The following is a 57,523-nucleotide window of genomic DNA, read 5'->3' on the forward strand; positions in this document are numbered from 1 at the left end:
GGCGGCAATCGCCATGCTGGGGTTGCCGGCAACGGCTGCGGCGACCAGCCGGTTGAGCTGCGGATCGGCATAAGTTTCCCACCAGGCGCGCTTGGGCCAGCCGGCTTCAGCACCGGCCTGACGAATGGCGTTGCCGACATCGAGCGTGTTCGGCTGCTGCAAAGCCGCCTGCGGCTTGATGCCGCCGTTGTCGGCGCATCCCGCAAGGAAGAGCAGAGACGTCATGCATAGCGCCAGGAGCGGCGCAGCAAGAAGGCGTTTGTCAGCAGTGGTGTTCATCAGACTATCCCAAAAAATGCAAATATGTAGCGTTTGTCATTCTATTTGGTAACGATCTAGAGAAAAACTGCAGGAAACACAAAGGGTCTTTTCAATTACTGCAACAATGATTGCGCTGTTTTGGGTAACAATGCAGCATCCGGAAAGCCGTTTTGCCTCATTTTGTTGCTTTGCATACCAAAACGCCCGGATTTAAGACAGGAAGATATGGATACCTTGCAAAACATGCGCATTTTCATGCGTGTAGTCGATGCTGGCAGTTTTACGCTGGCCGCGCAACAAATGGATTTGACCACTGCGCACGTGTCGCGCGCTGTCGCCGATCTGGAGCGTCACCTGCGTACGCGCTTGCTCAATCGCACCACGCGCCGCATCGCATTGACCGAGGCGGGCGAGCGTTATCTGCTGCGTTGCGAACAGATCATGTCCTATGTGCAGGAAGCCGAAGCCGAGGCCGGCGACGCCTACGTCAGGCCGTCCGGACGCCTTCGCATCCACACCATGACCAGCTTCGGTCAGCGTTACGTGATCCCGGCGATTTCCAACTATCAGAAGCGCTATCCCGACGTCGCCATCGAACTGACGCTGGCGCAGCGCGTGCCGGATCTGCTGGAGGAGGGATTCGATGTCTCGCTGGTGCTGGCGCGCGAGTTGCCGGATTCCGGCCTGATCTTCCGTCAGCTCGGCAGCATTTACAGCATTCTGTGCGCGTCGCCGTTTTATCTGGAAAAGCACGGCGCGCCGCAAAAGCCGCAGGAACTGCTCAACCACAACTGCCTGCAACTGGTCAGCCCGGTGTCGCCGCTGGACGAATGGATCATGGACGGCCCGGACGGTAAGGAAACGGTCGCCATCAAGTCCAATTTTCACGTCAACGTTGCCGAGGCCATGTTGCTGAGCCTGAAAGAGGGCATGGGCATCGGCGTACTGCCGATTTATTCTGCGGTGGACGCATTGCGTGCCGGGACCATTGTGCGCGTGCTGCCGCAGTACCGGATGCAGCACATGGGGGTGTACGCGCTCTATCCGTCCCGGCAATATCTCGACGCCAAGATCAGCACCTGGGTCGACTGGATGCACGAAAGCGTCGACAAGGCCTTGCAAGACGATCATCAGGCGCTTGACCGGATCACGGTTCATTCGCCATGATCGCGTATTGATAAAAAACAAGGAAACAGCAATGGCATGGCTTGCAGTCGGCTTGGGAGCAGCATTGGGCGCGTGGTTGCGCTGGGGATTGAGCTTGTGGCTGAATGTTGCCGGCCAGGCGCTGCCCTGGGGTACGCTGGCGGCCAACTGGGGCGGCGGCTTCGTGATCGGGTTTCTGGTAGCTTTTTTCGAAGGACACTCGTCGCTGCCGCCGGAATGGCGGCTGTTTCTGGTCACCGGCTTTCTGGGCGGCCTGACCACGTTCTCGACGTTTTCGGCGGAAGCCATGTTGCTGCTGCAACGTGGCGACTATGTATGGGCAGTGGCGCATTCCGGCTTGCATCTGCTGGGATCGATCGCGCTGTGCGCGGCAGGCTTTGCCGTTTATCGCGCCGTGTTTGCCTGAGCCCTGCTGATGGATCGCGCTTTGCGGCCGTTTCAGGTGCTGGCCTTGTCCGGCAGCCTGCGGACCGCGTCCTCCAATACCGCGCTGCTGGAGGCGGCTGCTGTGCTGGCGCCGCCTCAGCTCAGTGTGCGGCTGTATCGTGAATGGGGGGATTTGCCGTCTTTCAATCCCGACAGGGAAGGCGCCGAACTGGTGAGTGTGCAGGCGTTCCGGTCGGCGTTATGCAGCGCCGACGCCATCCTGATCGCCAGCCCGGAATATGCCCATGGCGTGCCCGGGGCTTTCAAGAATGCGCTTGACTGGGTGGTTGGCAGCGGTGAATTCATCAATAAGCCGGTGGCTGCCATCAATGCCTCCGGGCGTGCGATACACGCACAGGCATCCTTGCTCGATACTCTCGCCATGATGAATGCGGACGTCGTCGTGGCCGCTTCCTGCACGGTCGCTTTGCCGACCAACAAGCTCGACCGCGCCGCGATGCTGGCCGATGCCGGGATTGCGGCTGCGCTCCGTGAAGCGCTCCAGGCTTTGCATGGGCACCTCTTTTCGCTGGAACTGTCTATTGGCGGTTGATCCCGTAGTTGCGTAGTTGACTCGGCAGGCGAGCAGCCAGATGCGCGGGATGGTGAGCTCGCAGTTGATCTGCATCAAATTCGGTCAAGTCAGATCAGATGCTTCCTTGAAATACGTCAGCACGGCCCAATTTTCTAAGTATTCAAAATTTGGAGCGAAAGCACATCATGCGTCTCGACAAACTCACAACAAAACTGCAGGAAGCTCTGGCGGATGCCCAGAGTCAGGCTGTCGGCAACGACAACCAATATATCGACCCCGTCCATCTGACACTGGCGCTGCTGGCGCAGGATGACGGCGGCGCCCGTTCGCTGTTGCAGCGCGCCGGCGTCAATGTTGCCGGGCTGACTTCAGCCTTGCAGCATGCTCTGACACGGCTGCCGAAGGTCTCCGGCACTGGCGGCGAAGTACAGATCGGCCGCGAGCTGGTGGCCTTGCTCAATCTTGCCGATAAGGAATCGCAAAAGCATGGCGACCAGTTCATCGCCAGCGAAATGGTCTTGCTCGGTCTGGCCGACGACAAGTCCGACGCCGGTCGCGCTGCGCGTGAAAACGGCCTCTCGCGCAAGTCGCTGGAAGCCGCCATCAGCACTGTACGCGGCGGCGCCAACGTATCCTCGCAAGAGGGCGAAGGCCAGCGTGAGGCGTTGAAGAAATACACCCTGGACCTGACCGAGCGCGCCCGCAACGGCAAGCTCGACCCGGTGATCGGCCGCGACGATGAAATCCGCCGCGCCATTCAGGTGCTGCAACGCCGCAGCAAGAACAATCCGGTGCTGATCGGCGAACCCGGTGTCGGCAAGACCGCCATCGTGGAAGGCCTGGCGCAGCGTATCGTCAGCGGCGAAGTGCCGGACAGTCTCAAGTCCAAGCGCGTGCTGTCGCTCGACATGGCGGCTTTGCTGGCCGGCGCCAAGTATCGCGGCGAATTCGAAGAGCGTCTGAAAGCCGTCCTGAAAGAAATCGCTCAGGACGAAGGCCAGACCATCGTCTTCATCGACGAGCTGCACACCATGGTCGGCGCCGGCAAGGCGGAAGGCGCGATGGATGCGGGCAACATGCTGAAGCCTGCGCTGGCGCGCGGCGAGTTGCATTGCGTCGGCGCCACCACACTGGACGAATACCGCAAGTACATCGAGAAGGATGCTGCGCTGGAACGCCGTTTCCAGAAGATCATCGTCGACGAACCGAGCGTGGAAGCGACTATTGCGATCCTGCGCGGGCTGCAGGAAAAGTACGAAGTGCATCATGGCGTCGACATCACCGACCCGGCCATCGTCGCGGCGGCGGAGTTGTCGCATCGCTATATCACCGACCGTTTCCTGCCGGATAAGGCGATCGATCTGATCGACGAAGCTGCCGCCAAGATCAAGATCGAGATCGATTCCAAGCCGGAAGTCATGGATAAGCTCGACCGTCGCCTGATCCAGCTGAAGATCGAGCGCGAAGCCGTCAAGCGCGAGAAGGATGAAGCCTCGCAGAAGCGTCTGACGCTGATCGAGGAAGAAATCGTCAAGCTCGAGCGTGAATACGCCGATCTGGAAGAAATCTGGAAGGCTGAAAAAGCGACTGTGCAAGGCAGCCAGCATCTGAAAGAGGAAATCGAACAGATCCGCCTGCAGATGGACGATGCGACGCGTAAGAGCGACTGGCAGAAAGTGTCCGAACTCAAGTACGGCAAGCTGGCCGAACTGGAGAAGGCGCTGGAAACGCAAAACAAGCAGGATGCGGCCAGTGAACAGACCGTCGGCAAGCCGCGTCTGGTGCGCACCCAGGTCGGCGCCGAAGAAATCGCCGAGATTGTTGCACGGGCGACCGGTATTCCTGTGTCGCGCATGATGCAGGGTGAACGCGAGAAATTGTTGCACATGGAAGAGGTATTGCACGAGCGCGTGGTGGGACAGGACGAAGCGATTGTTGCAGTCTCGGATGCAATCCGCCGCTCGCGCGCCGGACTGGGCGATCCCGGCAAGCCTTACGGTTCGTTCATGTTCCTCGGCCCGACCGGCGTCGGTAAAACGGAGCTGTGCAAGGCGCTGGCGTCTTACCTGTTCGATACCGAAGAAGCCATGATCCGCATCGACATGAGCGAATTCATGGAGAAGCATTCGGTCGCCCGTCTGATTGGCGCGCCGCCGGGCTATGTCGGCTATGAAGAGGGCGGTTACCTGACCGAAGCAGTACGGCGCAAGCCTTACAGCGTGATCCTGCTGGACGAAATCGAGAAAGCGCATCCGGACGTGTTCAACGTCTTGCTGCAGGTACTCGACGACGGCCGCATGACCGACGGACAAGGCCGTACGGTGGACTTCAAGAACACCGTGATCGTGATGACATCCAATCTGGGTTCGCACAAGATCCAGGCGATGGAAGGCAGCGATCCGGCGGTGGTCAAGATGGCGGTGATGGCCGAGGTCAAGCTGCACTTCCGTCCGGAGTTCATCAACCGCGTCGACGAGATCGTGGTGTTCCATGCGCTCGACGAGAAGAACATCGGGGCGATTGCCAAGATCCAGTTGCATATCCTCGAAAGCCGTCTGGCCAAGATGGATATCGGTCTGGTGATTTCAGATGCAGGCTTGCAGAAGATTGCCGAGGCGGGCTTCGATCCGGTGTACGGTGCGCGTCCGTTGAAGCGCGCGATTCAGCAGGAAATCGAGAATCCGTTATCGAAGCTGATATTGCAAGGCAAGTTCGGTCCCAAGGACGTCGTTCATGTAGGTGTCGAAAATGGTGCACTTTCCTTTACGGCGAGCTGAAATGACTTGATTAAGTTCTTGTAATTATGCTATCTAGTTCCCTGATGTTCGGAAAAATGCCACAGAGAAAACCGGTATTTTTTCATAGCATCAGGGAATTTTTTTGCGTAAACGATTAAACTCTGAGGTCAGAGGACGAAGACGCACCGATTGGACCTTATCTGGTGCGAAATCGTATATAAAAAACAATAAAGCACGTGGTCAACCCGTCGTGGGCGATTATGGCAATGATGGCAATCTTGATGATTCTGCCAACCGGCAAGGGGTGAAATTCTGAAGCAATCTTCATTACAGCGGCTGTTTATTCTGCCGTTTGTGTTTCTGATGTTATGCCTGGTGGTGACGATAGGCTGGTTTTTGTATCGTGCAGGCGACGATGCCACAGAGGTACTGGCGCGCAATGCGCTGATGGATACCATGAGCCGGGTCGGCCAGGCGACCGACCGGCAATTGATGGGTGCGCGCGAAAGTTTGCGTGTGGTGGCCCCGGATCCGATCCCTCCTGCGGAAAAAGGCGGTCAGCCGGTATTGATTCCTTTCCCGAAAGACAAGGCTGCGCTGGAAGAACGCTTATGGCTGGCGAACAGCCTCTTCGACGATCCCAGCTATGTATACTTCGGCGGCGCCGACGGCAGCTTCCTTGGCGTGAAGCAGGAGCAGATGAATCTGTTCATGTACAGCACGCGCGATCCGCAGGGTAAAAACTACGTTTATCATCTGCGCGGTCCCGGGACCACGCCGACACTGATTGCCACGCAGGACTACGAACCGCGCACGCGGCCCTGGTATATCCAGGCGATGCAGCGCAAGCGCGAGACCTGGTCGCCGGTGTTTACCGACTTCCGCCTGAAATTCCTCGGCATCACCTTATCCAAACCGGTATATACGGCGGACAATACCTTGCTTGGCGTCGCCACCAGCAGTATCGGTCTGCGTCGCCTGAGCGAGTTTCTGCAGGCGCTGCCGCTCAGCAAGAACGGTGTTGCCTTCATCATGGAAATGTCCGGCGACCTGATTGCCACCTCGGTGAACGAACCTATCCACAAGGTCAACGGTTCCGACTTCGTGCGGCTCAATGCCGGCCAGAGCAGCTCGCCCATGGTACGCCAGGCTTATGCCGATCTGACGGCTTATATCAAGAAGCAAAAGCTCGAACCCGGGACACTGGTCATTCAACCTCTGCAAGTCAGCGGCCCCAAGACCGAACTGGCATTTCGCTTGCATCACGATGACGCCGGGCTCGACTGGGTGGTGGTCAGTGCGGTCAGCCGTTCGGATTTCCTCGGTTCCGTGACCGGCGGCGTGTATCAGACGCTGCTGCTGGGCTTGATTGCGGTGTGCATGACCTTTGTGCTGGGCTTTGCCATCTTGCGCTGGGTCTTGCGCGACATTCGCAAACTGACGCTGGCGGCAAAGAGCATCGGCAACGGCGAGCCTTTCCCCTCGCTCAACATCGACCGTCGCGACGAGATCGGCCAGCTGGCGCAAAGCTTCCAGGAGATGGAGCGCAACCTGCGCACCGATCGCCTGACCAACGTGCTCAATCGCGATTCCTTCATTGCGCAAATCGACTTCCGTCGTCGCAAGGGCAGTGAAGCTACGCCGCTGCGCTTTGCCTTGCTGTTCATCGATCTGGATAAATTCAAGTCGATCAATGATCAATACGGTCATGACGAAGGCGACAAAGTGCTGGTGTCGGCGGCCTCGCAACTGCAGCATGCCTTGCGCAAGGATGACTCGGTGGCGCGCTTCGGCGGCGATGAATTCGTGGTCTATCTGCACGGCGTGTCGGATGAGGAAATCGCCAAGTCCATCGCTGAGAAGATCCGCAACTTCCTCAACCAGCCGATTGAGGGGCGCGACGGCAACCAGTATGTGGTGGACGCTTCCATCGGTGTGGCGTTGTTCCCGCAGGATGGGCTGGATATCGAGACTTTGCTGCGCGTAGCCGACGAGCGCATGTTTGAGCAAAAGCGTATGCATCGGATCTTGTCGTACGAAGTACCGGCCGCTCCGGATATGCCGGCTGAGCCTGACGAGAAAGATTGATATTGAAGAAGTAAGGCAGCCGCCAGGCCAGCAAAAAAGCCGTGCAAAATTGCACGGCTTTTTTACGTCGGTCTCACTTGGATACGGCTTGCAGGAAAGTTTGTGCAGGCAGCAGTCGTTCGGAGAGAGGCCGGCGGGAAGTGAAAACGGTGGGGTGAAATCTCCGGCCGTGTTTTATGCGAGCTCCGCTTTGCGCAGAATGTTCTCGATGGCGCCGGTCTGCGCGACGATTTCCTGCAAGTCGTTGTCGAGCAGGGCGGAGCGGCGGCGCAGGGTGTGCCAGCCTGACCATTCTGTGGTTTCGGGCTGGGTGGCGAGCGCGACATCTTCTGCTGCAACCGTCTCCGCCAATGGATTGGCGACGGCGGGAGCGACATCCTCGACCGGTACGGTTTGTCTTGCCGTCGGACCTTCCAGAATGCTTTGCGCCTGCAGCAGATGTGCCGTGGCGTTCAGATAGGTCTGCTCGATCAGCTTGTTGACCGGTTCTCGCGGCAGGCCTTCGGCGTGGCGGCGCAGCATGATTCGAAGTGCAGCGATATGAGCAGCGACCAGATAGTTCTGCACCACGAAACGGTTGATCTCGCGCACGGCGCGCTGCTTGCTGATCGGTTCGTCCATCATGCGCACCTGCGCAGAAATCAGCGCCGACAGGCTGTCCATGAAGCCTTTGCGGCACACGCGATAGAAGAAATCGTCACCGACCTTGCCTTCGAGCATGTCGCGGCTGGCCTTGATGTAGCGATGGCTGGCGTGCAGCACGTTTTTGAGCAGACGCGGCAGGTCGCGATATTCCCAGCTCGGCAAGACGTAACTGAAGATGGTGGCGATGGCCACGCCGATGATGGTGTCGATCAGGCGTTCGCTGACCACGCCGTGATGGCCTGCCGGCAGCAGCAGGTTCAGCAGCATCAGAATCTGCACCGAGGCTGCGATCGCCGTGTAGCGATATTTGACGTAGGTGAAGGCGGGCGCCGCCACGCTGGCGATGAACAGGACCGCGAGCAATCCCATCGGGTCGTGTACGAAACGCAGAATCAGCGCGGTGATCAGGCAGCCGATGATGGTGCCGATCAGACGGTCGCTCATGCGCTGCTTGGTCGAGCTGAAATTGGGTTTCAGGATGATGACGATGGTCAGCACGATCCAGTAGCCGTGCGACATGTACGGCAACGCCGATGCGATCCACAGTCCGGTCGATACCGCCAGCGCCACGCGAATCGCAAAGCGGAAGATGGGCGACTGCCAGCGCAGGTTGGCGATCAGCAGGCCGGCCTTGTACTTTTGCTGGGTCAGGAACGGTGTCATGTCCGAACCCGGCAGGATAGGGATGGCGTCAATCGGAGTACGTGTCGCCAGATGCAGTTGGGAGATCAGTTCGATAATGTCGAGGATCTTGTTGTATGTCACGCGCAGCACTGTGATGGCTTCATCCGGAATATGGCCGGCGAGGCTGTCCTGCTGCAGTTGTTGCAATTCGTATTGCACGGCGCGCAGTTCGGCCTTGTAGTTGACTGTTGGCGTGGAAGCGCGTTTGCGGGTGACGGCGTAGGCGATCGATTCGATGTCTTCGGCGGTCTTGTTGGCGAGGTCGCGCAGGAAGATGATGACGTCGGTGTCGCCGAAATGGCTGCGCAGCAGCGCGTAGTCGGCATGCGTCGACAAGACTTGCTCATACAGCTCCAGCATGCTGAGGTGGACGTGCACCAGCAAACCGTCCTGTTTGGTGTGCATGTCGCGCAGCACCAGGTCGCGCGAGGCCTGCAGCTTGTCGGCCAGCACAATCTGCTGGCGTACCAGCGTCGTGAACTGCGCTTGCAGATCGCTGCGCACATCGTAGAAGTCAGCCTTGATACGCAGATAGCGCGCCAGTTCGAACAGGGCTTCCGCCAGCACCTGTTGTTTGACGCGGCGCCGCAGAAAGTACGACACGATCATCGAGTAAGTCAGATAACCGAGGCCGCCGGCGAGGAAGAAACCGGCATGCTGGAAGGCTTCTTCAAACGGCACGCTGTTTTCCATCGACAGTGTCATCACCATCAGCGCGGCGAATTGCAGCGGCAGCGTCTTTTTGCCATACACCACCATCATGCTGGCGAGGAAGCTGACCAGCACCATCGCTACGCTGACCAGCCAGTGGATAGGCGCGCACAGACTGATGACCAGCATCACCAGGGTGCACAGCAGCACACCGGCCAGCATTTCATTGAATTTGTGTCGCAGCGGACTCGGCAGGTCCATCAGGCTGGTACAGAGCGCACCGAGGAAGACCGTCATGGTGGTCTGCATGTCGGCCATGTTGAAGACCAGCATGGTGAGCCCGACGACACCCGTGGCGATGCGCAGGCCGGTATAGAAATAATGGCTGAAGAGGAAAGTGCGTATATCCAGGGCGTAATGCATGTAGGCAGTCGGCGTAAATTTCTATAAACGCCATTCTGACCCTTCTATCTGTAATAGACAACAGATTCGCCACCGGACGTCTGCTGAAAGCGCTGTCGGACGATGTCGCCATTCGTCCGGCATGATTGCTTGATTGACTTACGGCAGCGGAAACACCAGGCAGGTCGTGGTTGCGTGTGCATAAATTTTGCCCTCGACGTCAACGATGCGTCCTTCTGCGATGCCGACGCGATTGCCGACCTGAATGACTTTGCCTTCGGCGCGCACCGGGCCGGTCTTGGCGGTCAAGGCGCGGATCAGGTTGACCTTCAGTTCCAGCGTCGTATAACCCATGCCTTGCGACAGCACAGAGTGCACTGCACAACCGACGGCGGAGTCGAGCAGGGTGCAGAAGTAGCCGCCATGCACGCTGCCCAGCGGATTGTAGTGCTGCTTGCCGGGCGTGCCCTGAAACACGATGCGGCCCGGTTCGCCTTCAATCGGGATGAAGTCCATGGTTTCGCCGATCGGCACCGATGGCAATTCACCATCCCAGATGCGCTGCAGGAATTCCATGCCGGTGCCTGCCTTCAGATCGTCCATTGACGCCACTCCGGGTGCGGCGAGTTTGGCGCGGACTTCGGCTTCACGGGTTTGCCATTGCTTGAGTGTCTCTTCTCTGTTGCTCATGTTTTTCCTTGTCTTTATGGATGAGGTGGATGTTGGTAATGGAGGTGGATTGCCGGTCGCTGAACGTTACTTTTATGATGAAAGAATGGTGCCATTATGCCTTGCCTGTTTTCATTTGCGTGGCCGCAGGCGTGTAATCGATGGCAAAAAACGGTGATTTTTCATGATGCAAAAACATCATTTCATAATGTGAAAAATACGATTGCGCAGCATCATGGATTTATTTCATTTTCAGAAATTTCGTTTCGTATCGCAAAATATAATGTTTAACTTATTGAATAATAAGGAAAATAATTTATTGATATGTCTTATATAAGACATTGTTGCTGCGCACCTAAAAGCCTACTATGAAGTCATGGAATTCACTTTTTGACCTCCATTTTTCGACTACCTGATTACTTTTAAGGAGATTGACCATGACGACACGTGAACAGCAAATTCAGGCATTGGCAAAAGACTGGGCAGAAAATCCACGCTGGAAAGGCGTCAAGCGCAACTACACCGCCGACGACGTGGTGCGCCTGCGCGGTTCTGTACAGATCGAACACACGCTGGCCAAACGCGGCGCCGAAAAGCTGTGGAATCTGGTCAACAACGAACCCTTCGTCAACGCGCTGGGCGCGCTGACCGGCAATCAGGCCATGCAGCAAGTCAAGGCCGGTCTGAAAGCGATTTACCTGTCCGGCTGGCAAGTTGCCGGCGACGCCAACCTGGCCGGCGAAATGTATCCTGACCAGTCGCTCTATCCGGCCAATTCGGTGCCGATGGTGGTCAAGCGCATCAACAATACATTCCAGCGCGCCGACCAGATCCAATGGTCGGAAGGCAAGAACGACATCGACTTCTTCGCGCCTATCGTGGCCGACGCGGAAGCCGGTTTCGGCGGCGTGCTGAACGCTTATGAACTGATGAAGTCGATGATCGATGCAGGCGCCGCCGGCGTCCACTTCGAAGATCAGCTGGCATCGGTGAAGAAGTGCGGCCATATGGGCGGCAAGGTACTGGTGCCGACACGCGAAGCAGTTGAAAAGCTGAACGCAGCGCGTCTGGCGGCCGATGTTTCCGGCACGACCACGCTGGTGATCGCCCGTACCGACGCCGAAGCGGCTGACTTGCTGACTTCCGACGTGGACGACAACGACAAGCCCTTCCTGACCGGTGAACGTACTGTCGAAGGTTTCTTCAAGACCCGTCCGGGCATCGACCAGGCTATTTCGCGCGGTCTGGCCTATTCGGAATACGCCGATCTGGTCTGGTGTGAAACCGGCAAGCCGGATCTGGCCTTTGCGAAGAAATTCGCCGAAGCCATCCACGCCAAGTTCCCGGGCAAGATGCTGTCGTATAACTGCTCGCCGTCGTTCAACTGGAAGAAGAACCTGGACGACGCCACCATCGCCAAATTCCAGAAGGAACTGGGTGCCATGGGCTACAAGTTCCAGTTCATCACGCTGGCCGGTTTCCATGCGCTGAACTACTCGATGTTCAACCTGGCGCACGGCTATGCACGCAACCAGATGTCGGCCTTCGTCGAGTTGCAGGAAGCCGAATTTGCCGCCGCCGACAAGGGCTTCACTGCGGTCAAGCATCAGCGCGAAGTCGGCACCGGTTATTTCGATGCGGTGACGCAAGCGATCCAGCAAGGCCAGTCGTCGACGACTGCGCTGCACGGCTCGACCGAAGATGAGCAATTCTTCGACGGCAAGGAAAAGAAAGTCGCCTGAGGCTGAGTCTCAATCATAGAGAACGACATCAGGCTGGAGAGAATGTCTGAGGAGACTAGGGCGCTATAGCGCCGGTGATGGGAAAGCCGCACTTCACAAGAGTGCGGCTTTTTTTATTTGTGCTTATTGCTGCTCATTTGTGTTGCCTGATGGTGCCGTCGCGCACTTCAAACACGGCATCGCCTAGTATGTCGACGTCGGCAGGGTCGTGCGTGATGATCAGCATCGGCACGCGCAACTGCTGCTGCAATTCGCTCAACTCATGGCGCATCCGTTCACGCAGGGAAAGGTCCAGTGCAGAGAAGGGCTCGTCCAGCAGCAGGATGTCGGGCTGCGCCACCATTGCGCGGGCCAGAGCTACGCGTTGGCGCTGGCCGCCGGAAATCTGGGAGGGATAACTTGCAGCTGTCGCTTCCAGGCCAAATGCCTGCAGCCATTTCGCCACCATCGGATGTGTTGCCGGACGGCGCAGATTGAAGCAACCGCGTTGCAGGCCGAAGGCGATGTTCTGCGCCACCGTCAGATGCGGAAACAGGGCGTAGTCCTGAAACAGATAAGCGACGTTGCGCTGCTGCGGCCGGACGTTGATGTCATGTGCCGCGTCGAACAGCGTGCGCTGATTGAGATTGATCTTGCCATCGTCGGGTGTCATCAGTCCTGCGATGGCTTTGAGCGTCAGGCTCTTGCCTGCGCCTGAAGGACCGTACAGGACGATGCGGTCGCTGGCGGACGAGAAGGCGATGTTGAGATCGAACACGCGGTCGTTGGCGCGCAGTTCTTTGCGGATATGGACGTCAACGCTCATGACAGATCTGCCCGGCGCGCATGTGCCGGCACCAGCCGTCCGGCGATCAGCAAGACCGCGACGCAAGTGACTGAGGTGATGACAACCATCAAGGTCGCGGTGGAATCGTCGCCGGCTTGTACAGCTTCGTAGATGGCGACCGACAAGGTTTGGGTGCGTCCCGGCAGATTGCCTGCAATCATCAGCGTCGCGCCGAATTCACCCAGCGCGCGCGCGAATGCCAGCAAGACGCCGGCGGCAATGCCGCGCGCCGCCAATGGCAGGCTGACGCGAAAGAACACGCCCGCTTCCGAGACGCCCAGCACGCGGGCAGCGTTTTCCAGTTGTTTGTCGACGTTTTCAAAGGCGGCGCGCGCGGATTTCAATACGAGTGGAAAAGCGACGATGGTGGAGGCGATGACTGCGCCTTGCCAGGTAAAGACCAGCTCAATGCCCATGTCCGCCAGCCAGGCGCCAAAGACGCCGCGTTTGCCGAGTAGTACCAGCAGGTAATAGCCGAGTACGGTCGGCGGCAACACGAGTGGCAGGGTCAGGATGGAGTCGATCAGGTCGCGTAAAGGCGAGCGCCAGCGCGACAGGCCATAGGCTGCCGCGACACCGAAGAAAAGATTAAGCACCGTTGCCCATCCCGCGACCTTTAGCGAGAGAAGCAACGGGGTCCAGACTGAACCCATAAGGAAAACGCGTGAGCGAGTAAGAGTTGAAGTTGAATCAGCCCGCAGGGTATCAGGGTTTCAGGAAGCCGTAACGCGCCAGCACCGCCTGGCCGGCAGCCGATTGCACATAGGCGAGGTATTTATTGGCGAGTTCCGCTTGTGCCGTGTTGGCAGTGACGGCGATCGGATAGGTCGCTGGGGTGTCGGATGGGATGCGGATCGCTACCTTGACCTTGTCCGGCATCACGGCTGCATCGGTGGCGAACACGAAGCCTGCTTCGACTTCACCGCGGGCGACGTAATCCAGGCTTTGGCGCACGTTTTGCGCCATCACGCCTTTAGCCTGCACGGCATCCCACAGCCCTGCATTTTCCAGCGCAGTCTTGGTGTAGCGGCCGAATGGCACCGATGCCGGATTGCCGAGCGCGACTTTCTTGACGCTGGCCTGAGTCAGGTCTTTCAGACTGGTCAGCGGCAAGGTGCTGTCATTGGGTACGATCAGGACGATCTGGTTGGCGGCAAAGTTCTTGCGGGTCGCCGGTTGCACGGCTTTCTCGGCGACCGCCTTGTCCATGGCGGTCTGGTCAGCGGAAGCAAACACATCAGCCGGCGCGCCGCGCACGATCTGTTGCGCCAGGATGTCGGACGCGCCGAAGTTGTTGATAACCTTGACGCCTGGATTTTGCTGTTCGAACGCCGTACCGAGATCCTTGAACGCATTGGTCAGGCTGGCAGCGGCAGAGACCACCAGGTCGGTGGCGTGTGCAGTTGCTGCGGCGAAGGGGAGCGCCAGCAGAACAAAAGAGGCGGACGCAGCGAGTCGGCGCAGGGATTTTGCGGTAAAGGAAGTGGGCATGGAGGTTCCTGTTTTCTTGAAATGGGAAGGGAGAATTCGTCGGAATATACGTAAGGATATAGCGATAGTCAATTCACCGCAGCGTATACATATAATTTGAGCAAAGCCCTTGCTACAATCCGGTTCATGACAAATTCCAAAACCGTACGATTACGCGTGATGCAGGGCGAGACAATTGCCTTCGGCCCCGGAAAAGCCTCGCTGCTGCTGGCGATAGAACGCACCGGCTCGATCTCCGGCGCGGCGCGGGAGATGGAAATGTCCTATCGCCGGGCCTGGCTGCTGGTGGAAGAAATGAACCGCTGTTTCGCCAGACCGCTGGTGGAAACCGCAACTGGCGGCGCCAAAGGGGGCGGCGCCAGCATCACCGAACTGGCGCGCGAGGTCATCACTTGCTATCAGCGCATGCAAAAGAAAGCCGATACCGCGGTTGAAAAAGACATGCAGTATCTGCGGTCCCTCATTGTCGACAAAGGCTGAAGACTTCGTCGATGCGCACCAGCCTCCTTAAATTTCGCTTTCGCCTGCAAAACCTGTTCCGCATGTCGGAAAGCCACGCCATGCTGCTGTGGGCGGCCATCATTGGTTTCGTCGGTGCGCTGGCGACCATTTTTTTCCGTGAATGCATTGGTTGGGTGCAATACCTGCTGACGGGCCATAGCGGCAGTTTTGTTGAAATCGCCAAAGGCTTGTCCTGGCAGATGCGCGTATTGCTGCCGACCGGCGGAGGCGTAGTGGCCGGCGCGATCCTGATCTGGGCCAAACGCATGCCGGCCGGGGCGACGTCCGATTATATGGAAGCGGTCGCCATCGGCGATGGACGTATTCCGGTCCGGCACACCTTGCTGCGCAGCCTGTCGTCGCTGGCAACCGTGGGTTCGGGCGGCTCGATCGGGCGGGAAGGGCCGATGGTTCAACTGGCGGCTTTGTGCGCTTCGCTGGTAGGGAGGTTTGCACACTTTCCTGCATCGCGCATGCGCTTGCTGGTGGCTTGCGGCGCGGCAGCGGGGATTACGTCTGCCTATAACGCCCCAATCGCGGGCGCTTTCTTTGTGACCGAGATCGTGTTGGGCGCGCTGGTGATGGAAAGCTTTGGTCCGGTAGTGGTGGCGTCGGTAGTGGCCAATATCACCATGCGCGAGCTGCCGGGTTATGCGCCTGCCTACGAGATGCCGTACTTCCCGGAAGTCGGTGGCGTTGAGATTATTTTGTTCGTGGTGCTGGGCATCATCGCCGGTTTGCTGGCGCCGCAGTTCTTGCGGCTGCTGGATATCAGCAAACAGTTGTTCCAGAAAACCCGTTTGCCGCTGCCGCTGCGCCTGGGGTTGGGCGGCTTGCTGGTTGGTCTGCTGTCGATTCGGGTGCCGGAAGTCTGGGGCAATGGCTACAGCGTCGTCAATTCTCTGCTGCACACGAACTGGTTGTGGTCGACGGTGCTGGTTGTCATGATCTACAAAATCGTCGCGACCGCGCTGACTACCGGTTCCGGCGCAGTGGGCGGGATCTTTACGCCGACCTTGTTTGTCGGCGCTGCCATCGGCTTCCTGTTCGGTGATGTAGCGCATGCGTTATGGCCGCACGCGATCTCGCAGCCGTTTGCCTATGCGATGGTGGGCATGGGAGCGTTTCTGGCGGCAGCGACCAACGCGCCGCTGATGGCGATCCTGATGATCTTCGAAATGACGCTGAGCTATCAGGTGGTGCTGCCATTGATGCTGTCGTGCGTGGTGGCGTATTTCATCGCGCGCAGCCTTGACGGCAATTCAATGTATGAGATCACGCTCAAGCGCCATCGCGATGCCGCCGAGCGCATCCGCCTGCGCGGGACGCACATGAGCGAACTGATCAAGCCGGCGGAAACGGTATTGCAGAAAGACGCGCCGTTTTCCGAGGTGACGCGCATATTCCTGCAATACCCGGTGAAGTACATCTACATCACTGATCAGGACAACCGTTATCTGGGCGTCGTCGCCTTGCAGGACGTGACATCGTTGCTGCTTGATAAGAACGATACCGACACCAAGCACGCCGGCGACTTCATGCGTACCCATTTTTTGCACGAAGTGACGCCGGAGATGTCACTGGGCGAGGCCTTGCAGCTGTTTCTGGATCATCAGGGCGAGCGTTTGCCGGTGATTGCCAGTGCAGAGAATCCGCAATTGCTGGGTGTTGTCTTCAAGACATCTTTACTGGACGCGTATTTCCGGCTGGATCGTTCTGGTGAGTAGGTTGTAAAAATGTGTTGGCAGCTTTGTAACAAACGAGAGGTGGACCGACTATTGCGGTGGCAACCTTGTTAGAATGCGAAATTATTTGTGAGAAAGTACCAAATTGCGCGATTTTTTCTATCGCGCGGGTACTGCCACTGCCGGCCACGCTGCCGGTAATTAACATATCAGGGATTCGAACGATTTTATGCTGAGTTACCGCCATGCCTTTCACGCTGGCAATCATGCTGATGTGCTCAAGCACATGGTGACGATCCAATTACTGCGTTATCTCGGCCAAAAAGAAACTCCCTACATGGTGATTGATACCCATGCAGGCGCGGGTGTTTATGCGCTGGACGGGAACTACGCCAGCAAGAATGCCGAATACGAAACCGGCATCGCGCCCTTATGGGACCGTACCGATTTGCCTGAAGCCGTTGCCGATTACGTGCAACTGGTGAAAGATCTCAACCCGAGCGGCAAGATGCGCTACTACCCGGGGTCGCCTTATTGTGCCAACCAGGTGATGCGCGAGCAAGATCGCCTGCGTCTGTTCGAACTTCATCCAACTGAAAGCAAAGTGCTGGCGGATAACTTCCGCAAGCTCGATGCGCATGCGGCCGAGCAGGGCAAGCGCCCGACCGGCCGCGGCCGGCGCGTGCTGGTTGAGCGGGGCGACGGTTTTCTGGCGCTCAAGGCGCTGTTGCCGCCGCCATCGCGCCGCGCGCTGGTGCTGATCGATCCTCCCTACGAAGACAAGCGCGACTATCAACGCGTCAAGGAAACCCTTCAGGACGCGCTGGTGCGCTTCCCGACCGGGACGTATGCGGTCTGGTATCCTGTGCTGCAACGCATTGAGTCCAAGAATTTTTCTGACCGCCTCAAGCGCCTCGGCGCCAAGAGCTGGCTGAACGTGACGCTGTCGATCAGCTCGCCGCAGCCGGACGGTTTCGGCCTGCATACCAGCGGGATGTTCTTGCTCAATCCTCCGTGGACGCTGGAAGCCACTCTCAAGGAAGTCATGCCCTACCTGGTCAAGGTGCTGGGGCGCGACGGCGGCGCCGGTTACCTGCTGGAATCGGGAGAGGCCTAGGATGGTTTGTCCTGAAGCGATGGGCGTGGGAGCGGGACGTCATTGCCGTCTCACCTGTGAAATGTTTTCTGGTATTCGTGATGCATCACGGCATACAATAAGCGGTCATGCCGAAGATATATTGTCTGTCGAAAGTGCTGGGGTTATTTACAACAAGAAATCATGACTGAACCGTCTCCTGATCACGCCGCCCCGGCGCAAGCGCAACAACATGCCCACGATTTTTTTCTGGCGCGACAGCCGATCCTGAATCGTGAACAGGAACTGATCGGCTACGAATTGCTGTTCCGCAACGCGGCCTTCGGTCCCGCCAATGTCAACGATGACGTGTCGGCCACCGCATCGGTGATCGCGCATGCGTCCGAACTCGGTCTTAACAACGTCATCGGCAGTCTGCATGGCTTCATCAATGTCGATGCCACCGTGCTGATGAGTGACTTCATCAATTTCCTGCCCTCCGACAAGGTCGTGCTGGAAATTCTCGAGACCGTCAAAGTAACGCCCGAGCTGGTCAAACGGGTGACAGAGTTGTCTCGTGCCGGCTATGTGTTTGCGCTCGACGACGTGATCGCTGAATCCGAAGACATCGCCCAGTTGCTGCCCTTGGTAAAAATTATCAAGATCGACGTCATGGAGCTCGATGCCAGCAAGCTGCTCAAGCTGAGCATGCATTTCAAGCGCGCGCAGAAGATGCTGCTGGCTGAAAAGGTCGAGACGGTTGAACAATTCCGCGACTGCGTGACCTTCGGTTTCGATTACTTTCAAGGCTACTATTTCGCCAAGCCGGTCATCCTGCAGGGCAAGAAGCTGGAAGCGTCGAAGATCGTCATCATGCATATCCTGACGCTGCTGGTGCGCAACGTCGACAATGGCGAAGTGGTCCGTTACATCAAGCGCGACGTGGCGCTGAGCCTGACGCTGCTGCGTCTGGTCAATACGCCTGTGTACGGTTTCATGAAGCACATCGATTCGCTGGGACAAGCGCTGATCGTGCTGGGCCGCCGTCAGTTGAAGCGCTGGCTGCAGATTCTGTTGTTCGCCAATACCGAAAAAGACAAGGCGCATTCACTGTCACCCTTGCTGATTCTGGCGGCGACGCGCGGCAAGATGCTGGAACTGATCACTGAGAAGATCCGGCCGGGCCGCCGCAAGATGTCCGAAATTGCCTTTACGGTCGGCATCATGTCGCTGGTCGATGCACTGTTCGGGATGCGCATGGAAGCTATCCTTACCCAGATTACAGTCAGTGCCGAGATCCGCGATGCTTTGCTGTTCCGCACCGGTTTCTACGGCGAGATTCTGCAACTGGCGGAGTGGACGGAGAAGGCTGACAAAACTGCGACAGAGATGAGCGATTTGCTGACCGGTTTGCAATTGTCGCCGGAAGACTTCTACGATCTGGAAACGCAGGCCTTTGAGTGGGGCAACAATATCTCTACGAATATGGGACATACGCCGGCAAAGAAAGCTGAAGAAGCTGACGCCAGCAACGTCTCCGAGTAAGTCCCCGGGCAAACCGTCCAATCCTGCGAAGCTGACTGATTCACCTGATCCTCCTGATCCTCCTGATCCGACAAGCAGAGAAATCTGCTGTGTCGGCAGCGATTATCGTCCACCCCGATCTTCAGCTTTCTTTTCACGCCGCCTCGCGGCATATTTTTTTATCAGGCGCATCAGGCGATTGCTTTGGCCTTTGCCATCGAACCAGCGTGCCTTGATACCATCCCACCAGCTACGCCGCATTGCGGTCAAGGCCGCGATGCCGGCTTCTACGTGTTGCCATGCCTGCGTCGCGCGTAACTGCGCAATCATCCTGTCCTTGAATCGTAATACGGCGTCGCGGCATCGGACAAACCAAGGCAAGGTCAGCAGGGCTTTTTGCGTTAGTGTGTATAAACGGGCAACCAGCGCCGTGCCGAGCACTTTGGCGCTGACGATGATGATCAGGCCGAGCGTAGGATGGCCGTGGGCGATGGAGAGCAGGGCGAGAATCTTGACCGGCAGCAGCAAAAGGCTGGGCAGGATGAAAATGGCCAGCGCCGCATAGGGTGAGAAACTGCCAATCCAGGATTCAACGCGCGCAATGAAGGGAATCAGCGGCAACCGCGCCAATACGCGCTTGCTGGCATTCCACAGCCATTCTTCGAACAGCAGCAGAATTGCTGCTAGGTAGATGAGGGGCGCAAGCAGGTATTTTCTGATCTTGTGCGACAAGGAAAGATCCTTATGGATGCGGAGGGCTTGCAGCACATATGTTGGGCAAGCACGAGAAAAACAAGCCGCTCTACATCGAGACTACCTCAGGCAATACCTTAAGCCGGTCTGGAATCGTGACTCAACAATCAACGCGCCGGCAGGTTTTAGTCCACCTGGCGCTGCTTGATCAGACTCAGCCAGCGATCTCCCCATTTTTCGTCGCTCATGCAGGATGCGTAGTCGGTGACGGTGCGCGCGGCACGTTCAAGCAGCTGGATATCGGCTTCATGCTGGCGGGCAACGTGGGGATCTTCCAGGAACAGGACGCGGCGGCATTCGTGTTCCAGAATCAATTCGGCAATCTGTGCATCGCCGCCCAGCGGACCGCTGAGAAAAGGCTTGACCCAGTTGCGTCCGGCTTCGCCCTTGATTTTCATCGCCAGTTCATTGAGCAGGCCGCCGGTAGTGCCGGTGGCGCAGCGGAAGGCGAAGCTGTCGAGCACTTCGAAGTGGCGCTCGGCCAGCGCCAGCATGCGCGATTTCATCGAATCGTGAGCGATCAGGGCGATGCCTTCATTGCTGAGATTGAAGTAGGGATCCAGCTTGGGGTCGGGCGCCGCGCCGTTGGCGATTGCTTCCAGCTCAAACCATTCGCGCGCGCCGGCCATGGTTGATAAAAAGGGCTTGCCGTGGATGACGCATTGACGTTTGAGCGCTACCGCTTCCGGGAAAGTGGAAGAAGGATCAACCGGGTCAATCAGATAAATGATGGCATCCAGCTTGCGCGCCGGATCGCTGTCGACCACGCGCGACACCAGCTTCATCAGACCGCCCTGGCGGCCGTAGGGAAAGCGTTCGATATGCGGATAGTTCGGCAGCAGGCCGAGATGGCCGATGGCGTCCAGGGTCCTGCCGACGACGACCAGTTCCGGTTGCAAGGCTTCGATACGCGCGCGCGATCCTTGCAGCAATTGAACCAGTGCAGAATTCGGAGCATCCTGATGCGCGCGGTTGGCGGCCAGACCGATACGGTAACGAGTGGTGGTAGACATGGAAGTGGCTGATGGAAGCGTTATTTTTGAGGGCTTGAATGTCGTGAGGGCGTCGGAAAAACGTCGTCGCGTGAATATGGGTTATCAGCGAAATGGGCTCTCGGGGACTTTAACATACCGCTACAATGATGGACAGGCTGGACGGTCAGCCCCGAGTGAAATATGCAAGCGAGAACATGAATAAAGCATTCGTAAAAGAATCCGACGGTGACGATGACGACGAGCTGGCCTTGCCGGCGATTCCGGCCGGCTCCAAGAATTACATGACCCCGCAGGGGCACAAACGCATCAAAGACGAATTGCTGCATCTGATCGATGTCGACCGGCCTGAAGTCGTGCGCATCGTGCACTGGGCGGCTTCCAATGGCGACCGTTCGGAAAACGGCGACTACATTTACGGCAAGCGCCGCCTGCGTGAAATCGACCGCCGTATCCGCTTCCTCACCAAGCGTCTCGACATCGCCGAAGTGGTCGACCCGACCATCCATCATGGCAACGACCAGATCTTTTTCGGCGCCACCGTGACCTATGAAAATCAGGACGGCGCCGAACACACCGTCACCATCGTCGGTATCGATGAACTCGATCCGCTTAACGGCAAGATCAGTTGGGTCTCACCGGTGGCGCGCACGCTCACCAAAGCGCGCGAGGGCGACGAGGTGACCTTGCAGACACCGGCCGGCGTTGAGCAATTGACGATTCTTGAGGTCAGCTATCCGGCGCCTTCGGCCTGAGCGTTGCTTTTCCAGCTGAAATCATTCGCGGGGAGTACTTGCCGCCGCAGACCTTGCGCCGAGTGAATGAGTGGAACGAATCCTGCTTCTGTGTGTTGGGGCGGCTTCCGTTATCCCTATCTCCCGATATCACTGCACTTGCAATCCGAATTTCGTTTTGATTGAAAAGGTAAGTCCATGTCCATCGTGTACGCCAATCTGAATCATCCGCAGCGTGTCGCTCTGGCCGCGGAAGTGCATTCGCGGCCGTTTCTGCACCTCAAGGCACCCGAGACCCTTACACATCTGGCCGTGTATGTGCGAGACCAGGCGGTCGACACCAGTCGCCATACGGTATTTCAGCACGCTTTGCTGACTGACTTGTGCATGCATTTCGGCGTGACTGCACCAGGCGTGGAGGCCAAGCATTTCTTCTACGATTTCGGGCGCTTCCGCCTGAAGTGGGAATGCCATACCGAATTCGCCACTTACACTTTCGCGCAGCATCACGAGTCGGAGCTGACGATAGACGAAGCCTTTATCGAGGCGCCGCTGAAGCACGTGCCGCAGCAATGGCTGCTGGCGTTGCAGGGCAAGATCATGGTGGCGGCGCACGTGGTGCTGGAGCGCGTGCCGGAAGAGGAAAAGGGCGGCTGTGTCTCCGGCCTGCAGCGTTTATTTGAAGGCAAGCTGCTATCGTCTAGCAAAGTGCTGCAAGGGGGAGAGATCTGGACGGATTTCCAGATTCAGGCCGATGGTTTCAGCCGCTTTGTGGTGCGCGACATCGATTTGCGCGATATGCAGGGCGGTCGACTGGCGCAGCGCATTCTGGAAATCGAAACCTATCGCATGATGGCCTTGCTGGGCTTGCCGCATGCGCAACAGGCCGCGCCGGTATTGAGCGCGATTGAAAGCGATCTGGCGACGCTGACCGCGACCATGGTCGATACCGATCACGTCAATCCTGAGCAGGCACAGGTCGAGGATGAACGGATCCTGCGCAAGATCACCGGCCTGGCGGCGCGCATCGAGAAAATGTCGTTGGAAAACAGCTATCGCTTTTCCGCCTCGCAGGCGTATTTTCGACTGGTGAAAGCGCGTATCGAAGAGTTGCGCGAAAACCGCGTGGAAGGCGTACCGACCATCGGGGAGTTCATGGAACGGCGTCTGGCGCCGGCCATGGACACTTGCACCTCGGTAGCGCGGAGGCAGGAAGCCTTGGCCGAACGTATCGCCCACACCAACGACTTGTTGCGTACACGGGTGGGGATTGTCCAGGAGCAGCAGAATCGCCAGATACTGGAATCGATGAACGCGCGCGCCGCGCAGCAACTGCGGTTGCAACAGGCGGTGGAGGGCTTGTCGGTGGCGGCGATCTCGTACTACATGGTGGGCTTGTTCGGTTACGCGGGAAAAGCCCTGAAAGCGGCGGGCGTGCCGATCAATCCTGATATTGCGACGGGTGTGATGGTGCCGGTGTTCGCTGCGGGTGTCTGGCTGGGGTTGCGGCGACTACACAAGACGGTCACGCTACCTGAGTGAGAGCAAAAAAAGCCGGACCTTGTGGATCCGGCTTTTTTATTGCAGAGATAAAAAATCAGACGTTGGCGCTGATTTTTTCCTGTGCTTGCGCGATGGCTTGCTTGGTCTTTTCTTCGCCCATCGACACGCCTTCAGCGATCACCAGTTCGACGTCGGTGATGCCGAGGAAACCCAGCACGCCACGGATATAAGTGCCCTGGAATTCCAGTGCTTGTGCAGGACCTTCCGAATAGACGCCGCCGCGCGACAGAATCACGATAGCGCGCTTGCCGGTAACCAAACCGGTTGCGCCCTTGTCCGTATAGCCGAAAGTACGGCCGGCGCGGCAGATATGGTCAATCCATGCCTTGAATGCGGAGGGTGGCGCGAAGTTGTACATCGGGATGCCGATGACCAGTGTGTCGGCAGCCAGCAGCTCATCGACCAGCGTATCGGACAGGGCGATGATCGATTGCTGTTCGGCGCTGCGCTTGTCGGCAGGGGTGTAATAGGCGCCGATCAGCGCTTCGGTGATGTGCGGGAGGGTGTCTTTTGCCAGATCGCGACGGACGACTTTGCCGCCGGCGTTCTTGGCTTGCCATTGTTCAGCGTAAGCCGCGCTAAGTTGGCGGGTGATGGAGCCGTTGAAACGGGCGCTGGAATCGATATGAAGAAGAGTGCTCATGCTTGTTCCTTGGAAAGTTGCCTTGGATGAATACTGCGTCGGTGTCGCGGGAAAGTAGCGATGGATGGAATATAAAGGCTTTCCAATAACATCAATAGATGGGAGAATTTGATTTCACTAATCCATTTATGGGATGAATCATGTTGGACCTCAACGATATTGCCGTCTTTGTCCATGTGGTGCGCGCCGGCAGCTTTGCCGCTGCCGGTCGTCGTCTTGGCATGCCGTCCAACACCATCAGCCGGCGTTTGCAGCTGTTGGAAGAGAGTCTGGGTGTGCGTCTGCTGCAGCGCTCCACGCGGCAATTGAACGTGACGGCGGCGGGACGTGAATTCTTTGACCGCTGCGCACCGGGAATCGAAGACATTCAGCAGGCCGGAGCGACTCTGTCGGAGGGCAACCGCGAACCGAGCGGCGTACTGCGGGTAGCCGCACCGGCAGACTTTTTCGACAACTTCGCCATGGAATGGGTGGCTGAATTCATGCAGCGCCATCCCAAGGTGCAACTGGAGTTTGTACTCAGCGACGAGCGTGTCGACCTGATCGCCGAAGGCATTGACCTGGCGTTTCGTGCCGGGCAGTTACCGGACTCCAGCCTGGTGGCCCGCAAACTCGGCGAAAGCTATCGCGGTTTGCTGGCCAGTCCGGCCTATCTGAAAAAGCGCGGCATGCCGGCTTCGCTGGAGGAGCTGGCGGCGCACGATTGCCTTGCCGCCGCCAATACCGCGCAAGCTGCGCTATGGCGCCTGGAAGGCCCGTCAGGTGCCGAAAGCATACGGATAATGCCGCGCCTGTGCATCAACACGGCGCAGGGGCTGCTGCGCGCCACGCGCGCCGGACTGGGGATTGCCTTGCTGCCGGTGATGGTGGCTGCCGAAGATTTGCGACGCGGCAGCCTGGTTGCCATCTTGCCGCAGTATCAGCGTGATCTGAGCGGCATGTACGCGGTTTATCCCAACCGGAGGCAGTTGTCGCTGGCGGTGAGCGCGTTGATTGAGTTCGTAGCGGAGAAGGTCAAGCATGGCGCCTGTGACGGTACGCATAAAGAGATGCGATTCGCCGTACCAGAGGCCCAAGAGGCGGCGTAAGGCCGATGAACCAGAGGTAAAACGAGGAGTAAGCGTGAAGAGGCTCCGCGCATCAGCACTGCCTTGACGCTTGCGCTGACGCTTAGCTGCGTTCGCGCAGGATGCGGGTCACGCTGTCGATGCTGCGGATACCGCGCATGGTGCGCGCCAGATGCACGCGATCTTCGACCTGGATGGTGAAGCGCAGATGCTTCATCGCCGGATCGCCGTCGTCATCCATGCTGACCGAGACGATATGCGCATCGGCTTCGCCGATTTCGGCGGCAATGCGTGCCAGTGTGCCTTTCTGGTTATGGACCAGAATGGTGATGCGGCATTCAAAGCGGCGGTTCAGTTCGCCGGCCCAGGTCACTTCAATCCAGCGGTCCGGTTCTTTTTCAATGTGGCGCTTGGCGGTTTCGCAATCTTCCACGTGGACGATCAGCGCCTGATCATGCTTCAGATGGCCGATCAGCTTGTCGCCTGGAATCGGCAGGCAACAGGCCGCCAGTTGTACGGTCGAGCCTTCGTTGCCGGTGATGACGACCGGATCCGGCTTGCTCGGCAAGACATGGCCTTCGACATCAAGCTGAGGAATTGATCCGCCGCCTTCGGTCATACCCATAATGTGGCGCGCTACCAGCGGCGCCATGCGCGTGCCGATGCCGATGTCGGCATACAGCTCGTCCATGGTCTTGGCGCTGGATTCATTGAGCAGGCGCTCGATGATTGCCGACGGCAGGTCGGGCTCCAGGCCCAGGGTATTCAATGCGTTGGTCAGCAAGCGTTTGCCCAAGGCTTGCGACTCCACAAGATTAACTGTGCGCAGGCGATGGCGGATTGCCGAGCGAGCCTTGCCGGTGCGCACATAGCCAAGCCAGTTCGGGCTCGGACGCGACGACGGCGAAGTGATGATTTCAACGATGTCGCCGTTGTGCAGTTCGGTGCGCAGCGGCGCCGGTTCGTGATTGATCACGACGGAGGTGGTCTGGTCGCCGATGTCGGTGTGGATGCTGTAGGCAAAGTCCAGCGCCGTGGCGCCCCGCGGCAGGGCGATGATCTTCGACTTTGGCGTGAACACATAAACGGAATCCGGGAACAGGTCGACCTTGACGTGTTCGAGGAATTCGGCCGAGTCGCCGGTTTGCTTCTGGATATCCAGCAGCGATTGCAGCCAGGCGTGCGTGCGCTGCTGCAGATCGGTCAGGCTGCCTTCGTCATCCTTGTACAGCCAGTGGGCAGCGACGCCGGATTCGGCAACGCGGTGCATATCCTGGGTACGGATCTGGAACTCCACCGGCGTGCCGTAGGGGCCGATCAGGGTGGTATGCAGCGACTGGTAGCCGTTGAGCTTGGGAATCGCGATGTAATCCTTGAACTTGCCCGGCATCGGCTTGAACAGCGAATGCAGCGTGCCCAGCGCAACGTAGCAATTGGCGAAGCTGTCGACCACCACGCGGAAGCCGTAGACGTCCAGCACCTGCGAGAATGACAAATGCTTGTTGCGCATCTTGCGGTAGATGCCGAACAGCGTTTTTTCGCGGCCGTCGACCTGCGCCGGGATGCCCGCAGCGATCAGCGTGCTGGTGACGGATTCAAGGATCTTGGTCACCACTTCGCGGCGATTGCCGCGTGCCGACTTGACTGCCTTGAGCAGGGTGCGATGCCGCAGCGGGTAGAGATGCGAGAACGACAGTTCCTGCAACTCGCGGTAAATATTGTTGAGGCCGAGACGATGCGCGATCGGCACATACACTTCCATGGTCTCGCGGGAAATGCGGCGCTTCTTGTCCGGCGGCATCGATCCCAGCGTGCGCATATTGTGCAGGCGGTCGGCCAGTTTGACCAGGATCACGCGCACGTCGCGCGCCATGGCGAGCAGCATCTTGCGGAAGTTTTCCGCTTGCGCTTCGATCTGGCTCTGGAATTCGATCTTGTCCAGCTTGGAGAGGCCGTCGACCAGCGACGCAACTTGCGCGCCGAAGCGTTCGATCAGTTCTTCCTTCCTGACGCCCTGGTCTTCCATCACGTCGTGCAGCAGGGCGGCCATCATGGCTTGCGCATCAAGCTTCCAGTCGGCGCAGATTTCAGCGACTGCGAGTGGGTGCGAGATGTAAGGTTCGCCGGACTTGCGCATCTGGCCCAGGTGCATCTCGTCCGAGAAGCGATAGGCTTCCTTGACCTTCTTCAGTTCGGAAGGCGTGAGGTATTCCTCGAGCTTGTGCGTCAGATGGGTAAACGTCGCCACGCCGCTGTGTAAAGCGGGAGCAGGTGCTACTGGGGGATTTTGTGAATTTTGTTTTGACGCCGAGCGTCCGGAAGACGCTCGGGTAGTGTTGCTAGTAGTACCAGATGCTGATGACGGAGAACCGAGGGTTGAATCTGTTGGTGTCAGGCTCATACGTTGGCGTTGTCAGCAGCATGGACGTGGGTCAAACTCAGGCAGGCACTTTTTTCAGCATCTCGATGCCGACTTTGCCGGCCGCGATTTCGCGCAGCGCTGTCACGGTTGGCTTGTCCTTGGCGTCCACTTTCGGTGTGTGACCTTGCAGCAATTGACGTGCGCGATATGTCGCAGCCAGAGTCAGCTGAAAGCGGTTAGGGATTTGCTTGAGGCAATCTTCAATCGTGATACGGGCCATAAATACTCCTGATTACTTGGTTCTTACATGGTTCTGGTTCAGCTTAAATCAAGCCCGATCCAGCGCGGAGGCGGCAATGCTGCTTGTGCCGCCTAGCTGCTGGCGTGGATGCCCAGCTGAGTGAATAAGAATGTGTTGCGCGCGGCTTGTTGCGGGAAGCGGCAGCGGGCCGCCTTGACAATTGCTGTTAATTCCGACAAAGCGACTGCAAACTCTTGATTAATAATAACATATTCGAACTCCGGAGAGTGAGCGATTTCGCCGCCGGCCGCCAGGATGCGGCGTGTAATGACATGCGGCTCGTCCTGTCCGCGCTTTTTCAGGCGTTCTTCCAGGGCCGCAATCGACGGCGGCAAAATGAAAATCCCGATCGCGTTCGAAAACTGTTTCTTCACCTGCTGCGCGCCTTGCCAGTCGATTTCCAGCAGCACGTCGGTGCCGTTGGAGATCTGGTCGGCGATCATCAGGCGCGAGGTGCCGTAATAGTTGCCGTGGACTTCAGCCCATTCCAGGAATTCGCCTTCCGCCTGACGCTTCAGGAAGTCGTCGGCGGTGGTGAAATAGTATTCGCGGCCGTGTTCCTCACCCGGACGCGGCGGACGCGTGGTGTAAGAGATCGACAGCTTGATTTCCGGCTCTTGCTTGAGCAGGGCATTGACCAGGGTCGATTTGCCGGCGCCCGAAGGCGCTACGACCATGAACAGGCTGCCGGAGGTTGGATTTTTTGCGGGCATGGAATGCTCTCTCGTCGTTCTGATTGAATGTTTTTATTAAATATAGGTGCTTATTCCAGGTTCTGCACCTGTTCACGCATCTGGTCGATCAGCAATTTCAATTCCATCGACGCGTCGGCGAGTTCTTTCATGGCGGCTTTCGAGCCGACCGTATTGGCTTCGCGGTTGAGCTCCTGCATCATGAAATCCAGGCGCTTGCCGACCTGGCCGCCTTTTTTCAGGATATGGCGGGTCTCGGCCAGATGGGCCGACAGGCGCGCCAGTTCTTCGGCGATGTCGATGCGGATGCCGTACAGCGTGACTTCCTGGCGGATGCGTTCCAGCACCTCGTCGCGTGGCAGCGATGGCGTTGTCGCTCCATCCTTGCCGTCCTTGGTCGCCAATCCCAGTGCTTCCTGCATGCGTTCCGTGGCCTTTTGCTGGAACTGTGCCACCAGTTGCGGCACCAGCGGCGTGATGCGGGCGACGATTGCTTCCATGGCGTCGATGCGGGTTTCCAGCACGGCTTGCAGGGCAGTGCCTTCGCGCGCGCGGCTGTCGATGAAGGCCGCCAAGGTTTCTTGCAGGGTCGACAGTACGTCCGCTTGCAGTGTGTCCTGGCCGATTTCGGCTTCTTCGATGACGCCGGGCCAGCGCAGCAGCTCGTTGACCGTCAGCGGCGCCGCTTCGGCGAATTGCTTGCGGACCTGGCGTTGCAGATCGGCCAGCGTTGCCAGCAGCGTCTGGTTGAGCGCCTGGCTGGAGCCTTCCGCCGCCTTGCGGCCAAAGCTCAGGCGGCATTCCACCTTGCCGCGCACCAGTTTACTGATGATGGCTTCGCGCATCGCCGGTTCCACGGCGCGCAGGTCGTCATTGACGCGGAACTGCAAATCCAGGAAGCGCGAGTTCACGCTCTTCATTTCGACGGTGATTGCGCCGGCGGCGGTTTCGCGTTTGGCGACGGCGTAGCCGGTCATGCTATAAATGGTCAATCGATTCTCCGGGTGCTGGCCATCCTGTTTGCGTGGATGGCCGGATGATTTGCGGGGGAGCGCAGGGCGCTTCCTTTACAAACCGGCAATTTATCAAGACAATGCCGGTGAAAAAATTATTACGTCACGTCTGTGGCCTGCCTGATCAAACAAGCTTGCTGACGACTGAGGCGTGATTGTATTTGGGTTTGGATAGCGCATTGTAAAAAGTTTGCCGGTTCTGCGCCACTGCGCCGTCAAAACCTGCTCTCCGGTATTGCCCTGAGCACAAGCATCAGGGCCTCCGCCACCGACTTCTAGAGGAAACACATGACTGACTTTCAACGTCCCAGCGGACGCGCCACCGCCGATTTGCGTACCGTCCGCCTGACGCGCCATTACACCAAGCACGCAGAAGGCTCGGTGCTGGTGGAGTTCGGCGACACGCGCGTGCTGTGCACGGCCAGCATTGAAGAAAAGGTTCCGGGTTTCCTTAAAGGCAAAGGGCAGGGCTGGATGACCGCCGAATACGGCATGCTGCCGCGCTCGACACATACCCGCATGGACCGCGAAGCCGCCAAAGGCAAGCAATCCGGCCGCACCCAGGAAATCCAGCGCCTGATCGGCCGCGCGCTGCGCGCCGCCTTTGACCTGGAAGCCTTCGGCGAGCGCACGCTGCATCTGGACTGCGACGTCCTGCAAGCCGACGGCGGCACACGGACGGCCGCCATCACCGGCGCCATGGTCGCCGCTTACGACGCGTTTTCAGTCCTGCTGGGCCGCGGCCTGATCACCGCCATCCCCGTCAAGAGCTTCGTCGCCGCCATTTCGGTTGGCGTCTACCGTGGCGTGCCGGTGCTGGATCTGGATTATCTGGAAGATTCCGACTGCGACACCGACATGAACGTCGTCATGACCGATGCCGGCCATTTCGTCGAAGTGCAGGGCACGGCCGAAGGCGCCGCGTTTGATCGCGCGACCCTGAACAGCTTGCTGGATATCGCCGACAAGGGCATCAAGAAACTGTTGTCGCTGCAGAAACAAACGCTGGGTCTGGCGAAGTAAGCTGCGTCGGAGTAGTCGCAAAATAGTGTCGAAATAACACTTCCGCAGCCGCCAGAGCCGGGTGCAGTTTCAGCAGCCTCGGCCGAATCCTTTTACAATCCCGACATGCCATGTCCGTTATCCGCGGACATGGCGTTTTTACGTTTGCCATCCATCCGCGGCTACTTGCGGAGTTATCAGCCATCAGCCATGACACAAAAAATCGTTCTCGCTTCCAATAATCCGGGAAAACTCAAAGAATTCGGCGCCTTGCTCGGCGAAATCGGCCTGGACGTGCGTCCTCAAGGCGAGTTCGACGTCCCGGAGGCAGAAGAACCGTTCGCCACCTTCGTCGAAAACGCGTTGACCAAGGCGCGCCACGCGTCACGCCTGACCGGCTTGCCAGCGCTGGCTGACGATTCCGGCGTGTGCGTCAACGCCCTCGGTGGTGCACCGGGCGTCTGGTCGGCGCGCTACGCGGGCGAGCCGAAATCGGACGCCGCCAACAATGCCAAGCTGATCGCTGATCTGGCAGCGCATGCCGACAAGTCTGCTTACTATTATTGCGTGCTGGTCTACGTGCGCCACGCCGACGACCCGCAACCGGTGATTGCCGACGGTTCCTGGCGCGGTGAAATCGTGGCGGATGCGCGCGGCGAAGGCGGCTTCGGCTACGACCCGTATTTCTTGCTGCCTGCCCTGGGCAAAACCGCAGCGCAACTGACCGCTGCCGAAAAGAACGCCCGCTCGCACCGCGGCCAGGCTCTGCGTGCACTGGTAGAGAAGCTGCGATGATTATTCCGATCAAGCCGGTCAGGGTCGACTTGTCGTCGATATCTGGCCAGCCGACGCAATCCACTGAGCCGGCTCAGCAAGGCCAGGGTCCGGCGCAAGCCGCCCTGGCGTTTTTGAAGCCAGGCAGCCTGCAATTGACGGCGCTACCGCCGTTGTCACTGTATGTGCATTTCCCGTGGTGCGTGAAGAAATGTCCGTATTGCGATTTCAATTCGCATGAAGTGAAGGGCAGCTTTCCGGAAGACGCCTATCTCGACGCCTTGCGCGCCGACCTGGAATCCGCGCTGCCGCTGATCTGGGGCCGCAAGATCTATTCCGTCTTCATCGGCGGTGGCACGCCCAGCCTGCTGTCGGCGGCCGGTCTTGATCGTTTGTTGTCGGACATCCGCACCTTGCTGCCGATGGACGTCGACATCGAGATCACGATGGAAGCCAATCCCGGCACCTTCGAGGCGGAAAAATTCAAGTCCTACCGCGCCAGCGGCATCAACCGTCTGTCGATCGGCATCCAGAGCTTCAACTCCACCCACCTGGCCGCGCTGGGCCGCATTCATGACGGCGACCAGGCGCGCAAGGCAGTCGAGATCGCCCATGCCAATTTCGACAATTTCAATCTCGATCTGATGTACGCCTTGCCGTCGCAAAGCGTAGAGGAGGCGCGCCGCGACATTCAGACCGCCATCGATTGCGCGCCGCCGCATCTGTCGCTCTATCATCTGACGCTGGAGCCGAACACGCTCTTCGCAAAATATCCTCCCGCAGTACCGGACGATGACGTCAGCGCCGACATGCAGGACATGATTACTGAACTGACCACGGCCGCCGGTTACCAGCACTACGAAGTCTCGGCATATGCCAAGCCCAAGCACCAGGCTCGTCACAATCTGAACTACTGGCAGTTCGGCGATTATCTGGGCATCGGCGCCGGCGCGCATTCCAAGCTTTCTTTTCCGCATCGCATCGTGCGGCAAATGCGCCACAAGCACCCGCAGACTTATCTGGAGAAGATGCGAACCGGTAATGCCATTCAAGAGGAAGGTGAAATCGGCCGCGACGCGCTCGGGTTTGAATTCATGCTCAATGCGTTGCGTCTGCAAGATGGATTTCCCGCAAATTTGTTCGCTGAACGCACCGGTATGGGCATCAACAATATCGATGCAGCACTCAACGAAGCCGAGAAAAAAGGCCTGCTATATCGCGATCATATGCACATCCGGCCGACCGAACTGGGGCGCCGGTTTTTAAACGATTTGCAAGAAATGTTTTTAGTTGAATGATCACTTAGGCAAGTCGTGATTTATCGGGTATATTAGAAAAATATTTGGATTTAGATAAGAATTCTTTTCGGAAATAACCTTATTTATCGTTGATAATTAATTAAAAATGTTGCGGCTGCTCACCGTGACATCTATACAAAATGGCTGTCCAGGATAAAAGCATTCCTTCTTTTCCTCTCGTATTTCTACAGCCTGTTGCAGACGTTCATTACCTATGGACGGCTCTGTCGCTTCATGTCTCCCCGTTTGATGAGAACGGATGTGATCTGTTTTCCCGGCTTTTTAACGAATTTGGTCTCGGCGAGGCCCTCAATGGTCTTGCCTGCATTCTCACCGTGCCCAACCCTGAGCGGTTTGCCGGCGAATTCGGCGCGCCGCCCAAAGACACCAATCTGATTCTGCGCATTCCGGTGGAATACTGCGTCGATGCGGCGCGTCATCCTTTGCTGGAGCGTCTGAACAAACTGGGCTACGGCCTGATCGCCGACGGCTTGCCGGCGCGCATGGCGCTGTTTTCCGAATATGTGGAATCCATCTCGCTGGACTGCAGCGCAGGGATTCAACCGGAAGCCGGCAACTGGCTGACCAGCCTGCGCGGCCCGCACATTGCCGAAAATGTGCCCGATCCGGTGCTGTTCGACGCTTGCCGCGCCGAAGGCTTCCGCTGGTTCAGCGGCGAATATCCTCTGCTGCCGTCGTCCGCCATTACGCAAAAAGACGCGATTTCGCGCGGTCGTTTGCTGAAGCTGCTGGAACTGGTCTCGCACGACGCCGACGCGCCCGAGCTGGAAGCACTGCTGAAGCAGGATCCTGCCTTGTCGTATCAACTGTTCAAGCTGGTGAGTTCTGCTGCATTCGGGTTTTCCGCCCACATCACCAATTTCACGCAAGCCATTAATTTGCTGGGCCGCCGCCAGTTGCAGCGCTGGTTGCAATTGCTGCTGTACGCGCGTTTCCCCGGCGACGAATCGGCCAATCCGCTGCTGCCGCGCGCGGCAGCACGCGCCGCCATGATGGAAGCTCTGTGCCAGCAGATGGGCGGCGACCGCGATGAGCAGGATCGCGCCTTCATCGTCGGCATGTTTTCTTTGCTGGACGTATTGCTGGCGATGCCGCTGCGACTGATCATCGAGCCGCTCAAGTTACCGCAGGACATCGTTGATGCCTTGATGCAGCGGCGCGGACGACTGGGCCGTTTGCTGGACGTGGTGGAGCGCGCCGAATACGGTCGCATCCCGTTGCGCCACAGCGATCTGGTGTCGGCCGGCGTAACGGCGGAAGGATATTGCCGCGGCCTGATCCAGGCCTATCGTTGGGCATCCAAAGTCAGCCACGAGGCATAACACGATGATCGCTACGCTCAGCAGCAATGATCTCGCCTGCTGCTCGGCACTGCTTGACGCAGTGCTGGGGCTGGAAGGCTTGGCATTGCATGAGGCATTGAGCGAAATCGTTTCGACTTTCCTGGGGCGTCCCGGCGGTCGTTACTTCTCGGAAGCGCCTTTGCCGAATTCTGCGTTGGCGCAAATCGTTGCGCACGAGGGCTTGCTGTACGGTCACTATGTTTTCCCTGCGGTCGAAAGCGCCGACGGTGCCTATAGCGATACCGAGATTGCCCGTCTGGCGTCCTTCGCCGGCCTGACCGGCCGCTTGCTGCAAAACCGCGCCGATACCGAAAAACGCAGCCGTGCGCTGGACCAGATCGAATCCAAGCTCGAGCAGCAGGCGCAGATCCTCAACCAGATGCACGAGTCCGTCATCACGATGGATCAGGCCGGCTTCATCACCAGCTGGAACCGCGGCGCAGAACAGCTCTTCGGTTATACCGCGATCGAAGCCATCGGCCGCAACGTCTTGTTTCTCTACGAGAGCGAAGATGAGGACGATACGTCGCTGAGCGACATGTTTCTTTCGCAAGGCGGCCGCGAGATGGAAGTGCGTCGCCGCAAGAAGTCGGGCGAAGCATTCTGGGCCAGCCTGTCGCTGTCGGTCATGCGCGACCAGCACGGCCAGCCGATCGGCATGATCGGCTACATCAACGACATCACCGAACGCAAGAACGCCGAAAAGCTGATTCATCATCTGGCTTACTACGATTCGCTTACCGGCTTGCCCAACCGCACGCTGCTCACGCGCACGGTCGATGAGGCGCTGGTAGCGGCGCAGCAGGACAATGTCTACGGCTGCATCATGTTCATCGACCTGAACCGCTTCAAGCCGATCAACGACACCCTCGGCCACGTCGCCGGCGACATGTTGCTGGTGGAAGTGGCGATCCGTCTGCGCAAGGCATTGCGCGACGAGGATGTGGTGGCGCGTCTGGGCGCCGATGAATTTGCGATTGCACTGTTCGACATCGACAAGGATTACCACGCCGGTTTTGTGGCGCAAAAACTGATCGCGCTGTTTGACGAGCCGTTCTTCATCGACGGCCACGAGCTGCGCGTCGGCGCCAGCATCGGCATCAGCATGTATCCGCAAGACGCGGCCGATACCGAAACCTTGCTGCGCCTGGCCGACATTGCCATGTACCGCGCCAAGCAGGGTGGCGAGAACAACGAAGGCGGCTACGCGTATTACAGCGAAGAGATGAACCGCAATACGCTCGATCTGCTGCGGATTGAAACCGGCTTGCTGCACGCCTTTGAATACAACGAGCTGCTGCTGTATTACCAGCCGAAGATCAATCTGGTCGGCGGTCAGATTACCGGCGCCGAAGCGCTGGTGCGCTGGCAGCATCCCGAGCGCGGCTTGCTGCTGCCGGGTGATTTCATCCCCATTGCCGAAGAGACCGGACTCATCGTTCAGCTCAGCGACTGGGTGCTGGAAGCCGCCTGCGCACAGGCGCGCCAGTGGAAAGACGCCGGCATGGCGCCGATCCGCATCGCGATCAACGTGACCGCGCGCGAGTTCACGCGATCCTTGCCGGACCGGGTGAGGGCGGCGCTAAGCCGTCACCAGCTGACCGGCGAATGGCTGGAGCTGGAAATCACCGAGAGCATGCTGATGCACAGCACTGACCGCGTGATCTCCATCATGGAAAAAGTATGTTTGCTGGGCGTGACGATTTCGCTCGACGATTTCGGCACCGGCTACTCCAGTCTGTCGTATCTGAAGCGTTTCCCGATCAACACGCTCAAGATCGATCGCTCGTTCACCACCGGCATTCCGGAAGACACCAACGATTGCGCGATCGCCAGCGCCATCATCAGCATCGCCAAGCAGTTGCGCCACAAGGTCATTGCCGAAGGCGTCGAAAGCATGGAGCAGTTCGAATTCCTGCGCGAAGCCGGTTGCGACGAGTTGCAAGGTTACCTGTTCTCGCGCCCGGTACCGGCCGCCGACTTCCATCTAATGCTGACCGAAGGCCGCAAGTTTTCAGCAGCGGTCTGATCGCCGGACTCGATCCTTCTTCGATCTTTCTTCAATCTTTCAGATAGTGCGGAAACCGCTCACGGATCTCGTCCAGATGCGACAAGGTCCCGGAGAGATGCGTGCGCAGCGCATCCTGCGCCGCCGCCGGGTCGCCGTCGGCAATCGCCTTGACGATCGCGGCATGGTCGCGCAACACCGCATGCGCCTTCCCGGGAATCGGCACGTGCAGCGCGCGCAGGCGATCCAGGTGGCCGCTGTGCCGGCGCACCATCGACCATAGATCAGGAATATTCGCGGCCTCATACATCTGGCGGTGAAAGGCCTGATCAGCTTCGACAAATGCGCTGTAGTCGCCGCTTTCGGCCAGCGCAGTTTGATTGGAGATACTGTTTTTCAGGCGGACCACCAATGCTTCGTTGGGCGAGGACGCCAGCGTATGCACGATTTCCAGCTCAATCGAGCGGCGCAGGAAATGCGCCTGCCGCGCCATCGCAATATCCACCGCGCGCACCACAGTCGCATGCTGCGGAAAAATATCTACCAGTCCTTCTTCTCCGAGTTTCATCAACGCGTCGCGAATCGGCGTCTGGCTTAGCCCGAACTGCAAGGCCAGCTCGGCGCGCGACAGGACAGTGCCGGGCGTGAGCTGCATGGTGATGATCGCTTCGCGCAGGCGTTCGAATACCTGAGGCGCCGCGTGGCGCGAGCGGTCCAGTTGATGCGGGCGCTGAGGCTGGGATGAGAGCAGGGGGCTGTTCATGAGTGGTCGCAAATGATGAATCCGGTCCGGCAACAACAAAAAATAAAATGAAAGAGATCGCCGCACAATCGGGGGAGATGCACGTCAGATCCTGTATCGGCGTTGCAAGATGCCGCATGATGCAAGCCTGATCCAATTTGTTACCCGCATGATAAGGCAATTCAGTTGGATTGACACACTAATATATTAGTGTTTTAATGTTTTAACGCGAAAGGCAGCAGCCTTTTTCCATACTAAAAACGCAGGAGACATGCAGTGAATACAGCGCAGGCAGCAAGCATTGCGGGGCGGGCATTGTCGCCGCTCGACAAGGCGGTATCCAAGATCAAGCAGCGTGTCTTGCCGCTGTTTGTCATTATGTTCATCGTCAACTACATCGACCGCGTCAATATCGGCTTCGTGCGCACGCACCTTGCCGCCGACATCGGTATCGGTACTGCGGCCTACGGTCTGGGGGCGGGCTTGTTCTTCGTCGGCTATGCCATTTTTGAAGTGCCGTCCAACATGCTGCTGCAGAGGTTTGGCGCCAAAGCCTGGCTGACCCGCATCATGCTGACCTGGGGCATCGCCGCGACCGCGATGGCCTTTGTGCAGGGCGAGATGTCGTTCTATGCGCTGCGTTTTTTGCTTGGCGTGGCGGAGGCGGGATTTTTCCCCGGTGTGATTTATTACTTCACGCAGTGGCTGCCCAGCGGCGAGCGCGGCAAGGCGATGGCCATCTTCCTGAGCGGTTCGGCGCTGGCGTCCATCTTGTCGGGTCCGGTGTCGGGCGCCTTGTTGCAGATCGAAGGCGGTGGTTTGCATGGCTGGCAATGGATGTTCATTATCGAAGGCCTGGCGTCCGTGGTGCTGTGCGGCTTCGTCTGGTTCTGGCTCGATTCGCGGCCTGCCGATGCCAAGTGGCTGACACCGAGCGAGCGTGATCTCATTACCGGCACCATCGCTGCCGAACAAGCCGAGCGTGAGAAGACCAAGCCGGCGCATATCTCGGCATGGACGCTGCTGCGCGACAGCCAGATCGTCATCTTCTGCTTCATCTATTTTTCAATCTCGCTGACGATCTACGGCGCGACCTTCTGGCTGCCCAGCATCATTCGCAAGATGGGCACCTATTCGGACTTCCAGGTCGGCTTGTTCAATTCGATTCCCTGGATCATTTCCATCATCGCCATGTATCTGTTCGCCAGCCTTGCGGCACGTTTCAAGTTCCAGCAAGCGTGGGCTGCAGCGGCGCTGATCATCGCGGCCATCGGCATGTACGTGTCGACCTTCGGGGGACCGGTGTTTGCCTTCGTCTCGATCTGCTTCGCCTCGGTCGGGTTCAAGGCCGCATCGTCGCTGTTCTGGCCGATTCCTCAGTCTTACCTCGATGCCCGCATTGCTGCGGCCGTGATTGCGCTGATCAATTCGCTGGGCAATCTTGGCGGCTTCGTCGCGCCAACTACCTTCGGCTTCCTGGAGCAAAAGACCGGCTCCATCGAAGGTGGTTTGTACGCGCTGGCGGCGACCTCGGTGGTTGCTGCGGTTGTGGTGTTTTTCGCTCGCACGACAGCGCAGATCGCCAAGAAATAATTCATTACTACCGATTTACTGATTCTCGGAACCAAGACCATGAAAATCACACGCGTCACCGTCACCCCGATTGCATTCAAGGATGCGCCTTTGCTCAACGCCAGCGGCATTCATGAGCCGTATGCCTTGCGCTCCATCATCGAAGTCGAAACCGACAACGGCCATTTCGGCCTGGGTGAAAGCTACGGCGATGCGCCCGCGCTGGCGGTGATGGACAAGGTCAAGACGCAGATGATCGGTCTCGATCCGTTCAACCTCAACGGGTTGCGTGCAATCGTCAAGGCGGCGGTGGCGAGCATGTCGCCGGCCAATAATTCAGGTGCAGAACTGGCTCCCGGATCGCATGCCAGCAAAGCGGTCAGCAATGCCTATTCTGCCTTCGAAGTGGCCTTGCTCGACGTCCAGGCGCGCTATCTGAACGTACCCTTGGTCGACTTGCTCGGCGGCGCCGTGCGTACCGAGATTCCATTCAGCGCCTATCTGTTTTTCAAATATGCAGAACACATCGACAGCCCGTACAAGCCAGACGCCTGGGGCGAAGCGCTGAGCGAAGAACAGATCGTCGCGCAGGCGCGCCGCATGATCGATGAAAACGGCTTCCAGAGCATCAAGCTCAAGGCCGGCGCCCTGGAACCAGAGCATGAAGTCGCCTGCATCAAGGCCCTGAAAAAAGCCTTCCCGAATGCACCGCTGCGCATCGATCCCAATGCCAACTGGTCGCTGGACACGGCCGTGCGCATGGCGGAGTTGCTGGGCGACGACCTGCAATACTACGAAGATCCGACCCCGGGACTGGAAGGCATGGCCGAACTGCATCGCCGCACCGGCTTGCCGCTGGCGACCAATATGGTCGTGACCGATTTCGACGAATTCCGCCGTAGCGTCGCACTGAACAGCGTACAAATCGTGCTGGCCGATCATCATTACTGGGGCGGCTTGCGCGACACACAGACGCTGTCGCTGATGTGCGATACCTTCGGCCTGGGCGTGTCGATGCACTCCAATTCGCATCTGGGCATCAGCCTGATGGCGATGTCGCACGTGGCGGCAGCGGTGCCGAATCTTTCCTACGCCTGTGACACGCACTATCCATGGCAGGAAGCCGACGAAGAAGTCATCAAGGGCGGCAAGCTGCCGATCCGCAACGGCTGCGTCAGCATCACGCGCGCGCCGGGCCTGGGGGTGGAACTTGACCGCGATCAACTGGCCAAGCTGCATGACCTTTACCTCGGCTGCGGCATCCGCTCGCGCGACGACGTACGTCAGATGCGCAAGTACAAGCCGGACTGGAAGACGGTCAAGCCGCGCTTTTGAACACTGTCAGGAGAAAGAAAAAAGCGGAAGGCATCTTCCGCTTTTTTTACATTGAAGACGTCTGCGCAAATGACGTCACGGTGTGCGAAGACGCCGCTTCCATGCCTCCAGAAACGCCAGCGTCACGTTTGCCTCATTGGTCTCCGCGAGTCCGCTGCCGAAGAAAGCGCCGACATCCTTGAAATCATTGCCGCCCGCCAGATCCGAGACGCTGCGAAACGCAATGAAAGGCACGCCGTTAGCATAAGCAACCTGCGCAAACGCGGCCGTTTCCATATCCACCAGTTGCGCCTGCAAGGTGTCGTACAGATAAGTACGGTAGCCGGCATTCGCTAAAAATGCCGATCCTGAAATACCGCGCCCACCAACTTTCAGCATCGGCTGCACGGCCACGCACAACGCAGGATTTTTTGGCCCGCAGCTGGCCAGCGCCGGCTGCAGACTACGCACTACGGCAAGCATCTGCGTATCGGCCTGAAACTCGAAGCGAAACTCGCCCTGCGGCGCATTGGCGGCATTCATCACAAAACTGTCGCGCATAAACAGGCCGCTGCTGACTTTGCCGCCGGGTGCGTCGAACTGGTAGTTCGGGCGCGCCTGGCCGTTTTCCGTCGCCAGTTTCAATCCCAGGCAGCTGACATCACCCGCATTGCCGCAAGCCGCAGGCAGGCTGCCGTCGCCGTTCCAATACACCTCCATAGGCATCGCCCAGCTCTCCGGCACGACTACATCGCCGACATGATTGGCCGGATTGACGCCGCCGGCGATGCCGCTCATGAGCAGGCGCTCGACATGGAAATGATCCAGCATCAGTTGCGTCACCATCGTCGCGTTGACCATGCTCACGCCGCTGAGCACGATCACCACCGGGTTGCCACGCAATACACCGGTAGTGAAGCGATTGCCGTTGATGCGCCAGTCGCGTTTCTTTTGAGTCTGCTCCAGCAGTATGTCCGCCTCGGCGCCGAAAGCCGAAACGATGCCGATGCGCGGCTTGCATTCGCTGAGGCAGTGTTTTTTCTCGGCATGTGCGGTGCCGCAGGTTGCTGCCAGCAGCATGCCGCCGGCCAGCATCGCGCAGGTGAATTTGTTCAGTAAAGAGGACAGGGCGGACAAGGGATTCCTTTCGCTGAGAGGGTGTGAATGACGCGAGATGCAGGTAGTCCGGAGAATGCCCAGGAATGCCGGATTTCGCCAGTGTTGATTGAAAACCAATACTGGTGCGGTTTCGAGCCGCAGAGATTATCGCAAAAATTGCTTTGTGGATATATTGAGTATATGATTGCTGCAAAGAAATAATTCAATCTGGAGGCGGTATATGTGGCAGTCCATGCTTCTCGTCGTTTGCTCCCTTGCCGTCTGCGGCTGCAGCCGCTCGCCCGCAGAACAATTGGCATACCGCCATGCGGAAGAACAGTACCAGATCAACATGGAACGGTCCGAACGTTATCGTCAGTCGCTCGAGCAAGGCAATGGCGAAAATACCGCGCCGATCATCGTGACGGTACGTCCGGCGGACTAACTCTCAGCCTACCCAATTTTCGTTCCCGCAAATCGCCGCGCGTAAAGTTTTACGCGCGGCGATTTTTTTTGCGCCGATTTTCTTCGCCGAACTCGTCTTGCGGCGTCAGGCCGTAGCAGCGCGCGTCCGTTGCAGGAATGCGGTAATCAACTGCGAAATCTGTTCCGGCGCATCCTCAAAGCAGTAGTGACCGACGCCTGGCAGCCGATGGATGGGGGCATGCGGAAACAAGGAGCTGAAGATCGGCAGGAAATGCTTTGCATGCAATGTCCGGTCTGCGTCTCCCCAGATCGCCAGTGCCGGTCTGGTGCGTATCGTCTCTTGTGCGGCTGCACTTGGCGCTTCGAATTGATGCGCCTGCAAGGCAAAGCCCTTGGGCCATCCGATCGCGCCAAGACAATCGGCGGGACTTGCGAAATGACTGCCGTAGGCCGACAGCCATGCGTCATTGATGACGGCATTGTTTTCGAAGCCGTTCAGCTTCAGCGTGCTCAGGATATTGAAGCCAAGTTGTCCCAGCACGGTTTCAAGACTGCCGTCGCCGGCCGCTTTGAGGATCCACTGGAACCATGGTGCTTCGGCTGCGTTGGCAAGCAGGCGATCCACCTCGCCAGGTATGCCAAAAGGCGTCGGCCCGTTCGCTGAAATAATGCGCGCAATGCGATCGGGATGCCGCGCCGCCAGACCCATGCCGAGCGGGCCGCCGAAGTCGTGCATCACCAGCGTGATGTCGCGCAAATCCAGCGCCAGCACCAGGCGCTCCAGATTGTCGATGTGATCCTGCAACCAATAGCTGCGGTCGGCCGGCGTCGCGCTTTTTCCAAAACCCATGTGATCCGGCACGACCACGCGATGCGTTCCGCTCAAAGCAAAAATCAGATGGCGGAACAGATAACCCCAGGTCGGTTCACCATGCAGGCAAAGCACGACCTCTGCCGTACGCGGTCCTTCATCGACGTAATGCATCGCGAAACCGGAGGCGTGGTTGAAATGAGGCGTGAACGGAAAGCTGTTGTCGAACGTGGCGCTGGCAGGAATCATGGAACGTGTGCTCCTTTTGGAATCTGTGAGGGAATTTTTAATGGTTTTATTTTGAAACCAGATGATTTATATCAATTGTGGTTTTAATATGCAACTAGAAAATGCAATGAACCCTTGAGATAGATTTCTGCCATTTACGGCGGCAATCAAGGTTTTTCAGATCATGCGCGGTTTCCCGGCACACTCAGGCGAGCGAGGAAACGAAGAAAGAGGAGGTGGCGAATTCCGCCCGCAGGGCGGATTTGAGAAGGAGGTAAGCAGAAGAACATGCTTGGAAAGATGCTGGCCCTTACCGTGCCAGGCGTGTGAGGCGCGGTAAAAATGCCACGTATCAGTCCTTGATGCTGTTGCTGCCGGCTGCAGAGAGTGCATCACCGATAGCGTAGTAGTGGCCGCCCGCAATGTAGTGAAGGCTGCGCCATTTGGGGTCAGCATTTTCAAAATTCCAGTGGCCGTTCTGGAACACACGGTCATCCGCCCATGCGCCGATGACTTCACCGATGAACAGATCGTAGGTGTTTTGATTGTGCGGCTCTGCGATCAGTTTGCAGGCCAGCCAGGCGGAGCAACCGGCAACGAAGGGCATCTTGTGTCCCTCCATGCGAAACAGCTCGGCGCCGCTTTTTGCCAGCTTGTCCGGATCCTCCGACAAGCTCGCCGATCCCACCGCCTGGGTCAATTCAAGCTGAGCGGCATTGGGAATCTGGATGACGAAGCGATGGCTTTTTTCAACCAGTTCGCGGGTTTTGGTTTGCTTGTCCAGCACCACCGTAATCTTGGGCGGCGCAAAATCCAGGGCGCAGGCCCATGCTGCCGCCATGACGTTGTCGACGCCGTCGTGTTCGGCAGAGACCAGTACCGTCGGGCCATGATTGAGCAGTCGATATGCTTTTTGCAGCGCAACCGGCGAGATATGTTCATTCATTGTTCGTTCCTCTGATGCTTTCGCAGTGTCATTGACGAACATGAATTATGGCCGATCGGGGCGTGCCTCGCTGTGCCTGATTCAGATTCAGGCAGTCTCCGCCGCATGCGTCTCCACCAGCAGCTTCTTGATCTCCGGCACGCAAGAACCGCAATTGCCGCCGGCCTTTAAGCAGGAGGTGACTTCAGCGACGGTCTTCAAGCTTTTTTCACGTACGGCATTGCAGATGGTGTTGCGACCCACGCCGAAGCAGGAGCAGACCGTCGGGCCGGTGTCGGCGCCTTTTTCTATCGGCTGGCCGATCAGCAGGCCGACGCGGTCGGCTTCGTCCAGTTGCTCCTTGTCGAACAGGCTCGCCAGCCAGGCGCGCGAAGGCAGGTCGGGGCGCTTGGACAAGAAGATGCACATGTCGATGCGGTCGTTGTCGACGTGTACTGCGCGATAGACGCCGGCGGTGCGGTCTTCGTACTCGAGCCAGTCTGCTTCGACATCGTGCACGCCAAGCAGTGCGCGCGCCCATGCGCTGTGGTCGGCGATGACGTTGCGGCCAGCCAGTTCATAGCGTGCAAAATCGCGGCCCTGGATACGCGTCCAGTGCGTGATTTCGTCGAGGGCCAGCGCCTTGCGGCTGAGGATAAAACCATGCCATGAGACACCGAATTCTTCGATGCTGACCGGGGTGTGTTTGAACTCCGGCTCGCCCGATACCGGGTCGACTACCGGATTGACCAGGGCGCCGACGCGCGCATCCGAAGCGTTCTGGCTGTTCCAGTGGATGGGGACGAAGACGCTGCCGCGTGCGATGCCGCCGCTGTGCTGCACGCGCGCTACCATGGCGCCCCAGCGCGAACTGATGCGCGCCAAGCCGCCTTCGCGCACGCCGTAGCGCAAGGCGTCTTGCGGATGCATGTCGACGAAAGATTCCGGTACGTGATCGGCCAGCCGCGCCGACTTACCGGTGCGCGTCATCGTATGCCACTGGTCGCGCACGCGGCCGGTGTTGAGCGTGAGCGGAAATTCTTCATCCGGCAGATGCGCCGGACCGCGTGGCGGGGTGGCGACGAAGCGCGCCTTGCCGTCGGGATGGGAATAGCGGTGATTGCCGAACAGGCGGGCCGTTCCTGTGATGGCGGCATCTGTATTGTTCGGGCGTGCGACCGGCCACTGCATCGGTTGCAGTTCGTCGAACTGCTGTTTGCTCATGCCGGTCAGGCCGTCCAGGTTGAACAGGCGATGGCTGTGTCCTGCGATTTGCGGCGGGCCGTTGCGATAGCTGCTCAGGCGTGCGTGTTCGTCGAAGATGGCATGCGGACCGGTAAAGTCGAAGCCGTGATAACCCATGCGTTTGGCGACGTCGCAGATCACTTTCCAGTCCGGGCGTGCTTCGCCGGGTGCCGACAAGAAGCTGCGCTGGCGCGAGATGCGGCGTTCCGAGTTGGTTACGGTGCCGTCCTTTTCACCCCAGCCCAACGCTGGCAGCAGGATATGGGCGAAGGCGTTGGTGTCGGTTTTTTCCATGATGTCGGAGGCGACCACCAGCTCGCACTTCGACAAGGCGCGCTGGACCACGTTGGCATCCGGCATGCTGACCATGGGGTTGGTCGCCATGATCCACACGGCCTTGATGCGTCCTGCTTCGATGGCGTTGAACAGATCGACTGCTTTCAGTCCCGGCTTGTCGGCCATGCGCGGCGAACCCCAGAAGGTCTGCACGGTGTCGCGATGCAGCGCATTGTCGAGGTCCATGTGTGCGGCCAGCATGTTGGCCAGGCCGCCTACTTCGCGTCCGCCCATGGCATTGGGCTGGCCGGTGATCGAGAACGGGCCCATGCCCGGCTTGCCGATGCGGCCGCTGATCAGGTGGCAGTTGATGATGCTGTTGACCTTGTCGGTGCCGGCGGATGATTGATTGACGCCCATCGAAAACGCCGTGATGACTTTTTCGGTATTGGCGAACGATTCATAGAACGCCAGCAAGTCGTTGACGTCGACCTTGCAGATGCGCGCAACCTCATGCGGATCGGCGCAATCGGCGTCGGCAATCGCCAGCGCTTCGCCGAGGCCGGTAGTGTGCGCATCGACGAATGCACTGTCGCGTGCGCCGCGATGCGCCAGATAACTCATCAGGCCGTTGAACAGCCAGACGTCGGTACCGGGCTTGACCGGCAGATGCATGTCGGACAGTTCGCAGGTCGCGGTGCGGCGCGGGTCGATGACGACCAGCTTCATCTCCGGACGGTTTTCCTTGGCCTTGGCAATACGTTGAAAGAGGATAGGGTGGCACCACGCGGTGTTCGATCCGACCAGCACGACCATGTCGGCCAACTCAAGATCCTCATAGCAGATCGGCACCAGGTCTTCGCCGAATGCGCGCTTGTGGCCGGCCACCGCTGACGACATGCACAGGCGTGAATTGGTGTCGATGTTGGCGCTGCCGATATAACCCTTCATGAGTTTGTTGGCGATGTAATAGTCTTCCGTCAGCAACTGCCCGGAGACATACAGCGCGACCGAGTCAGGCCCATGCAGATCGATGATGCTGCGCAGGCCGCCCGCGACCTTGTCAAGCGCCGCATCCCAGCTCACGCGCAGCATGTTGCCATGCTCATCGCGCATTTTCGGATGCAGCAGGCGGCCGTCGAGATCGACCGTTTCACCGAGTGCCGAGCCTTTGACGCACAGGCGGCCCTTGTTGGCCGGATGCAGTTCGTCGCCGGCGATCGCGATCTTGCCGTCGGTTTGCATCGACGCCTGCACGCCGCAGCCGACGCCGCAATACGGACAGGTGGTCTTGGTGCCGACGGTCGGGAGCGGGATGTGGGAGAGATTCACGATGATGTCCTGATCAGGCTGCTTTATTGTCCTGGCTGCCTTGGGTCGGGCTGCAGATGGCCTGACCGAACAGCAGTTGATGGCGGATGGCGGAAATGTCGCCGCCTTTCTGGATCAGGTCGAAGTACCACGGACCGTCCTTGACGTCGCCATACAGCACCGCGCCGATCAGTTTGCTGCCCTTGAGCACCAGCCGTTTGTAGATGCCGCGGCGCGGATCGCGCAGCACCAGATCTTCGGTATCGTCTGCCGCGATGAAGTCGCCCGCTGAATACAGATCCACGCCGGTGACCTTGAGCTTGGTGGCAGTCGCCTGCTGCACGTAGCGGCGATGTCCGGCGCCGGCCAGATGGGCGCCGCACACGCGGGCCTGATCCCAGATCGGCGCCACCAGGCCGAAGGTCGCCTTGCGGTGCTGCACGCATTCACCGACGGCATAGATGCGCGGATCGTAAGTTTGCAGCGTATCGTCGACAACGATGGCGCGGTCGCAATGCAGGCCGGCCTCTTTCGCCAGTTCGATATTCGGCCGTACGCCGGCGGTCATGACGACCAGGTCGGCCGGGATTTCCGAACCATCCTTGAAGCGCACCGCCGCGACGCGGTCGGCGCCGACGATGGATTCCGTCTGTGCGTTGAGCAGGAAGCGCAGGCCTTTCATCTCCAGCGCCTTCTTCAGCAGCGCGGCAGCAGGTTTGTCCAGTTGCTGATTCATCAGGCTGTCGGTGACGTGCACCACGGTCACATCCATGCCTTGCCTCAGCAAGCCGTTGGCAGCTTCCAGGCCGAGCAGGCCGCCGCCGATCACCACCGCGTGACGATGGTTGCGCGCAGCATCGAGCATGGTGTTGACGTCCTGGATATCGCGAAAGGCGATCACGCCGGGAAGTTCATGACCCGGCACCGGGATGATGAACGGCTTGGAGCCGGTCGCCAGCAACAGGCGGTCGTACTGAATTTCAACGCCGGCTTGGGAGCGCACGGTGCGATTGCGACGGTCGATCTTTTCAACCGGATCGCCGGCGTGCAAGGTGATGTGATTTTGTTCGTACCACTGGCGTGTGTTGAGCATGATGTCGTCAATGCTCTTGTCGCCCGCCAGCACGGGTGAGAGCAGGATGCGATTGTAGTTGCCGTGCGGCTCGGCGCCGAACACGGTGATGTCGTACAGATCCGGCGCCAGCTTGAGCAATTCCTCGACCGTGCGCATGCCGGCCATGCCGTTGCCGATGACGACCAGCGACGGCTTCTTTGAAGACTCAGCAGCGACCGGAGCGACTGTCATGCACCCACCCACACCTTGCCGTGGTCGATGCGCGCCGGATAGGCGCTGACCGAATGTTCGGGTGCTTCAATGCATTCGCCGGTCTGCAGGTCAAAGTGTTGCTTGTAGATCGGCGAAGCCACCACGATGCGCTCGCCGATGCTGCCGACCAGGCCGCGTGACAGCACCGCAGCGTCGGCGTTGGGATCGTAGTTGCCGATGGCGAAGACGCGCGTCTCACCGTGGTTAGCGTCGATCACATGGAACACCGCGACCTGCTCGCCGTTGATCAGCGCGCAGACGCCGGTATTAGGCACGATGTCGGCGATATCGCAGACTTCGATCCAGTGTTCAATTTGTCGGTCGCTGTGCATGTATTTCTCCTTCATCTATCCGTCTCCGTCGTCCTGATGAAAATCAGGACTCAGTGTCGTTTCTTAGGTCAATCAGCATCGTGTGCATTTCGTCGGCATTTGACGCTGCTGGGTTCTGACTTTCGTCAGAACGACAGATAACTTTTATACCGCCTCAGCCACTACCGGAATATCGATCAGCTTGCGTTCGGCAACCGTGGCCGGACGGATCTGCCCGCGCTCATCGACGAACTTGACGTTGCTGTCGGCTTCCTTGCTGTTGACGAAATGGCGGAAGCGTTTGCGTGTTTCCGGATCGTTGACGGCTTTCTTCCATTCGCATTCATAAGTGTCGACCACGTGCTGCATGTCGGCTTCCAGTTCGGCGGCGATGCCGAGCTTGTCATCGATGACCACGCTCTTCAGATAATCGAGGCCGCCTTCGAGGTTGTCGCGCCAGGTGCTGGTGCGTTGCAGGCGGTCGGCAGTGCGCACGTAGAACATCAGGAAGCGGTCGATGTAGCGGATCATGGTCGCCTTATCGAGGTCGGAGGCAATCAGCTCGGCGTGACGCGGCTTCATGCCGCCGTTGCCGCAGACGTACAGGTTCCAGCCTTTTTCGGTGGCGATGATGCCGACATCCTTGCCTTGCGCTTCGGCGCATTCACGCGTGCAGCCGGACACGCCGAATTTGATCTTGTGCGGCGAGCGCAAGCCCTTGTAGCGATTCTCCAGTTCGATCGCGAGACCGACGCTGTCGTCAACGCCGTAGCGGCACCAGGTAGAGCCGACGCAGGATTTAACCGTGCGCAGCGACTTGCCGTAGGCGTGGCCGGTTTCGAAACCGGCGGCGATCAGTTCTTCCCAGATGTCCGGCAATTGCTCGACGCGGGCGCCGAACAGGTCGACGCGCTGGCCGCCGGTGATCTTGGTGTAGAGACCGTACTTCTTGGCGATCTGGCCGACTGCGATCAGACCATCCGGCGTAACTTCGCCGCCGGCCATGCGGGGGACGACAGAGTAAGTGCCGTCTTTCTGGATGTTGCCGAGGAAGTAGTCGTTGGAATCCTGCAGGCTGGCGTGTTCCTTCTTGAGCACGAAGTCATTCCAGCACGAGGCCAGAATGTTGGCCGCGACCGGTTTGCAGACGTCGCAACCGAGGCCCTTGCCGTGTTGCGCCAGCAGGTCGCCGAAGCTCTTGATCTTGTTCACGCGCACCAGATGATGCAGCTCCTGGCGCGAGTAGGCGAAGTGTTCGCAGACGTGGTTGTTGACAGCCAGGCCTTGCTTCTTCATCTCGGCCTTCATCACCTGCGTCACCAGCGGCACGCAGCCGCCGCAGGCGGTGCCGGCCTTGGTGCAGCTCTTGAGGTCGCCGATGTTGGTCACGCCGGACGCCACCGCCGCACACAGCTGGCCCTTGGACACGTTGTTGCAGGAGCAGATTTGCGCGGAGTCGGGCAGTGCATCGACGCCCAGGCCGACCTTGGCCTTGCCGTCTGCTTGCGGCAGGATCAGGAATTCCGGCGACTCCGGCAACTCGATGCGGTTGAGCATCATTTGCAGCAGCGTGCCGTATTCCGCCGCGTCGCCGACCATGACGGCGCCGAGCAGATGCTTGCCGGATTCGGAGACCACGATCTTCTTGTAAATTTGCTTGCGCTCATCGGTGAACTGGAACGAGCGGCTGCCGGCTTCCTTGCCGTGCGGATCGCCGATGCTGGCGACGTCCACGCCCATAAGCTTCAACTTGGTGCTCATGTCGGCGCCGTTGAACTGGGGAACGCTGTCGGCGGCGTCGTTCAGATGCGCCAATACATGCTTGGCGGCAGTGCGCGCCATGTCATAGCCGGGTGCGACCAGGCCGAAAATCTTGCCGTTCCACAAGGCGCATTCGCCGATGGCGTAGATGTTGGGATCGGACGTGATGCAGCTGTTGTCGATCACGATGCCGCCGCGGTCGCCGACCTTCAGGCCGGATTCGCGCGCCAGTTCGTCGCGCGGACGGATGCCGGCCGAGAACACGATCATGTCGGTGTCCAGGTGCGTGCCGTCTTCAAAATTCATGCGATGCGTGCCGGTTTTACCGTCGACGATTTCCAGCGTGTTCTTTTGCGTGTGGGCGGTGACGCCGAGGTCCTGAATCTTCTGGCGCAGGATGCGGCCGCCGCTGTCGTCGACCTGCACCGCCATCAGGCGCGGGGCGAATTCGACGACGTGGGTTTCCAGATTCATGTCGCGCAATGCCTTGGCGCATTCCAGACCGAGCAGACCGCCGCCGATGACCACGCCGGACTTGGAACGCCTGCCGCATTCGAGCATCGCTTCGAGGTCTTCGATGGTGCGGTAGACGAAGCAATCCTTGCGCTGGTTACCCGCGACGGTCGGGACAAAAGGGTAAGAGCCGGTCGCCATCACGAGTTTGTCATAGGAGATGGTTTCGACGGCGCCGCTGATGTTGACGGTCACGGTCCTGGCGACGATGTCGATGTTCTGCGCCTTGGCGTTGAGCTTCAGGTCGAAGTGGATGCTGCTCTTGCCGGTGTCGAAAAAACCGGGCGCCACCAGCGACAGATCGTCGGCGGTCTTGCCTGCGAAGAATTCGGACAGGTGTACGCGGTCGTAGGCCGGGCGCGGCTCTTCGCACAGCACGGTGACGTTGATGTTGGGCGCACCGCTTTCAGCGAGCGACTCCAGGAACTTGTGACCGACCATGCCGTGGCCAATGACGATGATGTTCATGATCCGGTTCTCCTCAGGCAGGGATGTTGTTGGCGGCCACGGTCAGCGCAGGCTCGTCGTTCTTGTCGGCAGTGGTGAAACGCACAGCGATGGCGCATAGCGCCGACACTGTCACCAGCACGCCCAGCATGCTAAGCGTCTGTTGCGTATTGCCCAGACCTTTCATCAGGAAGCCTGCCAGCACCGCGCCGACGTTGCCGCCGGCGCCGATGATGCCGGCCACGCCGCCCAGCGCCTTGCGGTCGATGAAGGGCACCAGTGCATACGTCGCACCGCAGGCCATGTGTGTGAACAGGCCGAAGCACAGCATGGCGATGACCGCCAGCGTGACGCTGCCGGCATGGGCAAACCACAACAGGCCGAGGCCTTCGCCCAGCATCATCACGAACAGCAGGGTGGCGCGGCGATTGAGGCCGCCTCGTTGGGCGACCTTGTCGGAGATGATGCCGCCCAGTGCGCGTGCAAACAGCGCCAGCAAACCGAAGCTTGCCGCTGCGATGCCGGCGCTCTTCAAAGAAAGACCAAAGTGGTCGACGTAATAAATAGCGGCGATATTGTGGATGAAGATTTCCACGCCGAAGCAAGCGCCGTAAGTGACGAACAGCATCCACACGCGGTAGTTGGCGCTGGCTGTGCGGAAACTCGCCCAGCCGCCTTTTTTACCGCTATCGATAGTGATGCCGGCGGCGCGCAACTCATCGAAATTGCCTTGCGGACAATCCTGGGTGAAGTGCCAGTACAATGCTGCCATCACCAGCATCAGCAAGCCCGGCACCAGCAGCGCCACGCGCCAGCCAAGGTAGTCGCCCACGCCCAGCATCAGCATGGCGGCCAGCAGCAAAGGCATCAGCCCCTGCGCCACGCCGCCGCCCGCGTTGCCCCAGCCGGCAGTGGCCGCATTGGCGGTGCCGACAACGTTAGGCGCGAACATCACCGAGGTATGGTATTGCGTGATCACGAAGCTGGCGCCGATCGCGCCGATGCACAGGCGGAAGAACAGGAAGCTTTCATAGCTTTGCGAAAATCCGACGCCAATCACCGGAATTGCGCCGATCAGCAGCAGGCCGGTGTAGGTCTTGCGCGGGCCGTAGCGATCGCACATCGGGCCGATGATCAGGCGCACCAGAATCGTCACGGCGACGGCGGCGATATTGATGTTGGCGATCTGCTCGATGGTCAGGCCGAGCTGGCCCTTGATGACCGGCATCAACGGCGCGCAGGCGAACCATGCGAAGAAGCAGACGAAGAAAGCCATCCATGTCAGGTGGAAGGCGCGCATTTGCGGCGAGCTGATCGAGAAGAGCTGGATCTTGCTTGCTTTGCTGGTGCTGTTTTGAGAAGTCACGGCCATTTTTATCCCGTAAAAAACAAAAAGGCGCCCGCTCAACAAGGCAGTAATGCCAAGCTAAGCGGACGCCGTTGTCCTGCAGATCCGTCTTTAGATCGGCATTAAGAATTAGGGGGATCGTCGTTGATCCGTACCCAGCTATATGCAAAGCCTGTGCCAGAAGGTCTGAATCCCTTGCGGTAGAAGGGTTTCAGAGGACAGTGGGGTAGCGGGACGGAAACAGCTGGAAAAATATATGTCACGTTATGAGGTGTTGCGGTGCACGGCTGCTCGTAAATGGTGCGCTGCACCGGGCGATTTTGGGTAGATGGCCGGTCCGCAGACCGTCGTACGAAAGCAATCCTGCATGTCCCGATGGCAAGAAAATCCGCCGGGCGGCAGGATCAGGCAATCCTCCGGCAGCATCGGTCTACCGTATCGATGCTGCCGGCTCGTACCATGTTTCGCATGCCCACTGAAGTCTTTTACCAGGAAACCGACATGCGACACATCAATGAAATCTATATCAACGGCCAGTTCGTCCAGCCCCACGGCACGGAAATCATGGAGCTGATCAATCCGGCCAGCAAGACCATCGTCGCCGACGTTCGTCTGGCCGATGAAGAAGATGCGCGCCGCGCGATTGCCGCTGCCAAAGCGGCGTACAAGACCTTTTCGCGCAGCAGCAAGGAAGAACGCATCGGCTATCTGCAAGCCATGCACGACGCCATTCAGCGCCGCTCGGCAGAACTGATCGAAGTCATGATCGCGGAGTACGGTGGCACACGCCGCATGTGCGCCGGTACGGTGGCGCGTTCTGCCAACAGCTTTCTGCTGGCGATCGAATTGCTGAAAAGCTTCGACTTCGTACGTCAGGCAGGCACCGCGCGCGTCACGATGGAACCGCTCGGCGTGGTCGGCCTGATCACGCCATGGAATGCCAACTACGGTTTCATCTGCAGCAAGTTGTCGACGGCGATGGTTGCCGGCAGCACCGCTGTCATCAAGCCCAGCGAGCTGAGCGCCATGCAGACGCACCTGCTCACACAATGCCTGCATGAAGCCGGCCTGCCGCCGGGCGTATTCAATATCGTCACCGGACGCGGCGACACCGTCGGCGCCGAGATCACGCGCCATCCGGATATCGCCAAGATTTCCTTCACCGGTTCGACCGCCGTCGGCAAGCAGATTGCGCGCGGCGCCGTGGACACCATGAAACGCGTCACGCTGGAATTAGGCGGCAAGTCGCCCAACATCCTGCTCGACGATGCCGATCTGGCGACGGCTATCCCGCAGGCGGTCATGGCGGCGGCATTCAACAACGGCCAGGCTTGCCTGGCAGGAACACGTCTGATCGTTCCCGAGCATCGCCTGGAAGAGATCAAAGTGCTCGTCAGACAAGCTGTAGCGGCAATGAAGGTCGGTAATCCCGGGGATGAAGATACGATGATCGGACCGCTGGTTACGCAAAAGCAATACGAGCGTGTGCAAAGCTATATCCGCCTCGGCGTGGAAGAAGGTGCAGAACTGCTGATCGGCGGCGAAGGACATCCGCAAGGACTGGAACAAGGCTACTTTGTCAAGCCGACGGTCTTCGTCAATGTCACCAACGACATGCGCATCGCCCGCGAAGAAATCTTCGGGCCTGTCCTGTCGATTCTGACCTATCGCACCGAAGAAGAAGCCATCGACATCGCCAACGATACCGTCTATGGCCTGCACGGCTACGTCAGCGGCGCCGATCTGGAGCGCGCCAACCGCGTGGCGTCGCAGATCGTGGCGGGGCGCGTTTTCATCAACGGCCTGTACGACGAACCGCGCGCACCGTTCGGCGGCTTCAAGCAATCCGGCATCGGCCGTGAATTCGGACCTTACGGTCTGGAAGCTTATGTTGAACCGAAAGCCATCATTGGTTACGATGTTCCGGTCCATGAAAACGCCTGACGCCGATTCTGCCGATTCCGCCGATTTCCTCGCGGCATCCTCCTCCGACCTGCTTGCGCAGCTGCGGGTGGAGGTGGCTGCGCATTTCGCCGGCGTACCGGCCTCGCAGCGCGATGTGCTGACGGCGATTCCCTATCTGTCCTTCATCCGCATCTGCCAGCCGACGGACCTGAGCCGCGGCATGCTGGAGCCGTCCATGTGTCTGGTGGTGCAAGGCCGCAAGAAGGTGCTGATCGGCAAGACCGTCAACCATTACGGCAGCGGCAGCTATGTGCTGTCGGCAATCGATTTGCCGGTGTCGGGGCAGATTGTGGAAGCGGATGAAGAGGCGCCGTATTACGGCGTGCGCATTGATCTCGATCCAAAAGAGATCGCCGCTTTCATCATTGAACTGAACATCCCCGCACCGCCAAAACGCAGCACGCGTGTCGGCGCTTATGTCGAGGAATCGAGCGGTGATTTGCAGGAGACTTTTTTGCGGCTGATACGCCTGCTGAAAAAGCCGCAGGACATCGCCGCCATGTCGCGCATCCTCAAGCAGGAAATCATGTACCGGTTGATCTCGGCGCAGAACGGCGACGTGCTGTATCACACCGTGCTGTCGCATTATCAGGAGCGCGGCGTCAACGATGCCATCCAGTGGATCAAGCAGAACTATGCCGAGCCGATGTCGATTGAGAAGCTGGCAAAGCAGGTCCGCATGAGCGTGTCGACCCTGCATCATCGCTTCAAGGCGACCACGGTGATGAGTCCGCTGCAATACCAGAAACAGACGCGTTTGCTGGAGGCGCGCCGCATGCTCATGGCCGGCGGCGTCGAAGCGGCCACGGTTGCTTACAAAGTCGGCTATGAAAGTCCGTCGCAATTCAGCCGGGAATATCGCCGCCTGTTCGGCGCGTCGCCGTTACAGGACGTCGAATATCTCAGGCATCATGCCGTGGAGTAAATGCCGGCCTCAGAACGAGTCGTGCCGTCAAGGCCTCGCCATGCGCATGGATTGCTTCTGAAATTGCTCGAAGCGATGCAATTCCTGTTCGATCAGTGTTTTAAGCTGAGGGGATTTCCTGGTGATCCACGTCCATTTTTGCACCCGCAATTTGCCTGCCTGACGATCCATTTTCAGATCCAGTGCTGCAACGATCCGATCGCCCACCAGCACCGGCAGGGCGAAGTAGCCCAGCATGCGCTTTTCCGCCGGGACATAGGCCTCGAAGCGATGCTCATAGCCGAAGAATAATTCCAGCCGCTTGCGCTGAATCACCAGCGGGTCGAAGGGCGACAGGATATGGACGCGTTCTTCTGAAACCGGCCCGGTGCTTGTGATGACTGTCTCCAATTGTTCCGGAGTGATCCAGTGCTGGCTCTTCGGTGCGCCATCGAGATGCACAGGCACCAGTTGCTTGCGCTTGACGCCGGCCGCAACCAGTTCCTTCACCATCGCCTTCATCGGCGCATTGCCATAGCAGATCGAATCCAGGCTGACGATGCCTTGTGATTGCAGCGTGCGTTGCAGCAGGTATTGCGCGAACTGCTTTTCTTTCGATGCAGACGGCCGCCGCTGCCAGCCGAAATGGCGTCCTGCCAGTTCATAAGTCTTGATCATGCCGGTGCGCTTGCTGATCACCAGGTCGCCGATAAAAAATCCCCAGCGCAAGGCCTTTTTCGACGGCTTGCGGCTGCCCCAGGGATGCGTTTTTTCCACCAGTACGTCGTCTTCTATGTCGCGGATCGACAGACCGCCTTCCTTGCGGATGCGTTTGAGCAGGGCGGCATAGTCGGCTTCATCCACACCGTCAAATGAGGCGTGCGGATTGAGCCGCCGTTGTTCCATCGCCGGGATGAAGTGGCGAAATGCTGTTGTCGGCACATAGGCCAGTGCGTGAGTCCAGTATTCGAACACCGATTTGTCCACTGACTGCGCCTGCTCCAGATCGCTCAGTTTATAGTCGGGAATACGCGTATAGAGAATGTGATGATGACTGCGCTCGATGACGTTGATGGTGTCGATTTGTACATAGCCGAGATGTTCGGTCGCCAGCCTGACTGCCTCGGCGCCGTTGCCGAAAGGTGCCAGCTCGTCAAGACGTTGCGCGCGCAGCCAGATGGCGCGCGCCTGGGCGGGAGAGAGCGGGATTGAGTGGGTGCTCATGGGTTTACCGCGTGTCCTTGAATTGATGTGGATGAGATTGTAGAGACTTTGGCGGATTCAGGTGCAGGAGAGGAGCGTCTCGGCAGGACTCTTTGCCCATGCCGAATAGTCAATTCGGCGGCAGGCGGTTTATCTGTGCGGAGGTAACCGGGATGATGGCGTGCATCGGCTTTGTGTCTGCCGTGAGCGCGTTCAACCTGAGACGGAGTTAGTCGTGGATCAATCTCTTCCGAAAGAAAATACGCTTGCCGGCGCTGATGGCGGCAGCCAGGCATCTGTATCGGGGACTTACGTGTTTCCGGCATTCGGTCGTTTCTATGGGCGTATGGAAGGCGTCGGCTGCGCGCTGCTCAGGTTCGGCTTCGGCGCCATTATCTTCACGCACGGTCTTCCCAAGGCGCTGGGAAGCTCGCATGGCTCCATGGCTGATCCCATGGCGGGTTCGATCAACATGATCGGCAAGGCAATGGGCCTGCCGTTCGCGCCGCAACTGGCTTTTCTGGTGATGTTGCTGGAAACCATCGGCGCCGTGATGCTGGCGCTCGGCCTGTTGACGCGTCCGATTGCCGTATTGATGACGGTGGAAATGATCGCCATCAGCTACGCCATGGGCCCCACATGGCCCTGGATAGATCGCGGGATCGAATACCCGGTGCTGCTCGGGCTGGTCGCGGTGTACTTCGTCACACGCGGTGCAGGCGCATACGCACTGGACAGAAAATTGAAACGTGAAATCTGATCGGGATTTTCCCGTACGAAGGTCAGAGATCCACAGCCATATCAACCAGACAAGGATAGTCATGAAATTCATCAACTACGTCGCCTACACGGACGACAAGGAAAAACTCGCTGCACACGCGCCCGATCACCAGCGCTATATGAAAAGCCTGCTGGATGCCGGCCGGCTGTCGCTAGGCGGTCCGTTTGCGGACGGCAGCGGCGGTCTGATCATTTACGAAGTCGCAACCAAGGAGGATGCAGAAGCCTTGCGCGACCAGGATCCGTTTGCGATCGGTGGCGTCTTCGTACGGTCGGAAATCAAGCCATGGCTGTTGCTGGCGATCAATCCGGCGCTGGTGGCGAAGGACTGACGCAGAGTTGAATCTTGCAATAAATAATAGGCCTTTGGAGTCTGATGTCGATCAGTTAAACCTGCCTTCATCCTTCATCCTTCATCCTTCATCTTTCATACGTCATCGTTCACCGTCGTCCCAGCGAACGCCGGGATCCAGTGTCGTGACAAGCGCCGATACGACGATGGATCCTGACTTTCGTCAGGACGACGGCGGTGCAAGCTTTGCGACAAGCAGGGAGGCGTCGCGTTTAAGGGTATGGCATTCGCCTCTGCGGCCCGTTTTTCTTTCATGCATCCTCGTGTAAAGACTGCCGGTCGACTTCACCAAATCATAAGATCCTCTTCGGCAAACAAGAATGGTCCACGCTGGTGCGCTTTGGCATACTGCTTCGATACCTTGCGCCTGCATTTGCGGCGCTTCACTTATCCGGAAGCATTGCTCATGACTCAGTCCGCCTTCAATTACCACAACCCGGTTGAAATCCAGTTCGGTGCAGGCAGCCTCGCCAGATTGCCGGCGATCGTGCAGTCGCTCGGCGGACGGCGGGTGCTGGTGGTGGGCGATCCGGGCGTGCTGCAAGCCGGTCTGGTGGGGCGCGTCACGCAGGTGCTGTCGGCTGCGGATATTCCGCATGATGTTTTTACCGATATCAAGAGCGATCCTGAAGTGCGCTCAGTGGATCTGGGTGTGGCCATGGCGAAGCAGAAGGGCGCCGACATGATCGTAGGCATCGGCGGCGGTAGCGCGCTCGATGCCGCTAAGGCCATTGCCCTGATGATCACCAATGAAGGCAATATTCGCGATTACTTCGGCATTGACAAGGTCAAGCGTCATGGCGCGCCGGTGGTCGCCATCCCGACCACCGGAGGCACCGGCAGCGAGGTGACGGTGTGGTCGGTGCTGTCGGATACCGAGAACGACCTCAAGGTCAATATCGGCAGCCCCTTCAACTATGCGCGCGTGGCGATACTGGATCCGGAACTGACGAAGAGCCTGCCTGCGCACGTGACGGCGGCCACCGGC

49 protein-coding genes (2 of these 49 running past the window's edge) are annotated in these 57,523 nt (G+C 58.7%); 26 read left to right on the plus strand and 23 right to left on the minus strand.

Going from position 1 to position 57,523, the window contains the following annotated elements; genetic code table 11:
* A protein-coding gene (locus AC1RN6_RS16665; protein WP_493006556.1) for an efflux transporter outer membrane subunit crosses the window boundary here: on the minus strand, nucleotides 1-279 show its 5' portion. It extends 1,239 nt beyond the left edge of the window; the window shows 279 of its 1,518 coding nt (coding positions 1-279); its start codon is at nucleotides 277-279; the stop codon falls past the left edge of the window.
* Nucleotides 280-486: 207 nt separating this feature from the next.
* Here AC1RN6_RS16665 and AC1RN6_RS16670 point away from each other — a divergent pair, with 207 nt between their 5' ends.
* The 5 genes from AC1RN6_RS16670 to AC1RN6_RS16690 all read left to right on the plus strand — a co-directional run bounded on the left by AC1RN6_RS16670 (nucleotide 487) and on the right by AC1RN6_RS16690 (nucleotide 7,215).
* Nucleotides 487-1,428 (plus strand): LysR family transcriptional regulator, encoded by a 942-nt coding sequence (locus AC1RN6_RS16670; RefSeq protein ID WP_493006557.1) that lies wholly within the window; start codon nucleotides 487-489, stop codon nucleotides 1,426-1,428.
* Between the two features lie 31 nt (nucleotides 1,429-1,459).
* A complete protein-coding gene (gene crcB / locus AC1RN6_RS16675; RefSeq protein WP_493006558.1) occupies nucleotides 1,460-1,834 on the plus strand; it encodes a fluoride efflux transporter CrcB in 375 nt (124 codons plus the stop codon).
* Between the two features lie 9 nt (nucleotides 1,835-1,843).
* Complete coding sequence (locus AC1RN6_RS16680; RefSeq protein ID WP_493006559.1) at nucleotides 1,844-2,407, plus strand: NADPH-dependent FMN reductase; 564 nt, start codon at nucleotides 1,844-1,846, stop codon at nucleotides 2,405-2,407.
* A gap of 167 nt (nucleotides 2,408-2,574) precedes the next feature.
* Nucleotides 2,575-5,166, plus strand: a complete 2,592-nt coding sequence (gene clpB / locus AC1RN6_RS16685) for an ATP-dependent chaperone ClpB (protein ID WP_493006560.1) — start codon at nucleotides 2,575-2,577, stop codon at nucleotides 5,164-5,166.
* A 324-nt stretch (nucleotides 5,167-5,490) separates the two neighbouring features.
* Nucleotides 5,491-7,215 (plus strand): sensor domain-containing diguanylate cyclase, encoded by a 1,725-nt coding sequence (locus AC1RN6_RS16690; RefSeq protein ID WP_493006926.1) that lies wholly within the window; start codon nucleotides 5,491-5,493, stop codon nucleotides 7,213-7,215.
* A 174-nt stretch (nucleotides 7,216-7,389) separates the two neighbouring features.
* Here the strand turns inward: AC1RN6_RS16690 and AC1RN6_RS16695 are convergent, their stop codons facing one another.
* Entirely contained in the window at nucleotides 7,390-9,618 is a 2,229-nt protein-coding gene (locus AC1RN6_RS16695) for an FUSC family protein (RefSeq protein ID WP_493006561.1), read from the minus strand.
* Between the two features lie 138 nt (nucleotides 9,619-9,756).
* Entirely contained in the window at nucleotides 9,757-10,287 is a 531-nt protein-coding gene (locus tag AC1RN6_RS16700) for a PaaI family thioesterase (protein WP_493006562.1), read from the minus strand.
* A gap of 416 nt (nucleotides 10,288-10,703) precedes the next feature.
* Between AC1RN6_RS16700 and aceA the strand changes: the two genes are divergently transcribed.
* Entirely contained in the window at nucleotides 10,704-12,008 is a 1,305-nt protein-coding gene (aceA, locus tag AC1RN6_RS16705; protein WP_493006563.1) for an isocitrate lyase, read from the plus strand.
* Nucleotides 12,009-12,141: 133 nt separating this feature from the next.
* On the opposite strand, the gene AC1RN6_RS16710 is transcribed toward aceA, so the two are convergent.
* From AC1RN6_RS16710 to modA, 3 genes are read right to left on the minus strand one after another with little or no spacing between them, the layout of a single operon-like run.
* Complete coding sequence (locus AC1RN6_RS16710) at nucleotides 12,142-12,813, minus strand: ABC transporter ATP-binding protein (RefSeq protein WP_493006565.1); 672 nt, start codon at nucleotides 12,811-12,813, stop codon at nucleotides 12,142-12,144.
* Complete coding sequence (gene modB, locus AC1RN6_RS16715) at nucleotides 12,810-13,487, minus strand: molybdate ABC transporter permease subunit (RefSeq protein ID WP_493006566.1); 678 nt, start codon at nucleotides 13,485-13,487, stop codon at nucleotides 12,810-12,812. The genes AC1RN6_RS16710 and modB overlap by 4 nt, the downstream gene beginning before the upstream one ends.
* A gap of 52 nt (nucleotides 13,488-13,539) precedes the next feature.
* Nucleotides 13,540-14,325, minus strand: a complete 786-nt coding sequence (gene modA / locus AC1RN6_RS16720; protein WP_493006567.1) for a molybdate ABC transporter substrate-binding protein — start codon at nucleotides 14,323-14,325, stop codon at nucleotides 13,540-13,542.
* A gap of 126 nt (nucleotides 14,326-14,451) precedes the next feature.
* On the opposite strand from modA, the gene AC1RN6_RS16725 reads away from it, so the two are divergent.
* From AC1RN6_RS16725 to AC1RN6_RS16740, 4 genes are all read left to right on the plus strand, one after another.
* On the plus strand, nucleotides 14,452-14,805 hold the full coding sequence (locus AC1RN6_RS16725; RefSeq protein ID WP_493006568.1) for a winged helix-turn-helix domain-containing protein: 354 nt from the start codon (nucleotides 14,452-14,454) through the stop codon (nucleotides 14,803-14,805).
* 11 nt (nucleotides 14,806-14,816) lie between these two features.
* Nucleotides 14,817-16,553, plus strand: coding sequence for a ClcB-like voltage-gated chloride channel protein (locus AC1RN6_RS16730; protein WP_493006569.1), 1,737 nt, complete (start codon nucleotides 14,817-14,819; stop codon nucleotides 16,551-16,553).
* Between the two features lie 187 nt (nucleotides 16,554-16,740).
* Nucleotides 16,741-17,628, plus strand: coding sequence for a 23S rRNA (adenine(2030)-N(6))-methyltransferase RlmJ (locus AC1RN6_RS16735; RefSeq protein ID WP_493006570.1), 888 nt, complete (start codon nucleotides 16,741-16,743; stop codon nucleotides 17,626-17,628).
* Between the two features lie 162 nt (nucleotides 17,629-17,790).
* Nucleotides 17,791-19,131 carry an EAL and HDOD domain-containing protein gene (locus AC1RN6_RS16740; RefSeq protein ID WP_493006571.1) on the plus strand — a complete coding sequence of 447 codons (1,341 nt, stop codon included), beginning with the start codon at nucleotides 17,791-17,793 and terminating at the stop codon, nucleotides 19,129-19,131.
* A gap of 102 nt (nucleotides 19,132-19,233) precedes the next feature.
* Here AC1RN6_RS16740 and AC1RN6_RS16745 read toward each other — a convergent pair whose 3' ends face one another.
* On the minus strand, nucleotides 19,234-19,842 hold the full coding sequence (locus AC1RN6_RS16745) for a hypothetical protein (RefSeq protein ID WP_493006573.1): 609 nt from the start codon (nucleotides 19,840-19,842) through the stop codon (nucleotides 19,234-19,236).
* 146 nt (nucleotides 19,843-19,988) lie between these two features.
* The gene (locus tag AC1RN6_RS16750) at nucleotides 19,989-20,876 is read right to left on the minus strand and encodes a methylglyoxal synthase (RefSeq protein WP_493006574.1); all 888 of its coding nucleotides are present in this window, start codon (nucleotides 20,874-20,876) and stop codon (nucleotides 19,989-19,991) included.
* 176 nt (nucleotides 20,877-21,052) lie between these two features.
* Here AC1RN6_RS16750 and greB point away from each other — a divergent pair, with 176 nt between their 5' ends.
* Both greB and AC1RN6_RS16760 read left to right on the plus strand, forming a co-directional pair.
* Entirely contained in the window at nucleotides 21,053-21,610 is a 558-nt protein-coding gene (gene greB / locus AC1RN6_RS16755) for a transcription elongation factor GreB (protein WP_493006575.1), read from the plus strand.
* Between the two features lie 177 nt (nucleotides 21,611-21,787).
* Nucleotides 21,788-23,131: a DUF3422 family protein gene (locus AC1RN6_RS16760; RefSeq protein ID WP_493006576.1), complete on the plus strand. Its 1,344-nt coding sequence runs from the start codon at nucleotides 21,788-21,790 to the stop codon at nucleotides 23,129-23,131.
* A gap of 55 nt (nucleotides 23,132-23,186) precedes the next feature.
* On the opposite strand, the gene AC1RN6_RS16765 is transcribed toward AC1RN6_RS16760, so the two are convergent.
* Nucleotides 23,187-23,795: an FMN-dependent NADH-azoreductase gene (locus AC1RN6_RS16765; protein WP_493006577.1), complete on the minus strand. Its 609-nt coding sequence runs from the start codon at nucleotides 23,793-23,795 to the stop codon at nucleotides 23,187-23,189.
* 140 nt (nucleotides 23,796-23,935) lie between these two features.
* Here AC1RN6_RS16765 and AC1RN6_RS16770 point away from each other — a divergent pair, with 140 nt between their 5' ends.
* Complete coding sequence (locus AC1RN6_RS16770) at nucleotides 23,936-24,883, plus strand: LysR family transcriptional regulator (RefSeq protein ID WP_493006578.1); 948 nt, start codon at nucleotides 23,936-23,938, stop codon at nucleotides 24,881-24,883.
* Between the two features lie 82 nt (nucleotides 24,884-24,965).
* Here the strand turns inward: AC1RN6_RS16770 and AC1RN6_RS16775 are convergent, their stop codons facing one another.
* The 4 genes from AC1RN6_RS16775 to AC1RN6_RS16790 form a co-directional block, all read right to left on the minus strand.
* Nucleotides 24,966-27,263, minus strand: coding sequence for a RelA/SpoT family protein (locus tag AC1RN6_RS16775; RefSeq protein WP_493006579.1), 2,298 nt, complete (start codon nucleotides 27,261-27,263; stop codon nucleotides 24,966-24,968).
* Nucleotides 27,264-27,300: 37 nt separating this feature from the next.
* The gene (gene rpoZ / locus AC1RN6_RS16780; RefSeq protein WP_007881846.1) at nucleotides 27,301-27,504 is read right to left on the minus strand and encodes a DNA-directed RNA polymerase subunit omega; all 204 of its coding nucleotides are present in this window, start codon (nucleotides 27,502-27,504) and stop codon (nucleotides 27,301-27,303) included.
* Between the two features lie 92 nt (nucleotides 27,505-27,596).
* Entirely contained in the window at nucleotides 27,597-28,238 is a 642-nt protein-coding gene (gmk, locus tag AC1RN6_RS16785; protein ID WP_007881848.1) for a guanylate kinase, read from the minus strand.
* A 50-nt stretch (nucleotides 28,239-28,288) separates the two neighbouring features.
* Entirely contained in the window at nucleotides 28,289-29,194 is a 906-nt protein-coding gene (locus tag AC1RN6_RS16790) for a YicC/YloC family endoribonuclease (RefSeq protein WP_493006927.1), read from the minus strand.
* A 324-nt stretch (nucleotides 29,195-29,518) separates the two neighbouring features.
* Between AC1RN6_RS16790 and rph the strand changes: the two genes are divergently transcribed.
* The 5 genes from rph (at nucleotide 29,519) to AC1RN6_RS16815 (ending at nucleotide 35,697) form a co-directional block, all read left to right on the plus strand.
* Nucleotides 29,519-30,253, plus strand: a complete 735-nt coding sequence (rph, locus tag AC1RN6_RS16795; protein ID WP_493006580.1) for a ribonuclease PH — start codon at nucleotides 29,519-29,521, stop codon at nucleotides 30,251-30,253.
* A 189-nt stretch (nucleotides 30,254-30,442) separates the two neighbouring features.
* Nucleotides 30,443-31,027 carry an RdgB/HAM1 family non-canonical purine NTP pyrophosphatase gene (gene rdgB, locus AC1RN6_RS16800; RefSeq protein WP_493006581.1) on the plus strand — a complete coding sequence of 195 codons (585 nt, stop codon included), beginning with the start codon at nucleotides 30,443-30,445 and terminating at the stop codon, nucleotides 31,025-31,027.
* A complete protein-coding gene (hemW, locus tag AC1RN6_RS16805; RefSeq protein WP_493006582.1) occupies nucleotides 31,024-32,304 on the plus strand; it encodes a radical SAM family heme chaperone HemW in 1,281 nt (426 codons plus the stop codon). Before rdgB ends, hemW begins: the two co-directional genes overlap by 4 nt.
* A gap of 140 nt (nucleotides 32,305-32,444) precedes the next feature.
* Nucleotides 32,445-33,647 carry an EAL and HDOD domain-containing protein gene (locus tag AC1RN6_RS16810; protein WP_493006583.1) on the plus strand — a complete coding sequence of 401 codons (1,203 nt, stop codon included), beginning with the start codon at nucleotides 32,445-32,447 and terminating at the stop codon, nucleotides 33,645-33,647.
* A gap of 4 nt (nucleotides 33,648-33,651) precedes the next feature.
* Entirely contained in the window at nucleotides 33,652-35,697 is a 2,046-nt protein-coding gene (locus tag AC1RN6_RS16815) for a putative bifunctional diguanylate cyclase/phosphodiesterase (RefSeq protein WP_493006584.1), read from the plus strand.
* A 31-nt stretch (nucleotides 35,698-35,728) separates the two neighbouring features.
* Here AC1RN6_RS16815 and AC1RN6_RS16820 read toward each other — a convergent pair whose 3' ends face one another.
* On the minus strand, nucleotides 35,729-36,439 hold the full coding sequence (locus AC1RN6_RS16820; protein WP_493006586.1) for a GntR family transcriptional regulator: 711 nt from the start codon (nucleotides 36,437-36,439) through the stop codon (nucleotides 35,729-35,731).
* Nucleotides 36,440-36,694: 255 nt separating this feature from the next.
* Between AC1RN6_RS16820 and AC1RN6_RS16825 the strand changes: the two genes are divergently transcribed.
* Together AC1RN6_RS16825 and AC1RN6_RS16830 are read left to right on the plus strand one after the other, a co-directional pair.
* Nucleotides 36,695-38,011 (plus strand): MFS transporter, encoded by a 1,317-nt coding sequence (locus AC1RN6_RS16825; RefSeq protein WP_493006587.1) that lies wholly within the window; start codon nucleotides 36,695-36,697, stop codon nucleotides 38,009-38,011.
* Nucleotides 38,012-38,050: 39 nt separating this feature from the next.
* Nucleotides 38,051-39,325: a glucarate dehydratase family protein gene (locus tag AC1RN6_RS16830; RefSeq protein ID WP_493006588.1), complete on the plus strand. Its 1,275-nt coding sequence runs from the start codon at nucleotides 38,051-38,053 to the stop codon at nucleotides 39,323-39,325.
* Nucleotides 39,326-39,400: 75 nt separating this feature from the next.
* Here AC1RN6_RS16830 and AC1RN6_RS16835 read toward each other — a convergent pair whose 3' ends face one another.
* The gene (locus AC1RN6_RS16835) at nucleotides 39,401-40,441 is read right to left on the minus strand and encodes a 5'-methylthioadenosine/S-adenosylhomocysteine nucleosidase (RefSeq protein WP_493006589.1); all 1,041 of its coding nucleotides are present in this window, start codon (nucleotides 40,439-40,441) and stop codon (nucleotides 39,401-39,403) included.
* A 202-nt stretch (nucleotides 40,442-40,643) separates the two neighbouring features.
* Here AC1RN6_RS16835 and AC1RN6_RS16840 point away from each other — a divergent pair, with 202 nt between their 5' ends.
* Nucleotides 40,644-40,847 carry a hypothetical protein gene (locus AC1RN6_RS16840; RefSeq protein ID WP_493006590.1) on the plus strand — a complete coding sequence of 68 codons (204 nt, stop codon included), beginning with the start codon at nucleotides 40,644-40,646 and terminating at the stop codon, nucleotides 40,845-40,847.
* A 105-nt stretch (nucleotides 40,848-40,952) separates the two neighbouring features.
* Here the strand turns inward: AC1RN6_RS16840 and AC1RN6_RS16845 are convergent, their stop codons facing one another.
* The 7 genes from AC1RN6_RS16845 to AC1RN6_RS16875 form a co-directional block, all read right to left on the minus strand.
* Nucleotides 40,953-41,888 carry an alpha/beta fold hydrolase gene (locus tag AC1RN6_RS16845; protein ID WP_493006591.1) on the minus strand — a complete coding sequence of 312 codons (936 nt, stop codon included), beginning with the start codon at nucleotides 41,886-41,888 and terminating at the stop codon, nucleotides 40,953-40,955.
* A gap of 331 nt (nucleotides 41,889-42,219) precedes the next feature.
* Nucleotides 42,220-42,813 (minus strand): flavin reductase family protein, encoded by a 594-nt coding sequence (locus AC1RN6_RS16850; RefSeq protein WP_493006593.1) that lies wholly within the window; start codon nucleotides 42,811-42,813, stop codon nucleotides 42,220-42,222.
* Between the two features lie 87 nt (nucleotides 42,814-42,900).
* Nucleotides 42,901-45,645, minus strand: a complete 2,745-nt coding sequence (locus AC1RN6_RS16855; RefSeq protein ID WP_493006594.1) for a molybdopterin-dependent oxidoreductase — start codon at nucleotides 45,643-45,645, stop codon at nucleotides 42,901-42,903.
* A 13-nt stretch (nucleotides 45,646-45,658) separates the two neighbouring features.
* A complete protein-coding gene (locus AC1RN6_RS16860) occupies nucleotides 45,659-46,930 on the minus strand; it encodes an NAD(P)/FAD-dependent oxidoreductase (RefSeq protein ID WP_493006595.1) in 1,272 nt (423 codons plus the stop codon).
* Entirely contained in the window at nucleotides 46,927-47,283 is a 357-nt protein-coding gene (gene nirD / locus AC1RN6_RS16865; RefSeq protein ID WP_493006597.1) for a nitrite reductase small subunit NirD, read from the minus strand. The genes AC1RN6_RS16860 and nirD overlap by 4 nt, the downstream gene beginning before the upstream one ends.
* Nucleotides 47,284-47,427: 144 nt before the next feature.
* Nucleotides 47,428-50,004 carry a nitrite reductase large subunit NirB gene (gene nirB, locus AC1RN6_RS16870; protein WP_493006598.1) on the minus strand — a complete coding sequence of 859 codons (2,577 nt, stop codon included), beginning with the start codon at nucleotides 50,002-50,004 and terminating at the stop codon, nucleotides 47,428-47,430.
* A 13-nt stretch (nucleotides 50,005-50,017) separates the two neighbouring features.
* Nucleotides 50,018-51,355 carry an MFS transporter gene (locus AC1RN6_RS16875; protein WP_493006599.1) on the minus strand — a complete coding sequence of 446 codons (1,338 nt, stop codon included), beginning with the start codon at nucleotides 51,353-51,355 and terminating at the stop codon, nucleotides 50,018-50,020.
* Between the two features lie 477 nt (nucleotides 51,356-51,832).
* Between AC1RN6_RS16875 and AC1RN6_RS16880 the strand changes: the two genes are divergently transcribed.
* A complete protein-coding gene (locus AC1RN6_RS16880) occupies nucleotides 51,833-53,275 on the plus strand; it encodes an aldehyde dehydrogenase family protein (protein ID WP_493006600.1) in 1,443 nt (480 codons plus the stop codon).
* Nucleotides 53,262-54,221, plus strand: a complete 960-nt coding sequence (locus AC1RN6_RS16885; protein WP_493006601.1) for an AraC family transcriptional regulator — start codon at nucleotides 53,262-53,264, stop codon at nucleotides 54,219-54,221. The genes AC1RN6_RS16880 and AC1RN6_RS16885 overlap by 14 nt, the downstream gene beginning before the upstream one ends.
* A gap of 27 nt (nucleotides 54,222-54,248) precedes the next feature.
* Here AC1RN6_RS16885 and AC1RN6_RS16890 read toward each other — a convergent pair whose 3' ends face one another.
* On the minus strand, nucleotides 54,249-55,424 hold the full coding sequence (locus AC1RN6_RS16890; RefSeq protein ID WP_493006602.1) for a winged helix-turn-helix domain-containing protein: 1,176 nt from the start codon (nucleotides 55,422-55,424) through the stop codon (nucleotides 54,249-54,251).
* Between the two features lie 214 nt (nucleotides 55,425-55,638).
* Between AC1RN6_RS16890 and AC1RN6_RS16895 the strand changes: the two genes are divergently transcribed.
* The 3 genes from AC1RN6_RS16895 to AC1RN6_RS16905 form a co-directional block, all read left to right on the plus strand.
* Nucleotides 55,639-56,163 (plus strand): DoxX family protein, encoded by a 525-nt coding sequence (locus tag AC1RN6_RS16895; protein ID WP_493006603.1) that lies wholly within the window; start codon nucleotides 55,639-55,641, stop codon nucleotides 56,161-56,163.
* A gap of 61 nt (nucleotides 56,164-56,224) precedes the next feature.
* Complete coding sequence (locus AC1RN6_RS16900) at nucleotides 56,225-56,515, plus strand: YciI family protein (RefSeq protein ID WP_493006604.1); 291 nt, start codon at nucleotides 56,225-56,227, stop codon at nucleotides 56,513-56,515.
* A gap of 426 nt (nucleotides 56,516-56,941) precedes the next feature.
* Nucleotides 56,942-57,523, plus strand: partial view of an iron-containing alcohol dehydrogenase gene (locus AC1RN6_RS16905; RefSeq protein ID WP_493006605.1) — the beginning only. It continues 588 nt past the right edge of the window; 582 of the gene's 1,170 nt are visible here — the first part of the coding sequence; its start codon is at nucleotides 56,942-56,944; its stop codon lies beyond the right edge, outside the window.

The organism is Herbaspirillum sp. GW822-FHT03A08 (genome assembly GCF_058801885.1).

Excerpts from the sequence above, each read along its gene's own strand:
- AC1RN6_RS16670 (WP_493006557.1), top strand. The coding sequence starts at position 487 with ATGGATACCTTGCAAAACATGCGCATTTTCATGCGTGTAGTCGATGCT.
- crcB (WP_493006558.1), top strand. The coding sequence starts at position 1,460 with ATGGCATGGCTTGCAGTCGGCTTGGGAGCAGCATTGGGCGCGTGGTTG.
- AC1RN6_RS16680 (WP_493006559.1), top strand. The coding sequence starts at position 1,844 with ATGGATCGCGCTTTGCGGCCGTTTCAGGTGCTGGCCTTGTCCGGCAGC.
- clpB (WP_493006560.1), top strand. The coding sequence starts at position 2,575 with ATGCGTCTCGACAAACTCACAACAAAACTGCAGGAAGCTCTGGCGGAT.
- AC1RN6_RS16690 (WP_493006926.1), top strand. The coding sequence starts at position 5,491 with ATGTTATGCCTGGTGGTGACGATAGGCTGGTTTTTGTATCGTGCAGGC.
- AC1RN6_RS16695 (WP_493006561.1), bottom strand. The coding sequence starts at position 9,618 with ATGCATTACGCCCTGGATATACGCACTTTCCTCTTCAGCCATTATTTC.
- AC1RN6_RS16700 (WP_493006562.1), bottom strand. The coding sequence starts at position 10,287 with ATGAGCAACAGAGAAGAGACACTCAAGCAATGGCAAACCCGTGAAGCC.
- aceA (WP_493006563.1), top strand. The coding sequence starts at position 10,704 with ATGACGACACGTGAACAGCAAATTCAGGCATTGGCAAAAGACTGGGCA.
- AC1RN6_RS16710 (WP_493006565.1), bottom strand. The coding sequence starts at position 12,813 with ATGAGCGTTGACGTCCATATCCGCAAAGAACTGCGCGCCAACGACCGC.
- modB (WP_493006566.1), bottom strand. The coding sequence starts at position 13,487 with ATGGGTTCAGTCTGGACCCCGTTGCTTCTCTCGCTAAAGGTCGCGGGA.
- modA (WP_493006567.1), bottom strand. The coding sequence starts at position 14,325 with ATGCCCACTTCCTTTACCGCAAAATCCCTGCGCCGACTCGCTGCGTCC.
- AC1RN6_RS16725 (WP_493006568.1), top strand. The coding sequence starts at position 14,452 with ATGACAAATTCCAAAACCGTACGATTACGCGTGATGCAGGGCGAGACA.
- AC1RN6_RS16730 (WP_493006569.1), top strand. The coding sequence starts at position 14,817 with ATGCGCACCAGCCTCCTTAAATTTCGCTTTCGCCTGCAAAACCTGTTC.
- AC1RN6_RS16735 (WP_493006570.1), top strand. The coding sequence starts at position 16,741 with ATGCTGAGTTACCGCCATGCCTTTCACGCTGGCAATCATGCTGATGTG.
- AC1RN6_RS16740 (WP_493006571.1), top strand. The coding sequence starts at position 17,791 with ATGACTGAACCGTCTCCTGATCACGCCGCCCCGGCGCAAGCGCAACAA.
- AC1RN6_RS16750 (WP_493006574.1), bottom strand. The coding sequence starts at position 20,876 with ATGTCTACCACCACTCGTTACCGTATCGGTCTGGCCGCCAACCGCGCG.
- greB (WP_493006575.1), top strand. The coding sequence starts at position 21,053 with ATGAATAAAGCATTCGTAAAAGAATCCGACGGTGACGATGACGACGAG.
- AC1RN6_RS16760 (WP_493006576.1), top strand. The coding sequence starts at position 21,788 with ATGTCCATCGTGTACGCCAATCTGAATCATCCGCAGCGTGTCGCTCTG.
- AC1RN6_RS16765 (WP_493006577.1), bottom strand. The coding sequence starts at position 23,795 with ATGAGCACTCTTCTTCATATCGATTCCAGCGCCCGTTTCAACGGCTCC.
- AC1RN6_RS16770 (WP_493006578.1), top strand. The coding sequence starts at position 23,936 with ATGTTGGACCTCAACGATATTGCCGTCTTTGTCCATGTGGTGCGCGCC.
- AC1RN6_RS16775 (WP_493006579.1), bottom strand. The coding sequence starts at position 27,263 with ATGAGCCTGACACCAACAGATTCAACCCTCGGTTCTCCGTCATCAGCA.
- rpoZ (WP_007881846.1), bottom strand. The coding sequence starts at position 27,504 with ATGGCCCGTATCACGATTGAAGATTGCCTCAAGCAAATCCCTAACCGC.
- gmk (WP_007881848.1), bottom strand. The coding sequence starts at position 28,238 with ATGCCCGCAAAAAATCCAACCTCCGGCAGCCTGTTCATGGTCGTAGCG.
- AC1RN6_RS16790 (WP_493006927.1), bottom strand. The coding sequence starts at position 29,194 with ATGACCGGCTACGCCGTCGCCAAACGCGAAACCGCCGCCGGCGCAATC.
- rph (WP_493006580.1), top strand. The coding sequence starts at position 29,519 with ATGACTGACTTTCAACGTCCCAGCGGACGCGCCACCGCCGATTTGCGT.
- rdgB (WP_493006581.1), top strand. The coding sequence starts at position 30,443 with ATGACACAAAAAATCGTTCTCGCTTCCAATAATCCGGGAAAACTCAAA.
- hemW (WP_493006582.1), top strand. The coding sequence starts at position 31,024 with ATGATTATTCCGATCAAGCCGGTCAGGGTCGACTTGTCGTCGATATCT.
- AC1RN6_RS16810 (WP_493006583.1), top strand. The coding sequence starts at position 32,445 with ATGGCTGTCCAGGATAAAAGCATTCCTTCTTTTCCTCTCGTATTTCTA.
- AC1RN6_RS16815 (WP_493006584.1), top strand. The coding sequence starts at position 33,652 with ATGATCGCTACGCTCAGCAGCAATGATCTCGCCTGCTGCTCGGCACTG.
- AC1RN6_RS16820 (WP_493006586.1), bottom strand. The coding sequence starts at position 36,439 with ATGAACAGCCCCCTGCTCTCATCCCAGCCTCAGCGCCCGCATCAACTG.
- AC1RN6_RS16830 (WP_493006588.1), top strand. The coding sequence starts at position 38,051 with ATGAAAATCACACGCGTCACCGTCACCCCGATTGCATTCAAGGATGCG.
- AC1RN6_RS16840 (WP_493006590.1), top strand. The coding sequence starts at position 40,644 with ATGTGGCAGTCCATGCTTCTCGTCGTTTGCTCCCTTGCCGTCTGCGGC.
- AC1RN6_RS16845 (WP_493006591.1), bottom strand. The coding sequence starts at position 41,888 with ATGATTCCTGCCAGCGCCACGTTCGACAACAGCTTTCCGTTCACGCCT.
- AC1RN6_RS16850 (WP_493006593.1), bottom strand. The coding sequence starts at position 42,813 with ATGAATGAACATATCTCGCCGGTTGCGCTGCAAAAAGCATATCGACTG.
- AC1RN6_RS16860 (WP_493006595.1), bottom strand. The coding sequence starts at position 46,930 with ATGACAGTCGCTCCGGTCGCTGCTGAGTCTTCAAAGAAGCCGTCGCTG.
- nirD (WP_493006597.1), bottom strand. The coding sequence starts at position 47,283 with ATGCACAGCGACCGACAAATTGAACACTGGATCGAAGTCTGCGATATC.
- nirB (WP_493006598.1), bottom strand. The coding sequence starts at position 50,004 with ATGAACATCATCGTCATTGGCCACGGCATGGTCGGTCACAAGTTCCTG.
- AC1RN6_RS16875 (WP_493006599.1), bottom strand. The coding sequence starts at position 51,355 with ATGGCCGTGACTTCTCAAAACAGCACCAGCAAAGCAAGCAAGATCCAG.
- AC1RN6_RS16880 (WP_493006600.1), top strand. The coding sequence starts at position 51,833 with ATGCGACACATCAATGAAATCTATATCAACGGCCAGTTCGTCCAGCCC.
- AC1RN6_RS16885 (WP_493006601.1), top strand. The coding sequence starts at position 53,262 with ATGAAAACGCCTGACGCCGATTCTGCCGATTCCGCCGATTTCCTCGCG.
- AC1RN6_RS16890 (WP_493006602.1), bottom strand. The coding sequence starts at position 55,424 with ATGAGCACCCACTCAATCCCGCTCTCTCCCGCCCAGGCGCGCGCCATC.
- AC1RN6_RS16900 (WP_493006604.1), top strand. The coding sequence starts at position 56,225 with ATGAAATTCATCAACTACGTCGCCTACACGGACGACAAGGAAAAACTC.